Raw genomic sequence first — 55,046 nt, forward strand, 5'->3', positions numbered from 1 at the left:
ACCCCAACCCCTCTCCCGCAAGCGGGAGAGGGGCTAAAGAAGACCGTCATCCCCGCGAAGGCGGGGACCCAGCGACGTTGCTCTTATGCTCGTCATTCCCGCGAAGGCGGGAACCCATGGACGTTGCTTCAACACACAAAAAAAGCCCGGCAACTGCCGGGCTTTTTCTGGCGTATTTCCGCGACAGATCAGTCGTTGCCGATCCCCGTCATGCCCAGGATGTTGTAGCCGGCATCGACGTAGGTGACTTCGCCGGTGACGCCGCTGGCGAGGTCCGAGCACAGGAAGGCGGCGACATTGCCGACGTCCTCGATGGTCACGGTGCGACGCAGCGGTGCGTTCTCCTCGACATGGCCGAGGATCTTGCGGAAACCGGCGATGCCGGCGGCGGCGAGCGTCTTGATCGGACCGGCGGAGATCGCGTTGACGCGAGTGCCTTCCGGACCCAGGTTGCAGGCGAGATAGCGGACCGAAGCCTCCAGGCTGGCCTTGGCCACGCCCATCAGGTTGTAGCCGACCAGCGCGCGCTCGGCGCCGAGGTAGCTCAGCGTCAGGATCGAACCGTTGCGGCCCTTCATCAGCGGCCGCGCCGCCTTGGACAGCGCCGACAGCGAGTACGACGACACGTCGTGGGCGATGGCGAAATTCTCGCGGGTCAGACCGTCGAGGAACTGGCCGGCAATGGCCTCGCGCGGTGCGAACGCGATGGCGTGGACGAGGATGTCGAAGCCGTCGCTCCACTGCTGGCCGAGCTGCTCGAAGCAGGCGGCGATCTGTGCGTCATCGCTGACGTCGAGCGGCAGGACGATGCTGCTGCCGTACTCGGCGGCGGCCGACTCCACGCGCGACTTGAGCTTCTCGTTCTGATAGGTGAACGCCAGCTGCGCGCCTTCGCGGTGCATGGCCTCGGCGATGCCGCTTGCGATCGAGCGCTCGCTGGCGATGCCGGTGATCAGTGCACGCTTGCCTTGCAGAAAACCCATGAGCCGTTCCTTTCTGATGATGATGACCGCAGCGCGTGAGCGTAGCGCGGTCGAGCAAAGACTCTAGTGTAGCCGCCTCTGGGGGATGCTTGCCGAGCACGCCGCGCGCGGTTTGACGATGCGGCGGCGTAGGGTCGGCGCTGCTGTCAGGGCGAGCCGGCCTCGCTCGGGACGCGGTTGCCCTGGCCGCCGAGCGGGTCGATGACCAGCAACTGGCCTGGCTTGAGCACGGCACCGGCACCCAGGCCGTTGCGCTGCATCAGGTCGGCGACACGGACGTCGTAGCGTCGGGCAATGGTCGAGGCGTTCTCGCCACGCTTGACGGTGTGTTTGCGTGACGCGGCAGGCTGGGCAGACGCCGACGGGTCGCCGGACGAAGGGGCTGTGACCGCATCAATCGGCACTGCCGAGGCGACCGCATCGACCGGCGCCACCGGTATCGCTGTCGCCAGAAGCCGGGCAGGGCGGGTGTCGATGCCGTCGGCGTAGACCGGATTCAGGCGCTTGAGCTGATCGCTGTCCTGGCCGGTCCGGGCCGCCCACTGGTCGATCCGCTTGATCTCGGCCGGCAGCGTCACGGCCTGGAGCCGCGGCACGGGTCGGTCGAGCTGGCGAAGCCATTCCTCGCGGTCGTCGGCCTGCTCCATCAGGCAGGACAAGGCGTGAAGCTTGCGCACGTAGGCCTGGGTGATGTCGGACAGGCCGATCAGTTGTTCCGGATTGGCATCGCGCGCGACCTGGCCGCTGCGCTTGAGTGCGCCCATCACGCGGTACTCGCCGGCGTTGTAGGCCATCACCGCCAACCGCCAGTCGCCGGCGAACATGCCATGCAGCGTCTTGAGGTAACGCACCGCGGCCGTGGTCGAATCGACCGGCGACAGGCGGCCGTCGTAACCGCTGCGCATGGGCACTTCATGGTTGCGCGCGGTGATGGCGATCATCTGCCACAAGCCAGCCGGGCCGGCCGGGCTGCGCGCGCCGGGGCGATAGCCGCTCTCGACGAATGGGATCAGCGCGAACTCGGTCGGCAGGTGCGCCTGGCGCAGGGCGTCGACGACGTAGCCGAACAGCGGCAACAGGTCGTCGTCGGCCGCCAGCCGCTTGGGAGCGGTGGCGAAATGCTGGCGCCAGCGTGGGGAGACGCCGCCGGCCTCGCACTCGGGCTCGGCCAGGCCACTGCGGAACGCTTCATAGATCTCGCGACCGTTGCGGGTGGTCGATTCGGCGGGCGTGGCCGCGTCCTGCGCCTGGTTCGCGGTGTCCTGCGCCAGCGCCGGCAGCGCCAGAACGCCACCAAGGAACAGACCGGCCGCCAGCCGGCGCCACGGGCGGGCGCAGGTCACGCGACGAATCCGTCCTTCCAGCGCCGCAATGCGGCGAATGCTTCGATGCTGTCGGCCGGGGCCTGGCCGGACTGCCGCTGCAACGCGGCGCGAACCTCGGCGCTGTCGACGCGAAGAAATGGGTTTGCCGCCAGTTCGCTGGCGATCGTGCTGGGCAGGGTCGGTTGACCGGTCTGGCGCATCGTCTGGGCATCCTCGGTGCGACGCGTCAGCGCCGGGTTTCCGGGTTCTACCACGCGGGCAAAGGCGGCGTTTGAGAGCGTGTACTCATGTCCGCAACACAGCCGGGTCTGCCCGGGCAGGGCGGTCAGGCGCGAAAGCGAATGGTGCATCTGCGCCGGGGTGCCCTCGAACAGGCGCCCGCAGCCAAGGCTGAACAGGGTGTCGCCGCAAAACAGCAGGTCGTGGCCGACGTAGGCGACATGGCTGAGGGTATGGCCGGGCAGGGCGATGACCTCGAATTGCCAGCCGGCCAGTTCGAAGCGGTCGCCGTCGCCGACGCGCCGGGTCGCCGTGGCGATGCGGTCATCGACCGGGGCAATCACCGGCAGCTGCGGCCAGCGCTCCAGCAGGGCGGGGACGCCGCCGATGTGGTCGTGGTGGTGGTGGGTCAGCAGGATTCCGGCCGGCTGCAGCCCGGCGTCGACCGCGGCCAGGACCGGCGCGGCTTCGCTGGGGTCGACGATCAGGGCGCGCGAGCCGTCGTCGGCCGCGCAGATCCAGATGTAGTTGTCGCTCAGGGCGGGCAGGGCCTGCAGGCGCATGCGCAATGATCCTCGAGGCTTGCCTGGTAGACACGGGCGTGCCGCACAATCGACGGACGCGAATCGCGCCCCGACCCAACGACCCGCTCGACCCAAATCCGGCCCAGACCATGCCCCTGCCTTCCCATCCCCGTCAACCAGACCCGGCCCATGTGCCGCTGGCCTGGTTCAGCAGCGAGGCCGGGCAGGGCCTGCTGGCGGTGCAGGAAGCGGCGATGGCGCGGGTGCTGGCCTCGCGGCCTCCGGCGACCCCCTGGGCGTGGTTCGGGGTCCGCGGGGCCACCGCGCCCGAGATCGCCGAAGGCCGCGGTCTGGCCCTGCGTCGCAATGGTGCCGGCTTCGACGGCGGGGTCCGTTGCCGGCTGCCGTTGCCCTTCGCCAGCGAGGCCTTCGGCGCGATCCTGCTCCAGCACGCCCTCGATGACGGCTTCGCGATCGACCTGGTCCTGGACGAGTGCGCACGGATGCTGATGCCCGGCGGCACGCTGTGGCTGGCGGCGCTCAATCCGTGGAGTCCGTACCGCGCGCGTTGGGCGCGCACCGGCCTGCATGCGCGCGATCCAGGCGGTTGGCAATCGGCGTTGCGACGGACCGGGTTTGCCGTCGACACGGTCAGCCTGCAATGGCTGGGGCCGCACTGGCGCGTTGCCCATGGCGAAGTCGGCGTCGGCGCGTCCGATCGCCTGCGAGCGGGCATCGCGCTGACCGTCAACAAGCGCGTGCATGCGCTGATCCCGCCGACGCCACTGCGCAATCTGCGATGGAGCCAGGTGTAGGCGGCGACGTTGTTGGCAAGTCGCGGGCGAACCGTGCCCTGCGACGGTGCAATGCGGCGATAATGCCGCGATGAATTCAGACGCAAGCACTACCGACGCACGCAAGCAGGTCGAGCGCAAGCAGGTCGAAATACACACCGACGGTGCCTGCCTGGGCAATCCCGGCCCCGGCGGCTGGGCCGCGCTGCTGCGCTTTCGCGGGCGCGAGCGCGAGGTCGCCGGCGGCGAGGCCGACACCACCAACAATCGCATGGAGCTGATGGCGGCGATCATGGCGCTGGAAACGCTCAGCGAACCCTGCGACGTAATCCTCCACACCGACTCGCAATACGTTCGCCAGGGCATCACCGAGTGGATCGGCAACTGGGTCCGCCGCGGCTGGAAGACCGCCGGCGGCGACCCGGTCAAGAACCGCGACCTGTGGGAACGCCTGCACGCGGCGGCGCAGCGCCACTCGATCCAGTGGAAGTGGGTGAAGGGCCATTCCGGCGATCCTGACAACGAGCGCGTGGACGTGCTCGCACGCCTGCAGGCACAGCGCCTGCGCGGCAGTTCGGCGGTGGCCCGCTGATGGCGGTGGCTGCACCGGTCGCGTCGCGTCGCCTGTCCGGGCGAGCGGCGAACGTGTGAGAATGGCGCCGATGCGGCAGATCATCCTTGATACCGAAACCACCGGCCTGAGCTGGGAGCGCGGCAACCGCGTGGTCGAAATCGGCTGCGTGGAATACATCGAGCGCCGACCCAGTGGCCGCACCTTTCATGTCTACCTGAAGCCGGACTGCGATTTCGAGCAGGGCGCGCAGGAAGTCACCGGGCTGACCCTGGACTTCCTCGCCGACAAGCCGGTGTTCGCCGACGTTGTCGAAGAGTTCATCGCCTTCATCGACGGCGCCGAACTGATCATCCACAACGCCGCCTTCGACGTCGGCTTCCTCGACAACGAGCTGCGCCTGGTGGGCTCGCAGTACGGCGGCCTGCGCGAACGCTGCAACGTCGAGGACACCCTGCTGATGGCGCGGCAGCGGTTTCCCGGCCAGCGCAACTCGCTCGATGCGTTGTGCAAGCGCCTGGGCGTGGACAACTCGCATCGCCAGCTGCACGGCGCGCTGCTCGACGCGCAGATCCTCGCCGAGGTCTACCTCGCGCTGACCTCCGGCCAGGAGGAGATCGGCTTCGCCAGCGATGTCGCCGGCACGCAGGTCGAGGTGGTCAGTTTCCGCACCGACCCGGCGGCGGCTCGTCCGCGCGTGCAGGTGGCCGCGGACGAACTGGCCGCGCACGAAGCGCGGCTGGAAAAACTGCGCAAGAAGGCCGGCAAGTGCGTCTGGGACCAGTTCACCGTGGTTGCCGGGGCTGAAGCGGAACTCGAACCGGCTTAAGGCAACGCTGAACAAGCCCGATGTCGTCCCGGGCGTAGCGAGGGACCTACTGTTCCGGCGCGGAAATCAGATCCCTCGCTGCGCTCGGGATGACAGAACAGGACTTGACCGGCCGACGTCAGTGGTGGCGGACCAGGATCACGGTGACGTTGTCGGAACCGCCGCCATCGAGCGCGGCGGCCACCAGGGAATCCACGCACTCCTGCGCACTGCAGTCGTCCTGCGCCAGCACGCGGGCGATGCCGCGGTCGTCGACTTCCTCGGTCAGGCCATCGCTGCACAGCAGCAGCTGCATGCCGGGCTTGAGTTCGCCGGTCATGGTCTCGACGTTCAGGTTGCGCGGGTCGGTCACGCCCAGCGCCTGCGTCACGACATTGCGGTGCGGATGGCTGCGCGCCTGTTCATGGGTGATCGCACCGGTGGCGATCAGCTCCTGCACATAGCTGTGATCCTGCGACAGCTGCGCCAGGTGACCCTCGCGCCACAGGTACACGCGGCTGTCGCCGACCCAGGCCACTTCGAAGCGATTGCCGGCAATGCGCGCGGCGACCACGGTCGTGCCCATCGGCAACGCGTCGTTGCGGCGCTTGGAGGTGCGGATGATCTCTTCGTCGGCGATGCGGATCGCCTGCGCCAGCGGCGTGCCGTCGCGGATTTCGCGAACGATGGTCTCGCGTGCCAGTGCGCTGGCGACCTCGCCGTATTCGTGCCCGCCCATTCCGTCGGCGACCAGCCACAGTCCCAGCTCGCCGTCACCGTAGTAGGTGTCTTCGTTGAGCTCGCGGCGCAGGCCGACGTGGGTGAGGTGTCCGAATTCGATCATGCGTCGATCATGCCGGTCGCTGTCTTGGTGCTTGATGGCGGATAACGGAATGATCGTGGCGGAGCGGCCGCGAGGCAAGGAGGAATCCGGCAGGCTGGCGCAACGGCGACGAGATGGTCCGGTTTTCGCCGTCAACGGCCCCGAAACGCAAAACGCCCCACGAGGGGGCGTTTGCGTGAATCTGGCGGAGAGGGGGGGATTCGAACCCCCGGTACGCTATAAACGTACGCCTGATTTCGAGTCAGGTACATTCAACCACTCTGCCACCTCTCCGGGTGGTGCAGCGAGCCGGGAATTCTACGGGGCTTGCGCGCCGGCGGCAAGCACCAGTGAGCGCCACGACCGGCCGGCTACACTATTGCTCCCCTGAACGAACGGCAGCGTCATGTCCGAAATCCTGGTCCCGGTGTCCTTTGGCGAACTGCTCGACAAGATCGCGATCCTGCAGATCAAGTCCGAGCGCATGAGCGACCCCGCCAAGCTGGCCAACGTCCGCAATGAACTGTCCGCGCTGGAAAAGACCTGGATGGCGCATCCGGCCGCCGGCAAGGACATCGCCCGCCTGCGCGCCGCGCTGAAGGCGGTCAACGAGCGCCTGTGGGTGATCGAGGACGACATCCGCATCAAGGAGAAGGCGCAGGCCTTCGACGAGGAGTTCGTGCGCCTGGCCCGCAGCGTCTACTTCGAGAACGACGAGCGCGCGCGCATCAAGAAGGACATCAACCTCGCCCTGGGCTCGTCGTACGTCGAAGAGAAGTCGTACGAGGACTACAAGACCGGCGCGGCGCCGTAACCGTTGTTTGTAGGAGCGAGCTTGCTCGCGACCTGCCTTGACGCAGCGGAAGGGCGGATCGCGAGCAAGCTCGCTCCTACGCGAAATTAGGGGCCAGCGCGAAATCAGGTGGCCAGCGCGTAGGCGGCCACCGCGAACGACAGCGCCGCCACCGTTGCGGCCACCGCCGCCGCGATCTGTACCCGCATCAGGCGTTGCTCCTGCAGCGCCTGCCGCTGGCGAAGTTCGACGATGGTGCGCTCCAGCTCCAGCGACGCCTGCTTGAGCGCGGTGAGGGTCATTTCCATTTCGGCGGCAAGGGTCTTGATCGCCTGGTGGTTCTGGTCGACCGCGTCCTGCAGTTCGCGGATCTGCTGCGGGATCTGGGTCGGCTCCTTGCCGCGGGTGAACATCGGCCGGGCAGCGCGGATCAGTTCCGGCAGCAGCGGTGCGACCACGGTGAACCAGGCGGCCATCACGTCGTCTCCATGCTTGCATTGGCCGCGTGCGGCGGCAGGTGGTCGGCGCAGTAGCGCTCGAACGCGGCGATCGCATCGTCGACGGTGACCAGGTCCATGACGCCGTCGTGCTCGATCTTGGTGCCCCAGCGCAACTCCGCCGCCGGCTTGCCCAGGTACTTGCGCGCGGCATCGTCGTAGCGGTCGGCGCAGTAACTGCGATCGCTGTAAGGGCCGCTGCGCGCCGGGTTGCTGGCCGCGTGCAGGCCCAGCACGCTGGTGCCCATCGCGTTGGCGATGTGCATGGGGCCCGAGTCCGGCGTCACCAGCAACTGGCCGCGTTCAAGCAGTGCGGGCAGTTGCTTGAGCGTGTCCTTGCCGACGAGGTCGAGCGCGGGCTGTTGCATCGCGGCCAGGATCGCGTCGCTGGTCTGGCGTTCCAGCTCGCTGCGACCGCCGCACAGCACCACCCGCCAGCCGCGCGCGACGGCATGGTCGGCCAGCGCGGCGTGCCGCTCCGGGCGCCAGTTGCGTTGGGCATGGCTGGAGCAGGGCGAAACCAGCATCGTCAGCACGCCATCGGGCGGCCATTGCTCGCGCGCCCATTGCCGCGCCTCGTCGGGCACTGGCAGGTCCCAGCGCACGCGGTCCTGATGCAGGCCGAGCGGCTCGCAGAAACTGCCGATCGCGTCGAGTACATGGATGCCCGGACGATCGGGGATGCGCTCGTTGACGAACAAGCCGTGCAGGTCTTTCGAACGCGAGCGGTCGTAGCCGATCCGGCGCCGCGCCGGGATGAAGGCCGACAGCAGGTTGGCGCGTGCGGCGACCTGCATCTGCAGCAATACGTCGAATCGGCGCTGTGCGCCAAGGCGCTGGCGCAGTTCTCGATGCAGGGCGCGCATGCCGGCCAGGCCGGTGTTCTTGTCGTACTCGACGAAGTCGACGCCGGGCAGGCCGGCCAGCAGGCGGTGCTCGCCCTTGCCGATGACCCAGGTCAGCCGCACCTGCGGCCACGCCGCCTGCAAGGTGCGCACCAGTGCCACGACATGGGTGACATCGCCCAACGCCGACAGGCGCAGCAGGCAGATCGATCCGGGGGCGGTGACCTTCATGCGCCGGACGTTCCAGCCGAACCGGCAAACCGCAGGCCGGGCCGGGCCTGGCCGCGGGCAGATTCGTGCTTCACTGTCGCGTGGACAGAGGGCAGGGACGAACTGCATGCGGTGCGTGAAGGCAGATTGCGGGGCACGTGAATTGCTAGACTCCGGGGAATGACGGGGTTCGATGCTACCGAAGAGTTGACGCCCTTCCGCGACGACAGCGGATTCGGAGCCATTCTGTTCGACCGCAACAGGGTGCGGCAAGCGAGCCCGGAGTGGTTCGTACCTTCGTTCTGGGAGCAGCGCGCGCGCCCGGTCGAGAGCGGTGGACGCGGTGGCGCCTGGTTCGTCGACGCGCCATTCGGTCCGGCGCTGTTGCGGCGCTACCTGCGCGGCGGCATGGCCGCGCGCGTCAGCCGCGACCGCTACTGGTGGCAGGGTGCCGGCAGCACGCGCAGCTTCGCCGAGTTCCGCCTGACCCGCACGATGGCCGAGAAGGGCGTGCCGGTGCCGCGTCCGATCGCCGCCTGCTACCGCCGCGACGGCCTGTTCTACCGCGCCGCGATCCTGCTCGAACGCCTGGATGACGTGCGCAGCCTGGCCGACCGGGCCGGTGTCGCCGGCGACGGCGCTCCCTGGGAAGAAGCCGGCCGGCTGATCGCGCGCGCCCACCGCGCCGGTCTCGACCATGCCGACCTCAACGCCCACAACCTTTTGTTCACCACCACCGGTAGAGGCTGGATCATCGACCTCGATCGCGGCCGCATGCGCATTCCCGCCACCGGCTGGCGCGAACGCAATCTCGCCCGCCTCAAGAGGTCGCTGCTGAAGCTGCGCGGCAACCGCAGCGCCGAGGAGGTCGAACGCGATTTCGGCCGCCTGCGCGAGGCCTACGATCGCGCCTGGGACCGAGGCTACTGAGCATGAGTTGGCAATTGCGCCTGCACGGAGTCGGCAATGCGTCGGCGGTCGAGCTCGGCTCGGCCATGGCGACGATCGAGCGCAACGGCCTGCCGTGGCTGACCATCGACTGCGGCGGCGAAGGCCTCACCGCCTACCAGGCCTACTACGGCGACGCGCCGCAGGCGCTGTACATCACCCATACCCACCTCGACCATGTCGCCGGTTTCGAGCGCCTGTTCGTGTCCAGCTACTTCGACCCGGATCGTCGTGGCCGGGTCCGCCTGTATGTGCCGGCAACGGTGCTGCCGCTGCTGCACCAGCGCGTCGGCGACTACCCCAATGCGCTGGCCGAGGGCGGGGTGAATTTCTGGGATGCCTTCCAGGTCATCCCCGTGGGTGGCTCGTTCTGGCACGACGGCGTACGGCTGGAAGTGTTCCCCACGCGCCATCACTGGCCCGACACCGCCTACGGCCTGCGCCTGCACGGCAGCATGGTGTGGACCGGCGACACCCGCCCGATCCCGGAGATGCTGGCGCGCTACGCCGACGCCGGCGAACTGATCGCGCACGACTGCGCGCTGCACGGCAATCCTTCGCACAGCGGCATCGAGGATCTCGAGCGCGAGTACCCGCAGGCATTGCTCGATCGCTGCCTGCTGTACCACTACGGCAACCGTGAGGAAGGCGAGGTCCTGGCCGCGCGCGGTTACCGCGTCGCCCATCCCGGCCAGGTCGTGGCACTGGCCGAGCCGACGGCGATGCAGGTGGAACCGTCATGAGCGCCGTGCCGGCGACCTCGCCGCTGCCGCTCGACCTGCGCGGGCGGCCGCTGCACGACCTGCGCCTGTCGGTGATCGAGGCCTGCAACTTCCGTTGCCCGTACTGCATGCCGGCCGATCGCGTGCCGGACGATTACGGCTTCGACTCGGCGTCGCGCCTGTCCTTCGACGAGATCGAGACGCTGGTGCGCGGATGCGTCGCGCTGGGCGTCAACAAGCTGCGCCTGACAGGTGGCGAACCGCTGCTGCGCAAGCGCTTGCCGCAGCTGGTGGAGCGGCTTGCTGCCATCAACGGTCTTGAAGACATCGCATTGACCACCAACGGTTCGCTGCTGGCCGCGCAGGCGCGGGCGTTGCGCGACGCCGGACTGCGCCGGATCACCGTCAGCCTCGATGCGCTCGACCCGGAGCGTTTCAGCCAGATGAGCGGTGGCCGCGGCGACATTGCCGACGTGCTGGCCGGCATCGAAGCGGCGCAGGCGGCGGGATTTGCTTCGATCAAGCTCAACTGCGTAGTCGAGCGCGGCATCAACGACGACCAGGTACTGCCGTTGCTCGAACGCTTCCGTGGCAGCGGCCATGTGTTGCGCTTCATCGAGTACATGGACGTGGGTACCTGCAACGGCTGGGTGCGCGATCGCGTGGTGCCGTCGGCCGAACTGCGCGATCGCATCGCGGAGCGCTGGCCATTGCGCGCGCTGGAGGCGAACTACCGAGGCGAGGTGGCCTCGCGTTACGCGTTCGCCGATGGCCAGGGCGAGGTTGGATTCGTCAGCTCGGTCAGTGAGCCGTTCTGCGGCGACTGCCATCGCGCCCGTGTGTCGGCCGACGGCAAGCTCTACACCTGCCTGTTTGCCGGCGACGGCCACGACCTGCGCCCGGCGTTGAAGCAGGGCGAGTCGGCGTTGCGCGATCGCGTGGCCGCGTTGTGGACCAATCGCGGCGACCGTTACAGCGAACTGCGCGGCGCCCGCGGCGCATCGCGCCGGCATGTCGAGATGTATCTCATCGGCGGTTGAATGAAAGCCAGCAGGACAGTCGTGCCAAAGCAAGCAGCGCCAAAGCAGCTCACCCACATCGACCCTGACGGGCGCCCGGCCATGGTCGACGTCTCCGCCAAGGCGGTTACCCCGCGCGAGGCGCGGGCCGAATGCAAGGTGCGCTTTCCGGCGCCGGTGGCGACGCAACTGCGCGCTTCGGGACTGAAAAGCGCCAAGGGCGGCATCGTCGACACGGCGATCATCGCCGGCACGATGGCGGTCAAGCGCACGCACGAGCTGATCCCGTTCTGCCACCCGTTGCCGATCGACGGCTGTCGCATCGCTATCGACTGGGAGGGTGCGACGACGCTGCGCGTCGAATGCGCCGTGCGCACGACGCATCGCACCGGCGTGGAGATGGAAGCGCTGACCGGTGCGACCGTGGCGGCGCTGACGGTGTACGACATGTGCAAGGCGTTGTCGCATGCGATCGTGCTGGGCCCGGCACGGGTGCTCGGCAAGCGCGGCGGCCGCCACGACTTCGGAGCGACCTGATGGCCCTGGCCACCGTCCTGTATTTCGCCAGCCTGCGTGACGCTGCCGGCGTCGCCGGCGAACCGGTAGACGCCGACGGCGACCTGCGCGGACTCTACGACCTGTTGCGCGCACGCCACGGCTTCGCCTTGCCGAGCGAGCGCCTGCGCGTGGCCGTCGATGGCGAGTTCGCGCGCTGGGACCAGCCGGTCCGCGCCGGCAGCGAGATTGCCTTCATCCCGCCGGTCAGCGGCGGCTGAGCCAGAACAGCAGCAACGACATGACGAAGCACTTCAGCCTTTCCGATACTCCCTTTGATACCGCCAGCGAGCGTGCACAACTACTCGATGACCGCGTCGGCGGTTTTGCCAGCTTCGAGGGCTGGGTGCGCGACCACAACGACGGCCGGGCCGTGCACGGGCTGCGTTACGAGGCCTACGCCGCACTGGCCGAGGCCGAAGGCGAGCGCGTCCTGACCGAGGCCCTGTCGAAGTTCGACATCCTCGATGCGCGCTGCGTGCACCGCGTTGGCGACCTGGCCATCGGTGAGCTGGCGGTATGGGTCGGCGTCAGCGCCGCCCATCGCGATGCGGCCTTCGCCGCCTGCCGGTTCGTGATCGACGAGGTCAAGGCGCGCGTGCCGATCTGGAAGCACGAGCGTTACGCCGACGGCGACGCCGGCTGGCTGCACCCGCAGCAGTCGTAGCCGTCCTGCAGGACGACACGGAGCACCACTCCTGATGCCGGTCAACGCCCGTAAAGGCGATGGCCCCGCCGGCTGACCTCGGCACCCGCATCAGTCAATACCGTTGCTGCCTTCCGGCCCTGGCGGAGTTTTCGACCTAGCGTCGCGAGGGGCCGACGGGGCCACCATAGAGACTTTCATCAAAAGCCCCGCGTTGGCGGCGGGGCTCTTTCCCACACTTCGAAGCTGGCGGAGAGAGGGGGATTCGAACCCCCGAAGCGCGGTTTAGACGCTTACACACTTTCCAGGCGTGCTCCTTCAACCACTCGGACACCTCTCCGCACCTGAACCTGCTTCATCCCCTGAACGCGGCATCCAGTCGTTTTGCAGGGGTCGCAGATTCTAGCCGTCGCCGGTCCCCGGGACAAGCGCGACCCTCGGACGCGGCGCCAGTCGCGGTGCGCGCGACCGGGCATGGCAGAATGTGGCCATGTCCTACCTCGTCCTCGCCCGCAAGTGGCGTCCGAAGCGCTTCGCCGAACTGGTCGGACAGGAGCACGTGGTCCGTGCGCTGACCAATGCGCTCGATTCCGGCCGCGTCCACCACGCCTTCCTGTTCACCGGCACCCGCGGTGTCGGCAAGACGACGATCGCGCGAATCTTCGCCAAGTCGCTGAACTGCGAGCGCGGGACCTCCGCCGAGCCCTGCGGCGAGTGCGGTTCCTGCCGCGACATCGATTCGGGCCGCTTCATCGACCTGCTCGAGATCGACGCCGCCAGCAATACCGGTGTCGATGACGTCCGCGAGGTCATCGACAACGCCCAGTACATGCCCAGCCGCGGTCGGGTGAAGGTCTACCTGATCGACGAAGTGCACATGCTGTCCAAGTCGGCCTTCAACGCGCTGCTCAAGACGCTGGAAGAGCCGCCGGGACACGTGAAGTTCCTGCTCGCCACCACCGACCCGCAGAAGCTGCCGGTGACGGTGCTGTCGCGCTGCCTGCAGTTCAACCTCAAGCGCCTGGACGAACAGCAGATCAGCGGGCAGATGACCCGGATCCTCGAGGCTGAGGGCATTGCCGCTGAAGCCGGCGCGATCCGCCAGCTCTCCAAGGCCGCCGATGGCAGCCTGCGCGACGGTCTGTCCCTGCTCGACCAGGCCATTGCCTACACCGGCGCCAGCGCCGGCGGCAGCGCCTTGGGCGATGCCGGCGTGGCCACCATGCTCGGTACCGTCGACCGTACCCGTGTGGGCGCGCTACTGTCGTCCCTCGCGCAAGGCGATGGCGAGCGGCTGCTGGCCGAGGTGGCGGTACTGGCCGAGTTCTCGCCGGACTGGGGCAGCGTGCTGGAAGCCTTCAGCGACGCCCTGCACCGGATCCAGGTGCGGCAACTGGTGCCCGAGGCGCAGGTCGAGGCCGATGGCGTCGATGTCGACACGCTGGCCGCGCAGTTGCGTCCGGAAGTGGTGCAGCTGTGGTACCAGATGGCGCTCAACGGCCGCCGCGACCTGGCCCTGGCACCGAGTCCGCGCGCCGGCTTCGAGATGAGCGTGCTGCGCATGCTGGCCTTCCGTCCGGATGGGGGCGACAGCGCCCGCGCGCCGTCGGCGGAACCGGCCCAGGCCAGTCGCGGCGCAGCCCCTCGCAGCGCCGCGACCGCGGCTCCGGCCGAGGCGGCACCGCGTGAGCGGACGCCACCGCCGAACCCGTTTGCCGCGGAGCGACCGCAGCCGTCGGCCGCAGCCGCGCCGGCACGTCCGGCGCCCGCACCTGCACCTGCACCTGCACCCGTCGAGGCAGTCGCTGCGCCGCCCCCGATTGCCGTTACGCGCCCGGCACCCGTCGCCGCGACTGCGCCGACGGTTGCTGCGCCGCCGGCCGAGACCGCCTTCGTCCACGGCGCCGGCATCGCCGACGCCGATGCCTGGCACGCGATGGTGGCCGCCACCAGCCTGCGCGGGCCGGCCCGCATGCTTGCCGAGCACGCCGGTTTTGTTTCCTACTCCGAAGGCGTGTTGAGCCTGTCGCTGGCGCCCGTCGACGATCATCTGCGCAGCAATGCGCTGGTCGACCTGATGGCCGAAGCACTGGCACCGGCGCTCGGCGTCGCGCCGCAGGTGCGTTTCGTCGAGGCCCGTTCGGCCGAGTCGCTGCACCAGCGCAACGAGCGCAGCCGCGACGAACGCCAGGCGGCCGCCGAAGCGACCTTCATGAGCGATCCTGACGTGCAGCGGCTGATTTCCCAGCACGGCGCCAAGGTAGTCCCGGATTCGATCCGGCCCTACGACGAAAAATGATCCCCTACCGCCATCGCCCCGTGCGCATGGCCGTTGCCCCTGATGCAGGGGTTCCATTGCCCATAGACGAGTAACGAAACATGCGTGGAAACATCGCCCAACTGATGCAGCAGGCGCAGAAGATGCAGGAAAACGTGCAGCGAGCGCAGGAAGAAATGGCCAAGCTGGAAGTCACCGGCAACGCCGGCGGCGGCATGGTCAGCGTCACCATCACCGGCCGCATGGAATGCCGCAAGGTCCGCATCGATCCGAGCGTGCTGGGCGACCAGGAGATGGTCGAGGACCTGATCGCCGCCGCGTTCAACGACGCAGTGAACAAGGTCAATGCCGAATCGCAGTCGAAGATGTCCGCCGCGACCGCCGGCATGCCGATCCCGCCGGGCATGAAGATGCCGTTCTGATTTTGCCGCTCCAAGGCCAAGGTCGAACAAGTCGAATGTCGTCCCGAGCGCAGCGAGGACCTGCTGTTCCACCGCGCAAAACAGATCCCTCGCTGCGCTCGGGATGACAGAACCAAGACTTGGCGCATGAGCTCACTTCTCGAACAACTCATCGAAGCGTTCCGCGTTCTGCCCGGCGTTGGCCAGAAGTCGGCGCAGCGCATGGCCTACCACGTGCTCGAACGCGAGCGCGCCGGTGGCCAGCGCCTGGCCGATGCACTTTCCGCCGCCGTCGAGCATATCGGCCACTGCGCGCGCTGCCGCGACTTCACCGAAGGCGACGTCTGCGCGACCTGCGCCAGTGCATCGCGCGACGCGCATCAGCTGTGCGCGGTCGAGTCGCCCGCCGATCGCCTCGCGATCGAGCAGGCCACCGGCTACCGCGGCCTCTATTTCGTCCTGCAGGGCCGCTTGTCGCCGCTCGATGGCATCGGCCCGCGCGAACTGGGCCTGGACTCGCTGGCCGCGCGCCTGGCCGAGGGCGAGGTGCAGGAGCTGATCATCGCCACCAATCCGACGGTCGAGGGCGAAGCGACCGCGCATTACCTCGCGCAGCTGGCGCGCCAGCACAAGGTTCGACCGAGCCGACTCGCCCATGGCGTGCCGCTGGGCGGCGAACTGGAGTACGTCGATCGAGGCACGCTGTCGCATGCCTTCGGCAGCCGCAGCGAGATGACGGACCTGGACTGATGCCGGGCCCCTGGCCTGCGTGGGGCGCTGCCTGGGCGTAAAGTCGCGGTCAACCCGCCGACATCAATCCACCAAACGCCATGTCCGACACCATCTTCCACAAGATCATCAAGCGCGAGATCCCGGCCGACATCGTCTTCGAGGACGAGCACCTGATCGCGTTCCGCGACATCGCGCCGCAGGCGCCGGTACACGTGCTGTTCGTGCCCAAGACCGATGTCGCCACGCTCAACGACCTGCAGCCCGACCAGTCCGCCATCGTTGGACGACTGGCCGTGGCCGCGGCCGACTACGCCAAGCGCGAGGGCTTTGCCGAGGATGGCTACCGGATCGTGATGAACTGCAACGGCCATGGCGGGCAGACGGTGTTCCAGATCCATCTGCACCTGCTGGCCGGAGCGCCGCTGGGGCGGTTCGGAACCTCGCGCTGAGCGGGGTCCTGCCTTACCACCAACCCCACCACGGCCACGGCGCCGCCGGATAGCCGACGACGTCGACCGTCTCGCGCACCGGCCACAGGTAGACCACGTCGGCCTCGACCTGCGGGAAGCGGTAGTCGTATCCGCCGATCTGGCGGTTCTGGTAGCCGCTGACGCGGCCGATGAAGGTGACTTCGCGATTCTTCTCGAATATCGCCGGGTCGTAGAAGCCGGTACGGCAGGCAATGAAACGGCCGCCAGTGTCGTCGCTGCCCCAGTACGGACGGGCGTTGTCGCCCAGGTAGGTCGAGACCATCTCGAAGCAGGTGCGATTGGGCTGCGGTTCGACGCTGACGATGCGGCCGCCCCAGCGTACCGCGGCGCCGGTGATGTCGCTCGCCGCCGCATCGCGCGGCGTGATCGGATTGAACTCGCCCTGCAGCGGCTGCGGTGCGGTGACGCAGGCGGCCAGCATCATCGTGCCGAGGGCTAGTAAGGCGAGACGAAGGTTCATCGGCATTCTCCAGGTGTCCTTCACATTAGCCATTGTTGCCATTGCCGCCATTGCGGGGCGACGGGCGATGCGCACGCAGCGCCTGGGTCAAGGCGCGGGTCGAACGCCCCCCTGGCCCGCCGTCAGCGTACCGCCAATCGCTGAAACGGTCGCTGAGCATCCGCAGTTCGCCGGCCAGCTCGGGATGGGCAGCGGCAACGCGCTCGACCCAGCGACCGGCCGGTTCGTCCGGGAACCGTTCCAGGCCGAGATGGCGATAACGACGGGCCATCGCATGCCAGGCGCGAAGCACCGGGTCGGGCTCGCGCTCGTTGCGGCGACTGAACCACGCCATCCACAGCAGTCCCAGCGCGACGGCCAGCATCAGCAGCAACACCAGGGTGCGATCGTCTATGCGATCGATGCCGAAGGGCCGCAGCAGGCGTTGCTGGCGATTGGCGTCGAAACCGAGCACGAAGTCGTTCCAGCCGCGTCGCAACCAGTCGCCGACATCGATCAGCGAGCGGCCACCACCGAAGGCGCCGAGCAGGCCACCGGCAATGGAGCGGCGGTCGTCGAGCGTGTCGTAGATGCGCTCGGGCGCGACGGCGGCGGTCGGATCCACGCGCACCCAGCCGCGCCCGCGCAACCAGACCTCGGCCCAGGCGTGGGCATCGGAGCGGCGCACCAGCCAGTAACCGCCGACCGAATTGCGGTAGCCGCCGGCGTAGCCGGTGACCACGCGCGCGGGGATGCCGGCGCCACGCATCAGCACGACGAACGATGAGCTGAAGTGCTGGCAGAAACCGGCGCGCTGGTCGAACAGGAATTCGTCGACGCTGTTGCGCCCCGGCAGCGGTGTTTCCAGGGTGTAGGCGAAGTCGCGCCGGATCCAGTCGAGGGCGCGGGTCACGATCGCGGTATCGGCTGACGCACTGTCCACAGACCGTCCGGCCTGCAAGCGCCATTGCCTGGCCAGTGCGAGCGTGCGCGGGTTGAAATTCGGCGGCAGTTGCAGCGCGTACTGGCGCGTCTGTGGCGACAAACTCGCCTCGTAGCGCAGGGGTGGTGCCGACTGCATGCGCCAGCGGCTCACGCCAGTCAGCTGGGCCAGCGACTGCAGGTTGTGGTCCGGGTCCAGTTCGCTACCACTCGGCGCGGAAATCAGCAGGTCGAGGGCAACGAGCTGGCGGCGATCGGTCGGCTCCATCTCGATCTCGTAATCCCAGCGCTGCGGGCCCGGTTCGACGGCGGTTTCGGTCCAGCCCGGCATCCATCGCGGCTGTCTCCAGGTCCGCCCGTCGAAATCCCACATCACCGGCCCGCGCCAGTACATCTGCGACGGCGACGGCACCTGTCCGAAGAAGCGTGCGCGCAGGGCGGGGCGGTCGTCGCCCATGAGGTCGATCCAGTCGCCCGGGCTCATCCGGTCCGACAGGCCGGTGCTTGCCATGGCTCGCTCGGGGATGCCCCACAGCGGCGAGCCCAGGCGTGGGAACAGCCAGAACGCTGCCAGCGCGAGTGGCAGTCCGAGCGCGAGCAGGCGGGCGGTGCCGGCCATGCGCTGCATAGGTGAAGCATCGCGACGGACATCACCCGACTCGACGTCGGCCAGCAGCTGCAGCGCGGCCAGCGTCAACAGGGTCGCGGTCAGCCCCAGTGCGAGCGACAGCGGCCCCTGGTCGAGCAGGAACGTCGCAAACGGCGCGAACAACGCGAAGCCGAGCAGACTGCGCGCGTCGCGCAGGCCAAACGTCTCCGAAGGTTTGATCGCCAGCATCGCCGCCAGCAGTGCGCAGCCGGTATCGCGACCGATCGAGAATCCACTCATCGCCAGCACGGTCGCGATCAGTGCCACTGACAGGAACAGGCGGACCAGTCCATGCAGGGGTTGGCGCCAGGACATGGCGACCACGGCCACGGCGCTGACTGCAATGGTCACGGCGATAAGCAGCGGCAATTGCAACAGCAACGGCAACAGGCAGGCGCCGGCGCTGAGCAACACCCAGCGGCGGCTGCGCGGATCGAGCCCTGGCACTGCGAGCCCTGGAGCTGCTTGATCAGCCATGGGGCATCAGCGCCAGTGCGCGCAGGCAGGCATGCCGGTGTTGCGGTCCGCGGTCGGGCCCCAGTGCGGCATGGCCGGGCAGGCGCAACTGGTAGCGCCTGCCTTCGCGCTCGGCTTCGTCGATCCATCGCGCCAGCCGGGCGATCCGCGCCTCGTAGCCGATGCCTGCGATCTCGCGCCAGTCGAGCACGACTTCGGCGCCGATGGGTTGCTCGAACTCGCGTACCAGCAGCATGTCACGCCGAGCCGAGGGCTTCCAGGCGATGGCCCGGCGTGCATCGCCGGTGCGATAACCGCGCAGGTGATGGACGTCGTCGCCGGTCGGGTGCACACGCGCCTGGACACGGTCGCCGTGGCCGGCCGGCAGTGGCGGACCGTTCGCCTCGGGTGCCGGGTAGACCAGCAGCGGCGATTCCGGCCAGACATAGGCCCATGCCCGCGCCAGTCCCAGCGGACGCGTCGTCGACAGGCGCAGCTTGGGCAGGTCGAACCATCCACGCTGTTGCGTCGGCAGCAGCAGTTGCGACTCACCGCTGCCGCGATCGAGATTGAGGATGCCCGGCGCGGCATCGAACGAGCCATCATCGTCCAGCCGCAGCCCGCGGCGCACGCGACCGGGCGCGGCGCGCGCGTACAGGCGGACGCACAGCGGCGCACCTGCGGCTACCGGTTCGGCGTCGGCCGCGACCAGCTCCAGTCCTGACAACTGCATCTGCGCCGCCACCAGACTGGCCAGGCCGGCTCCGCCCAGCATCAGCCCCAGCAGCAGCGCGGGGTTGTTGTTGTAGTTGAGCGCGCCCAACAACATGACGAACAGCAACATCGCGTAGAACAACCCGAAACGCGTCGGCAACACATAGATGCGACGGCGGTGCAGCACGCAGGGCAGTGCTTCCGGATCGCGTGGACGCGTCCAGACCATGGCCCAGGCATGCAATCGCGAGCGCAGGCGCGCCGGCGTCTGGCGGTCCGCCCGTGACATCACTCAGTCCACCGGCACCGCGTGCAGGATCGCCTTCGCCAATGCCGCGTCCTTGCCGGCATCGACCTCGGCGACCAGGCGATGCGCGGCCACGGCCGGAAACAACGCCTGCACATCCTCGGGCAGCACGTGCGCGCGCCCCAGCAGCAATGCGTAGGCGCGGGCAGCGCGCAGCAAGGCCAGCCCGGCCCGCGGCGACAGTCCCACGCGCACGCCCGGATGGCGTCGGCTGCGCGCCATCAGTGCCTGCACATAGGCAACCAGCGCCTCGCTGGCGTGCACCTGCTGCACCGAGCGGCGGGCGGCGAGCACATCCTCGCTGCCGAGCAGGGGCAACACCCGCGCGATCAGGTCGCGGCGGTCGTCACCGGCGAGCAGGTGGCGTTCGGCGTCCGCATCCGGATAGCCCAGGCTCAGGCGCAGGAGAAAACGGTCCAGCTGCGAATCCGGCAATGGGTACGTGCCGGAAAGATCGACGGGATTCTGCGTGGCGATGACGAAGAACGGTTCCGGCAGCGCGTGCGTGGTGCCATCGACCGTGACCTGGTACTCGGCCATCGCTTCCAGCAGCGCACTCTGCGTGCGCGGCGGTGCGCGATTGATCTCGTCGGCCAGCAACACCTGCGCGAACACCGGTCCGGGGTGGAACTGGAACTGGCGCGCTTGCGGATCGAACACCGACACGCCGACAACGTCGGCAGGCAACAGGTCGGAGGTGAACTGCACGCGCTGGAAATCCAGGCCGAGCGTCGCTGCCAGCGCATGAGCGAGCGTGGTCTTGCCCAGCCCGGGAAGATCCTCGATCAGCAGGTGGCCACCGGCCAGCAGTGCCACGAACGCCAGGCGGACTTCGTGCGGCTTGCCCAATACCAGCGAATTGACCTGCGCCTGGGCGCGTTCAAGGGAACCTCGCAAGCCATCGGTTAGCATGGTCGCCGTCGAAAGGGATACCGCCATCGCGCGTGTGCTCCTGTTGGATGTTGCAGCTTGCGGCGTCTGCCGGCGCTTCGCCCGCCGGCCGCCCTGGTCAGGTCGGCCGCGACATGTTCTACAAAGACATGCTCTACAACGACATGTTCTCCCAGAGTGTAGCGAGGTCACGAACGGATGCGGGATGAAGGGCAGGCATTGCGCACGTTCTGGGTGCTGTGGGTCGCGGTTCTGGCGATCAAGCTGGTCGTGGCCGCGCGCCTGCCGCTGTTCGTCGACGAGGCGTTCTACTGGCAGGAAGGCCAGCACCTGGCCGCGGCCTATTCGGACCTGCCCGGGCTGACCGCGTGGTTGACCCGCCTGGGCACCCTCGTCGGCGGACATCATGCCTTCGCCGTGCGCCTGCCATTCGTGTTGATCGCCGCGCTGGTGCCGTGCCTGATGGTGCGGATAACGGCACGCGAGTTCGGCGCGCGTGCCGGTTGGCTCGCCGGTAGCTTCACGTTGCTGCTGCCACTTGCCGGGACCCTGGGCGTGATGGCGCTGCCGGATGCGGCGATGGCACTGGCGACGCTGTTGTGCGTCGATGCCGGCGCGCGCCTGCTGCGACAGGTCAGCCCCGAGGTCGCGCTCGAACTCGCCGTCGGCCTGGCCCTGGGCGCGTTGTGCCATTACCGCTTCATTGCCGTCATCGGCGTGGGATTCATCGCCCTGGCGATGCTCGAGGAAGGCCGCCGCGCGCTGCGTGACGTGCGCGTGCTGGTGGCGATCGCATTCGGCGCATCGGCCTGGGCGCCACTGGTGGCCTGGAACCTCGACAACGCCGATGCCGGATTGCGCTTCCAACTGGTCGATCGCCATCCGTGGGCCTTCCACGCCGACGCGGTCTGGTTCATCGCGATCCAGGCCTTGCTGGTGACGCCGTTGCTGTTCGCCGCGTTGGCCGTCGGTGCACGCCGGGGGCTGGCGAGCGCGGCGGCGCCGGAGCGTTATTTCGCACTGCTGGGCTCAGGCGTGGTGCTGGGGTTCTTCGCCCTCGGGTTTTTCGCCGATACCGAGCGGGTCAGCTTCCACTGGCCGTTGCCCGGCTACCTGGCCCTGCTGCCGCTGTTGCCGGCGGTGCTGTGGCGCTGGCCGCGTGGCTGGCAGGTGGCTACCGCGTGGCTGGCCGGGCTGGGGCTGGTGGCCAACCTGGGTTATTACCTGGCCGTATCGCAGCCAGGCCTGCGCGAGCAGAATGCGGCGCAGAAGTGGTATCCGAGCAACTTCTCCGGTTGGGAGCCGCTCGCCCAGGCCGTGCACGACCGCCTGGCGACAATGCCGCCCGGGACGCGTGTGGTGGCCGACAACTTCAAGATCGGCGCCGAACTGGGCTTCGCCATGGGCGATGCGCGTATCGCCGTGCTCGACCACCCCATCAACCACAAGCACGGCCGCGCGCCGCAGTTGCGCCTGTGGGGACTGCAAAGCGGGGGCCGCGCCGACTGGGGTGACCAGGCGGTGCTGCTCGTGGTGGGCGCGACCGAGGTCAAGTACCGCGACCTGCTCGAGCGTTACCACGACCTGTGCACGATGGCAGGACCCTTGCCGCCACCTGAGGTGCTGAACATCGACCATGGTCGCCAGCGCTTCCTCCTGTTCGCGCTGGATGGCAGTCCGGTGCACGGTGACTGCACGACGCCGGCAATGGCCTGGGTCGATACGCCGGTGGCCGACGCGCGGGTCGGCGGGCGCTTCAACGTCGATGGCTGGGCTTTCAAGGACGGCGTCGGCCTGGCCGGTCTCGACATCACCCTGGACGGCCAGGTCGTCGCCCAGGCGCAGTACGGGCGCGTGTTCCAGGGACTGAAGGACGTATGGCCGCAATCGAGCGATCCGCAGCATCCGAACGTGGGGTTCCAGGCCGAGGTGACCCTGCCGCCGGGCACGTTCGGGCCAGGCCGGCATTGGCTCGGCTTGCGCCTGCGCGGGCGTGATGGCAGCGAAGAGATCTGGGCCGAGCGACCCATCCAGATCGAGCACCAGATCGAGCACCAGACCGAGTGAACGCTCCGTGCCGGCAAGCGGGCCCCGGGCGGGGCACATCACCTGCCTGTCACGCCCCGCTAGACTGTGCGCCTGAATCGGGGACTACATGATGGATGCAGCACAACGGGCGCCACGGATTGCCGTGCTCGTGCCATGCCACAACGAATCGGCGGCGATCGCCAGGGTGATCGCGGATTTCCGGGTCAACCTGCCCGGTGCCGAGTGTCACGTGTTTGACAACAATTCCTCCGATGGCACCGCGCAGGTCGCACTTGGCGCCGGCGCGAAGGTGCGGCATGTGCAACTGCAGGGCAAGGGCAACGTCGTGCGCCGGATGTTCGCCGAGATCGACGCGGACATCTACGTGCTGGTCGATGGCGACGACACCTACGACGCGGCGGCCGCGCCGATGCTGGTCGAGCGGCTGCGCCGCGACGGCCTCGACATGGTCGTCGGTTCGCGAACCCATCAGGACAGTGCCGCGTACCGTTCGGGCCACCGGACCGGCAACGTGCTGCTGACGCGTTGCGTGGGACTGCTGTTCGGCCGCAGTTTCGACGACATGCTGTCGGGCTACCGGGTGTTTTCGCGGCGCTACGTGAAGTCGTTTCCCGCCCACTCCAGCGGTTTCGAGATCGAGACCGAACTGGCGGTGCATGCGCTGCAGTTGCGCATGCCAGTCGCCGAGGTCGCCACCGCCTACGGTGTCAGGCCCGAAGGTTCGGCCAGCAAGCTGCGCACCTGGCGCGACGGCACGCGCATCCTCTTCACCATTGCCCGGCTCTTCAAGAACGAGCGTCCGCTGGCATTCTTCTCCATTGGCATGGGACTGTGCGTGCTGGCCGCCGTCGTGCTGGCGTGGCCGCTGGTGCTGACCTACCTGCAGACGGGGCTGGTGCCGCGCTTTCCGACGGCGATCCTGTGCTCGGCGCTGGTGCTGCTGGGCGCGGTCCTGTTCGCCTGCGGCCTGATCCTCGATACGGTCACGCGCGGACGCATCGAACTCAAGCACCTGATGTACCTTTCGGTACCTGGCAGTGGTTCCAGTGCCGACCTGCGATCGTTCGAGAACGCGAAGCCAATTGCGGGCCAGGCAGCGGGGAATCCTTGAGCACGCAGCGCCGGGACAGGATGTCGCCGCTTGCGTTGCTTGACCGGCGCTTTGGTTTTCACAGCGCCGCCAACGTGGCATGGGCTGCGGTCGCCATCGCACTGCTGTCCGGGCTCGTGTCGGTATGGCGGGGCCAGGACAGCAACTGGGACCTGCGCAACTACCATCTCTACAACGCCCATGCGTGGCTGACCGGCCGGCTCGGCACCGACCTGGCGCCTGCGCAGTTGCAGAGCTATTTCGTGCCGTGGCTCGACGTGCCGTACTTCCTCACCGCCCAGCACTGGCCACAACTGACCGCGATGGTCCTGGGTTCACTGCACGGGCTCGCCTTCGTCCTGGTCGCCGGCATTGGCTGGCAGGCGCTGGCCGGGCGCCCACAGCGACCGCGTCTGGTTCCGTTGCTGTCCCTGGCAGGCTGTTTCAGCGCGGTCTTTCTTGCCGAACTGGGCACGACGATGGGCGACAACACCAGTGCGGTGTTCGTGCTTGCCGCCGTGTTGCTGGTACTGCAGGCGGCCCAGTCCGAAGGTGCGTCGTGGCGATGGTGGCTGGCCGGCGTTGCGTTGGGGCTGGGGGTCTCGTTCAAGCTCACCAATGCGATCTATGCGTTGGCGCTGGGCGTGGCCGCGCTGTGCGGTCCATGGTCGTGGCAGCGGCGGATCCAGCGCGCCGCGACGTTGACCCTCGCCACGAGTGTGTCGTTTGCCGTGGTCGCCGGGCCCTGGTTGTGGAGTGTCTGGCGGCACTTCGGCAATCCGCTGTTCCCGCAGTTCAATCGCTGGTTCCAGGCGCCGTTGGCGCTGCCGGTGTCGGTGGTGGACCAGCGCTGGTTGCCGTCCGGGGTGACGGAGGCGTTGCTGCGCCCGCTGGCGTTCACGATAAACCCGTTCCTGATCAGCGAAGTGCCGTTGCTGCAGCTCGTCTGGCCTGCGATTTACCTGCTGGCGATTGCCGCGGGCGTGGCCTGGGTCTGGCGTCGGCAGACGGGTCGCGGCGATCGCCAGCATGTCGTCACTGGACCGGCGGCGCGACTGCTGCTGGTGTTTTTCGCGGTTGCGTTCGTCGTCTGGCTGCTGGTGTTCAGCATCCACCGCTATCTGGCCGTGCTGGAGCTGCTGGCGCCATTGGCGCTGTGGATGCTGGCCGAGCGCACATTCGCGCCGACGGTGGCCGCGCGCGTCGCCAAATGGACGGTCCTTGCCAGCATCGCGGCAACGCTGTTCGGCATGTGGCTGATCGGCTGGCGCGGCTGGGGGCACGCAGGCTGGACCGAGACGCCCTTCCGGGTCGAGGCGCCGGCGATGGCGCAGCCGGCGCGAGCCACCGTGTTGCTGGTCGGTGGCGAGCCGCAGGCGTGGCGCGTCCCATTCCTGCCTGCCGAAGCGGTCTATGCATCGGTGGCGTCCAATTTCCCCGAGTCCGCGCATTACGCGGAAACGATCCAGGCGCGCATCGACGCACGTTCCGGCGAGGTCCATGCGATGTTGCCTGCCGCGGTCGACGAGCGCATGCCCAAGCGTCTGGCGCGCTTGGCGCAACTCAATGCCTGGGCGAGCGCATTGCACCTGGACCAGGGCGAATGCCGCCTGTTGCGCAAGGTCGCGCGAAATCGCAGGGCCGAGCTTGAGGTGAGTGGCGGACGCTGCCGGATGGTGCCGCGGGCCGACGAATCAGGTCGCGACACGGCGGCGGAAAACCGCGCCGTGGCCGAGGCGGCCGCACAGACACTGGCGCGCTATGGGCTGCGGATGGATCCACAGGGTTGCCGGGTCCATGCCGCGTCCATCGGCACCGAGGCATTGCCCTACCAGTGGTGTCCGGCCGAGCGGCTGGCGCACTGAGCCCCGGGCAGCACTCAGGGCAGCCGGAACCCGGCCTCGCGCAGCAGCCGCGCCGTGGCGATCAGCGGCAGGCCGATCAGGGCGGTCGGGTCGCGATTGTCGATGGCTTCGAACAGACAGATGCCCAGGCCCTCGGACTTGAAGCTGCCGGCGCAGTCGAAGGGCTGCTCGGCATCGACATAGCGTGCGATTTCGGCGGCATCCAGGTCGCGGAACTTTACAACTGTACGGTCGAGCGTCTGCAGCGGCGCCTGTCCGGCCTTCATCACGCACACGCCGGTGTGGAACTGCACGCTGCGGCCGGACATGCCGGTCAGCTGCTCGATGGCCGCCTGGCGACCGCCGGGCTTGCCCAGCGGGCGGCCGTCGAACTCGGCGACCTGGTCGGAGCCGATGACCCAGGCGTCGGGGTGGAGCGCGGCCACGGCGGCGGCCTTGGCGTGTGCCAGGCGGCGGGCGAGGGTGGCCGGCGCCTCCCCGGGCAGCGGAGTCTCGTCGCTGTCGGGCCGGGCGGTGTCGAACGGCAGGCGCAGGCGCGACAGCAGTTCGCGGCGGTAGACCGAGGTCGACGCCAGGATCAGGAGGGCAGGCACGGCAGGCTGCCCTCAGGCCAGGGGCGACCGGGCGCGCTCGATCAGGGATAATTGCTGGTCGATCCGGTCGCGAGCTGCATCGATCGAGCTACGTACTTCGGCCAACTGGCTGAGGCTGGCGTTGCGGCCATGGTCGCGCAGCCACAGCCGCTGGCGCAGCATCTCGCGCATGGCGTCGCCGACCGGGTCATGGCCGCCATTGCCGGCCACCGCCTCGATCTCGGCCCGGGCCAGGCGCAGCCGGTCCTCGAGGGCGTCGGCGGCGTCCAGGACCTCGCGGACCGCGCGTTCGCGGCGTCCCGGGCGGCCCCAGGCGAACAGTGCCGCGATCGCCAGGGAAGACAGCAGCAGGAGCAGGACGATGGTCACGGGCGCGGTCGACTGTACGGAATTGGGCCGCAGTTTGAGGCCGCCGCGGCGGCGCCCGCAATCGCCGCCGACGAGCGGGGCGGCGCTGCCTGCCGGCTCGCCGGTTCAGGTTTGACAGAGGTAGTCGTGATCTCTAACATTCCGCAGCTTATGTCGGCCGACCTGCCCAGGATTCTTGATGCATGGCGCATGGTGGCGACACGGCGCGGCCTGGAAGGCCGTGTGCCGTTGTCATCGCTGACGCGGCTGCGGAACAGTCTGGTCGACACCGAGGGTGAGGTTCGCTTTGCGCTCGAGTTTGATCACGACGCGCTGCGGGTGCCTTATGTCGAACTGCGAATCGATGCCGAGCTGCCGCTGACCTGTCAGCGCAGCCTGCAGCGATTCCTGTACCCGGTGAACATCGTGCAGCGCCTTGGCCTGATCCGTGATGAAGCGGACGAGGCGGCGCTGCCGGAAGGATACGAGCCGTTGCTGGTGCCGGAAGATGGCCAGCTGCGGACCGTCGAGCTGGTCGAGGACGAGTTGATCCTGGCCGTTCCGGTCGTGCCGATAATGCCCGGCACGGAGGCGGTGGAGCGCGACTGGCCGGCGACCGGGCAGGCCGAAGAGCCGGAGCGCGTGAACCCGTTCGCTGCGCTGTCGGCATTGAAGAAACAATCGAACTGAGTTTTTTTGGAGCAAGACCATGGCTGTTCAGAAGTCCCGCGTTTCCCCGTCCAAGCGTGGCATGCGCCGTTCGCACGATGCGCTGTCCGCCAAGCAGTTGGCGACCGACCCGACCACGGGCGAGACCCACCTGCGTCACCACGTCACCGCTGACGGTTACTACCGCGGCAAGAAGGTGATCGACACCAAGTCCAAGGTTGCTGACGAAGAGTAAGCTCTTCGCTCACCGTCGCGCCGCGCGCAGCTCCGTCAGGACTGGCGCGGTCGCCGCACAGCCGGGACTGCCAGGGCGTTGATGCCGGGGCTGGACTGGTCAGGATCGCAAGATTCAGCGCTCAGCGGCCATCGCGGCGGTGCCTCTCCGTCGGCATGGCCGTCGGAGCCCAGACAACGGCTGTGCAGCGGAGTGGCGATGACGCAACAGATTTATTCCCGCATCGCGGGAACCGGCAGCTACCTTCCCGAGAAGGTGCTGACCAACGACGACCTGGCCAAGTTCATCGACACGAGCGATGAATGGATCGCCGCGCGCACGGGCATCCGTGAGCGTCATGTCGCCGCCGAAGGCGAGACCACCAGCGACCTGGCATTCCATGCTTCCGTGCGCGCACTGGAAGCGGCCGGCGTCGATGCCAGGGATCTCGACCTGATCGTGGTCGGCACGACCACGCCGGACCTGATTTTCCCCTCGACCGCCTGCCTGCTGCAGCACCGCCTCGGTGCCGGCGGCTGCGCGGCGTTCGACGTCAACGCGGCCTGCTCGGGCTTCGTCTATGCGCTGACGGTGGCCGACAAGTTCATCCGTTCCGGCGCCGCCAAGACGGTGCTGGTCGTCGGTGCCGAAACCCTGACCCGCATGCTCGACTGGAGCGATCGCTCCACTTGCGTGCTGTTCGGCGACGGCGCCGGTGCAGTGGTGCTCAAGGCCGACACCGAAACCGGCATCCTCAGCACCCACATGCACGCCGACGGCGGCAAGAAGGAGCTGCTGTGGAATCCGGTCGGCGTTTCGGTCGGCTTCAAGCCGGACGAGCCCAATGCCGGCGTCAGGGTGCTGATGACCGGCAACGAGGTCTTCAAGCATGCGGTCAAGGCGCTGGACTCGGTGGTCGAGGAGACGCTCGAGGCCAATGGCCTGGATCGCCACGACATCGACTGGCTGATTCCGCACCAGGCCAACCTGCGCATCATCGAAGCCACGGCCAAGCGCCTGGACATGCCGATGGATCGCGTGATCGTCACCGTCGACAAGCACGGCAACACGTCCTCGGGTTCGGTGCCGCTGGCGCTGGACTATGCGGTGCGCTCCGGTCGTGTCCAGCGCGGCCAGCTGGTGCTGCTGGAGGCTTTCGGTGGCGGCTTCACCTGGGGCTCGGCGCTGCTGCGCTACTGAGCCGTCCTTCGCGCTTTACGATCGGATGCTGTTCGCGCATCCGCGACGCCTCCGCTGCCAGCCAGCGGGGGCGTTTTCGTTTGCGACATGTTTGAGCCCCTCTCCCGCTTGCGGGGTGAGAGGACACCGCTTGCGAGCCACTGGCTCGCGTGTCCTCGAACGCCCGAGCGCTATGCGCTCGGGCCGGGGTGCGGGTTGGGGTGAGGGCAGCTTCAGTACAGGCCCGTACAGACGTACTAGAGCAAACACTCGTATCATGCGCATTCTTTGTCGCAAGGCCTTCACGCGTGACCGCAACCCCCCACACCGATTCGACCCTGGCGTTCGTGTTCCCTGGCCAGGGCTCGCAGTCGCTCGGCATGCTGGCCGAACTGGGCGAACTGCACCCGATCATCCGCGAGGCGTTCGCCGAAGCCAGCGATGGCGCCGGCGTCGACCTCTGGGCACTCAGCCAGGGCGGACCGGAAGAAATGCTCAACCGCACCGAGTACACGCAGCCGGCGCTCCTTGCCGCTGGCGCGGCGGTGTGGCGCCTGTGGCAGCAGCGTGGCGGCGCGATGCCGGCGGTGCTGTCGGGTCACAGCCTGGGTGAATACACCGCGCTGGTCGCTGCAGGTTCGCTGTCGCTGAAGGATGCCGCCCATCTGGTGCGCCTGCGCGGCCAGCTGATGCAGGAAGCCGCCCCGGCCGGCACCGGTGCGATGGCCGCCGTGCTCGGCGCCGACGATGCGCTGGTGCAGGAAGTCTGCGCGAGCGTGTCGGGCACCAGCGTGGTCGTTCCCGCCAACTACAATTCGCCCGGCCAGATCGTCATCGGCGGCCACGCCGATGCGGTCGACAAGGCCATGGCCGTGCTCGGCGAGCGTGGCGTGCGCAAGATGGTCAAGCTCGCGGTCAGCGTGCCTTCGCACACGCCGCTGATGCGCGATGCCGCCAACCGTCTGGCCGAGGCCATGACCGGGCTGGCATGGCATGCGCCCAGGCTGCCGGTGGTGCAGAACGTCGACGCGGGTATCCACACGAGTGTGGATGCCATCCGCGATGCGCTCGTCCGCCAGCTCTATCTGCCGGTACAGTGGACCGGCTGCGTGCAGGCATTGGCGGCCAAGGGCGTCATCCGTGTCGCCGAATGCGGCCCGGGCAAGGTCCTCGCCGGCCTGGTCAAGCGCATCGACAAGACGCTCGACGGACGCGCGCTTGGCACGCCCGGCGAGTTCGAAACCGCTATCGAAGAATGGAACAAGGCATGAGCGAGAAACTGCTGTCCGGTGAGGTTGCGTTGGTAACCGGCGCCAGCCGTGGCATCGGCGCGGCAATCGCCGACGAGCTGGCTGCGCAGGGCGCTACCGTCATTGGCACTGCCACTTCCGAGTCCGGTGCCAAGGCGATCGGCGATCGCCTGGCTGCGCACGGCGGCCACGGCCGCGTACTCGACGTCAGTGATGCCGCTTCGATCGATACCCTGATCGACGCCATCGCCAAGGACATCGGCCCGATCTCGATCCTGGTCAACAACGCCGGCATCACCCGCGACAACCTGCTGATGCGGATGAAGGACGAGGACTGGCAAGCCATCCTCGACACCAACCTCACCAGCGTCTTCCGTACCAGCAAGGCGGTGATGCGCGCGATGATGAAGGCGCGCAAGGGACGCATCATCAACATCGCCTCGGTGATCGGCGTGACCGGCAATGCCGGCCAGGCCAACTACGCCGCGGCCAAGGCCGGCATCATTGCCTTCAGCAAGTCGATGGCCCGGGAAATCGGCAGCCGTGGCATCACCGTGAATGTCGTAGCGCCCGGATTCATCGACACCGACATGACCAAGGCATTGCCCGAAGACGCCAAGAGCGCGATGCTGGGCCAGATCGCCCTCGGGCGCTTCGGCGAGCCGGCCGACATCGCCCGCGCGGTGGCGTTCCTGGCCGGCCCGTCGGCGGCCTACATCACCGGCGAGACCCTGCACGTCAACGGTGGCATGTACATGCCGTAAGGCCTTGCCCCCGGGCATTGCTTGCGTTTGTAACCATTTGAAGCAAAAGGGCTTTCGCGTATCCTCGCGAGCGCCTGCGATTCCACCAATGTTCCTTTAGACTATTCCGTCGAATATCCCGTCCGGGAGGAGTGAGTACCCATGAGCAGCATCGAAGAGCGCGTCAAGAAAATCGTGGTCGAACAGCTGGGCGTCAAGGAAGAAGAAGTCACCAACAACGCTTCGTTCGTCGACGACCTCGGCGCGGACTCGCTCGACACCGTCGAGCTGGTGATGGCGCTCGAAGAAGAGTTCGAGTGCGAGATTCCGGACGAAGAGGCCGAGAAGATCACCTCGGTGCAGCAGGCCATCGACTACGTGAAGGCTCACGTCAAGTCGTAACCGTGCCCGATGGACGCGGGGCCTCGGCCGACCGCTTCCTGCAAAACCAGACCGGGGCCGCATTGCGGCCCCGTGTCTTATGAGCCGGCCCATGCGCTGGCGTAGTGTTCGCTAGACGGAGTGTTTCATGTCCAATCGCCCGGCCTTCAATCGTCGCGTCGTGGTCACCGGCCTCGGCATCGTTTCGCCGCTTGGCAACGACCTCGCCAGCAGTTGGGACGGCATCGTCAATGGCCGCTCCGGCATTGGCCCGATCACCCATTTCGACGCCTCGGCCTTCACCACCCGCATCGCCGGTGAAGTGCGCGACTTCGACATCACCCGGTGGGTGAGCCCGAAGGACGCCAAGAAGATGGAAGAGTTCATTCATTACGGTGTCGCCGCATCGATGATGGCGATCCAGGACGCCGGCATCACGGTCGACGAGTCCAACGCCGAGCGCATCGGTGCGCTGATCGGCTCGGGCATCGGCGGCCTGCTCGGCATCGAAGAGCAGACGATCAAGTACCACGAGGGCGGCCCGCGCAAGGTCTCGCCGTTCTACGTGCCCAGCACGATCATCAACATGCTGCCCGGCCAGGTCTCGCTGCTGACCGGCATCAAGGGCCCCAATTTCTCGGCCGTTTCGGCCTGCGCCACTGCCAACCATTCGATCGGCATGGCGATGCGCATGATCCAGTACGGCGATGCCGACGTGATGGTGGCCGGTGGCGCCGAGCGTGGCTCCTCGCCGACATCGGTCGCCGGCTTCTGCTCGATGAAGGCGATGTCCACGCGCAACGACGACCCGACCCGTGCCTCGCGTCCGTGGGACAAGGACCGCGACGGTTTCGTCCTCGGTGACGGCGCCGGCATCCTGATCCTGGAAGAGTACGAGCGCGCCAAGGCGCGCGGTGCGCGCATCTACTGCGAGCTGTCCGGTTTCGGTGCCAGCTCCGACGCCTTCCACATGACCGCCCCGAGCGAGAATGGTGAGGGCCCGGCACGCTGCATGATCGCCGCGCTCAAGGACGCCGGTGTCAATGCCGACCAGGTCGGTTACCTCAACGCGCACGGCACGTCGACGCCGCTGGGCGACCTGGCCGAGACGCTGGCGATCAAGCGCGCGCTGGGTGACTACGCCTACAAGACGATGGTCAGCTCGACCAAGTCGATGACCGGCCATCTGCTCGGCGCGGCCGGTGGCGTGGAGGCGATCTTCTCTGTGCTGGCGCTGCACCACGGCATCATCCCGCCGACCATCAACCTGGAGGAAGCGGGCGAGGGCTGCGACCTGGACTACGTGCCCAACGTGGCCCGCCAGGCGAAGATCGACGTCGCGGTGTCGAACGGTTTCGGATTCGGCGGCACCAACGGTACGCTGGTGTTCAAGCGGATCTGAGGCTCGCCGCAACCGTTGTGCCTGACGATCCCCGCCACGGCGGGGATCGTTGTTTCGAGAGCCCCTCTCCCGCTTGCGGGGTGAGAGGACACCGCTTGCGAGCCACTGGCTCGCGTGTCCTCGAACGCCCGAGCGCTATGCGCTCGGGCCGGGGCGCGGGTTGGGGTGAGGGCATTACGGCGAGAGCGACGTCGCTGGGTCCCCGCCTGCGCGGGGATGACGGGAAAGGGGCGGGAAGGGACGACGGGAAAGGGGCGGGAAGGAGGGGCGGGCAAGACGCGGCCGCCCCGAAACGCGGTCTAATACACGGATGCTGCTGACCCGCTCCCTGCCCGCCTCCTTCGACCTGCTTTCGCTGCAGCGTCTGGCTCCCGCCCGTTACCCCTTGTTGCTGGAATCCAGCGCTCACGGCACCGCCCAGGGCCGCTGGGACCTGCTGCTGGTGGACAGCGGCGACTCACTGCGTCTGGAGGCCGACGGCGTCACGCGCGATTCCGACGGCGCCGTTGTCGAAGGCGACTTCTTCGCCGCGCTCGACGCGCAATGGCAGGCGCTGCGCGTTGCCCGCGACGAGCCGCGCTGGCCGTTTCGCGGCGGCTGGGCCCTGTTCTTCGGTTACGAGGCCGCCGCCCAGGTCGAACCGGTGCTCATGCTGCCGCGCGCCGACGGTCATTTGCCGGTGGCACTGGCGCTGCGCTGCCCGGCCGCGGTCCTGCGCGATCACACCAGCGGCGAATGCGTGCTGGTGACCGAAGTGGGGTACGACGGCCTGGTCGCAGCCGTGCTGTCCGACATCGAAGCGGCCGCGAAGCTCCCGGCCATTGCGCCCTGGCAGACGCCTGGCACGCTCGAAGAAGACGAGCCGGAGCGCTTCACCGACGGCGTGCGTCGCGTGCTCGACTATCTCGCTGCAGGCGACGTGTTCCAGGCCAATCTCTCCCGCGGCTGGGTCGCGCGTTTCGATCAGCCGCTGCAACCTGCGGCGCTGTTCGAACGGCTGCGACAGAACAACCCCGCACCCTTTGCCGGCGTTTTCGCCGGTGCCGACTGGGCCGTGGTCAGCGCCTCGCCGGAGCGGCTGGTATCGGTGCGCGGCGACGTGGTCGAGACGCGACCGATCGCCGGCACGCGTCCGCGCTTCGCCGGTGACGACGATGCCGCGCGGATCCAGGAACTCGTCGGCCATCCCAAGGAGCGCGCCGAGCACGTGATGCTGATCGACCTGGAGCGCAACGACCTCGGTCGCGTCTGCACGCCCGGCAGCGTCGAGGTCGACGAGCTGATGACGGTGGAGAGCTATGCCCACGTCCACCACATCGTCAGCAACGTGCGCGGCCGCCTGCGCCAGGATGCGACGCCCGGACAGGTGATCCGCGCGGTGTTTCCGGGCGGCACGATCACCGGCTGTCCGAAAGTGCGCTGCATGCAGATCATCGCCGAGCTCGAAGGCGTCGGGCGCGGCGCCTACACCGGCGCGATGGGCTGGCTCAATCGCGACGGCGACCTCGACCTCAACATCCTGATACGCAGCGCCGAGCTGGAACCCGACCCGGCAGGCGGGGCGACGCTGCGCTTCCGCACCGGCGCCGGCATCGTGGCCGACTCCGACCCGCAGCGTGAACTCGACGAGACCCGGGCCAAGGCGCGCGGCATGCTGCGCGCGCTGGGAGTGGCCGGATGAGTGCGACGGCGGTGCGCTATTTCGCGGGCGACCGGTCGGTGCCGGCGCTGCCGGATCTCGATCGTGGCCTGGCCTATGGGGACGGCCTGTTCGAGACGGTGCGCGCGCATCACGGCCAGATGCCTTGGTGGCCCGACCACTGGCAGCGCCTGCAACGCGGCGCGGCGATGCTGCGCATGACGCTTCCCGACGAGCGCATCGTGCTGGCCGAGGCGACCCGACTGCTCGACGGCGGCGATGCCGTGCTGAAGCTGCTCGTGTCGCGTGGCAGTGGCGGACGTGGCTACTCGCCGACCCACGCCCGCGTTCCCAACTGGACGCTTTCGTCCCATCCGCTGCCGCCTTCGCCCGCTGCCGGCCTGAACCTGCGCTGGTGCGACACGCGCCTGGCATTGCAGCCGGCGCTGGCGGGAATCAAGCACTGCAACCGCCTCGAGCAGGTGCTCGCGCGCGGCGAGTGGGACGATCCGGCCATCCACGAGGGCCTGGTGTGCAGCAGCGAAGGCGACGTGGTCTGCGCCACGGCCGCCAATGTGTTCATCCTCCGCCAGGGCGTCTGGCTGACCCCGCAGGTCGATCGCTGCGGCGTCGCCGGGGTTTGCCGGGCCTGGGCGCTTGAGGCGTTGCCGGCGCGCGAGGCGCGCCTGGCTGTGACCGATGTCGAAGCCGCCGACGCGGTTTTCCTGTGCAATGGCGTGCGCGGTATCCTGCCGGTGGCGCGGCTCGGCGCCCGCACTTGGCAACCGCATCCGCAGGTGGTCGCGCTGCAGCACCGCCTGGCCGCCGAGCATCCCGCTTTCGCCACGGAGGTTTCGTGAGTCGTAAATCTGTGCGTCGGTCTTCGGGTCGGTCTTTTGGACGTATTTCCGCCGGCTTCCTGCTGTTGTTGTTGCTGATCGCCGCCGGCGCCGGCTTCTGGGCATGGCAGCGCTACACCGGTTTCGCCGACGCGCCGTTGTCGGGCCTGGAGCCGGGCGAGACGGTGATGGTCGAACGTGGCGATTCGTTGCCCACCGTCGTGCGCAAACTGCGCGAGGCCGGCGTGCGCGAAGGCGACCTGCTGGAATGGCGCGCACTGGCCCGGCAACTCGGTGCCGCCGGCAAGTTGCAGGTGGGCGAGTACGCGATCGAGCCGGGCACCTCGCCGCGCACGCTGCTGCTGGCCATGCGCGACGGTCGCGTGATCCGCCATCGATTCACGATCGTGGAAGGCTGGAACATCCGCGAACTGCGCACGGCGCTGGCCAAGGCCAAGCCGCTCAAGCTGGAAACCGGCAAGCTCGATGACGCGGCCTTGATGAAGTCCATCGGCGCGCCGGGCCAGCATCCCGAAGGCCGGTTCCTGCCCGAGACCTACCTGTACACGCGCGGCGACAGCGACCTGGACGTGCTCAAGCGTGCGCACGCGGCCATGGCCAAGGCGCTCGACGCCGCCTGGCAGCAGCGCAGTGCCGACAACGTGCTCAAGACGCCCGACGAAATGCTGGTGCTGGCCTCGATCGTCGAGAAGGAAACCGGGATCGCCTCGGAGCGGCCGCAGATCGCCGGCCTGTTCGCGCGTCGGCTCAAGCTCGGCATGCGCCTGGAAACCGATCCGACGGTGATCTACGGCCTGGGCAGCGCCTATGACGGCGACATCCGCAAGCGCGACCTGCGCGCGGACAATCCGTACAACACCTACCTGATCGGCGGCCTGCCGCCGACGCCGATCGCGATGCCGGGCATCGGCGCACTCGAGGCGGTCGCCAAGCCGGCCGATGGCGATGCGCTGTTCTTCGTCGCCGTCGGCGACGGCAGCGGGCGTCACCTGTTTGCACGCACCTACGCCGAACACCAGGCCAACGTCCGCGCTTACCTGAAGAAGTACCGCGCCGCGCAATCCGGGAAAGGGCAATGACGAACCACGGCACGCCCCTGCAGCGCCAGTGCCGCTTCATCACGCTCGAGGGCGGCGAAGGCGCCGGCAAGTCGACCGTGCTGGCGGCGCTGCGCGAAGTGCTGGCCGCCACTGGCGAGGAGGTCGTGAGCACGCGCGAGCCCGGCGGCACGCCCTTGGCCGAGCAGATCCGAGGCCTGCTGCTGGACACCCATCACGAACCGCCCACCACCGACACCGAGCTGTTGCTGGTGTTCGCCGCGCGCGCCCAGCACGTGCGCGAAACCATCATGCCGGCATTGCAGCGCGGCGCATGGGTCATCAGCGATCGCTTCACAGACGCCAGCTACGCCTACCAGGGATCGGCCCGCGGCGGCGACGTGCAGTTCATCGCCGAACTGGAGCGGCGCGTGGTCGGCATCGCACCGGCGCTGACGCTGCTGCTGGATGTGCCGGTGTCGATCGGCCTGCAACGTGCGCGCGGGCGCGGCGCCAGCGACCGCATCGAGGGCGAACGTGAGGATTTCTTCGAGCGCGTGCGCAGTGGCTATCTGGCCCGCGCGTCGGCGCAGCCGGAGCGTTTCCGCGTGATCGACGCCACCCAGCCGGCGGACGTGGTCGCGGCCCAGGCGGTTGCGCACCTGCGCGCCTTCATCGAGGCGTCGGCATGAGTGCCTTCGCTCCCTGGCAGCAACGCGTGTACGACCAGGCCGTGGCGGCGCAGGCGAGCGGACGGCTGGCCCATGGCCTGCTGTTCTGCGGGCCGGCGCAACTGGGCAAGCGCGCCGTGGCCGAGCGCCTGGCCCAGCGCCTGCTGTGCCAGCAGCCGGTCGCATCCGGCGAGCCGTGCGGCAGCTGTCGCAGCTGCCGCCTGCTCGCGGCAGGCACGCATCCCGACTACCAGTTCGTGTCGTTCATCCCGAACAAGGAAGGCACGCGACTGCGCACCGAGATCGTCATCGAGCAGATCCGCCAGGTGTCGGAGAAGCTGTCGCTGACGCCGCAGTATGGCGGCGCGCAGGTGGTGATCATCGACCCGGCCGAGGCGGTCAATCATGCCGCCTGCAATGCCTTGCTCAAGACCCTGGAAGAGCCGGTACCCGGGCGCTACCTGTGGCTGTTGAGCGCGCATCCGGCGCGCCTGCCGGCGACGATCCGCAGCCGCTGCCAGCGCTACGAGTTCCGCCTGCCGCCGGCCGCCGAATCGCTGGCCTGGCTGAAGCAGCAGGGGCACTCCGACGCCAGCGCGCGCGAAGCGCTCGAGGCAGCCCGTGGCCATCCCGGCCTGGCCAACGAATGGCTCGGTAACGATGGACTGAAGTTGCGCCGGGAGGTCGCCAGCGACCTGGCCAAGCTGGCCCGCGGCGACGTGGGCGCGGTCGAGACCGCGCAGCGCTGGGTCGGCGACGACGACGCGGCAGTGCGGTTGCGCCACGCCGCGGACCTGGCCTTGGCCGATGCCACCGGCTTGACCGACCCGGGTCGAACGCGCAGTCTGGCTGCGTGGTTCGATCAGGCGAACCGGACCCGCGATCTGCTGCGCACGACGGTGCGGGCGGACCTGGCGGTCACCGAATTGTTGTTGGCCTGGCGCGTCCTCGATGGGCGGCGGGCAGAAGGGGGGAACAGGCAATGAGCGGGATGAATTCTGCAGGCGGCGCGCGTCAGGGCATCCTGTCGTGCACGATCAAGGACAAGGCGCAGCTGTACAGTGCGTACATGCCGTTCCTCAAGGGCGGTGGTGTCTTCGTGGCCACGCCCAAGCGTTACTTCCTCGGCGACGAGGTGTTCCTGCTGCTGACGCTGCCGGAGTCGAACGAGCGCCTGCCGGTCGCCGGCAAAGTGGTCTGGGTGACGCCGGTCGGTGCGCAAGGCAATCGTCCGTCGGGCATCGGTGTGCAGTTCGCCGACAGTGCCGAGGGTGAGACGGTCAAGGGCAGGATCGAGGCGTTGTTGGCCGGGTCGCTCAATGCGGAGCGGGCAACGCACACGATGTGACGCCACCGTCGTCCCGGCGAACGCCGGGACCCAGGCCCACATCCCGTCAGCCCCGTCATCGTCATCCCGGCGAACGCCGGGATCCATTTTGACTTTGGCTTGCTCTTGGCCTCAGCCTCTCGAAGCAACGTCAAAAGCTTCCGCCACTAAAGCGAGCGGCGGGTCACCTTTTCTTTGTCTACCTGTTGAACAAAGTCGTGTGTGCCCGCCCATCTGTCTTCTTTTTGCGGAGAATTCAAGCGCTCACCCTACCAAGGGTTGATGCCGCACCTGTTGCTCGCTAGGCTCGAACCGACCCTGTTCAGGAGATGGCAATGCAGAAGCTGGCATGGACCGTTGTGCTGGCTGCGCTCAGTCTGTTGTGGAGTGGTGGCATCGCCCTTGCACAAGAGAGGACCGTAACTTACGTCCATACAGATGCCCTGGGCTCGATCGTGGCTCTCACGGATGAGCGTGGCAACGTGATCGAGCGACGGGAGTACGAGCCGTATGGCGCGCAGTTGACACCCTCGATGACTGATGGGCCCGGCTACGCCGGCCACGTCCAAGATTCGGCGACTGGACTGGTCTACATGCAGGATCGCTACTACGATCCGATAATCGGACGATCTCTGAGTGTCGATCCGGTAACTGCTCACGGCAGTAGTGACATGCGGCACTTCAACCGCTATGCCTACGCCTACAACAACCCGTACAAGTTCAAAGACCCCGATGGACGGTTACCGGTGTTGGTGCCGATCATCTTCGGTATCACGGCGTACTTCACGTCGAACTATGCGAATGCTCCCGCCCCCGGCGAGCAGACGATGTCGATGTCGACGGTAGATCAAGTTTCCTCGGCTGTTCCTGCTGGGAAAACCATTGGTGCCATCAAGACCGCAGCAAATATTGGCCAGCGGGCAGCGACCCGCGAGGCTAAGCGCCAAGCGGGCATTCCTACCAGTCAGCAGGCTACGAGCCAAACGAATGGCCGAGCTTCAGACGGAACGCCAGTGGGACGGCAGCAGACATATGAAGTTCCCAAGCCCGGTGGAGGAACAGAATCGAAGTCTGTTCAAGTATCGCGAGATATACGTGGTGATCATGCCGGCATGTCTCAGGTTGAGGCGGGTACGGTGAAGCCCGAGGGACAAATTGATGCGGCAGGAAGGCCCCGCATCCAGAACGAAAGCAAGGTCCGAATGGACTTTGACAAGCGCTGATGCAGGGAACTTATGTCGAACCAGAGCAGGATTGATGAGTTGCGCCTACGGCGAGCAAGGGGCTTGGAGGCTCAGGAGCAAGAGCGGTCGCGTGCAGAGCATGGTCCCAAGCTTGCTGCAGTCATTGCCAAGGCGACCGATAAGCCTGTGGAGTTGGACGACTTCAATGCGAGTTCGGAGGAGCCATTCCCATTTAATTGGCCTAAGGACATCACCACTGCCCCCGGATTGGTTTCGGCTTATATCACCCGATCTGATGTCTCCGTGTTGCTAGGGTGTTTCCGACAGAGGGTCGGCGATCTGACAGGGATGATTGGTTTCCATGAAAAGGTTTACTTGGGGCTGGCGAGACTGGAACAGGTAAACCCTAGGGCCCTCCTGCTTGCATCAGCGGAAGCCGAAGACACCGTTCTCTTTTATGTCGATCACCCGCAGGGCGTCATTGCAGTTGACTGCTATCCGTGTCAACCATCCGAGCCATTCAGCGTCATTGTTCAGGGGCATGCTCTAGTCCAAGAGCTGACGCCCTGCTTCAACCGGTGACAGCCGGCTGCTCTGTCAGTCATCGACCTTGCCTGTCGAAAAGCACGATGCAGGGCTCCGGGCGCAGAGCTTACGGGAATAGTCTTGCGTGGCTTGCATGCCGATCACGACGAGCGCAGAGGTGAGCGTCGGATCGCCGACAGGGCGCATGCTTCGACGTGTAGTGCTTCTTCGCGGTGCTAGCCCCTGGCGGCCAAGGTCGCGGAGGCGTCGACCTCGCTGACAACAATGAGGATCGGGTGCTCCAGCCGATACCTGGGGGCCACCTCTGAGCGTGATCCTGCCGAGACTGTCGCTTCGATCTTGGCGCCGGAATTGGCCCCCCCCCACAGCATCGTCCGGTTCCACACGAGTGCTCCCTTTGGTGGCGAACGCCCCTCACCGTGCATGGCGTTCCTGCACACCGAGGGATAACCCCAGTCTCCCGACGTGGGTAACGGTATTCCGGCACCGTCACGGTGTGCAAGACGTTTGCATGCCAATTCAATGCGCCATCTGCGAGATATGGTTGCTGGGAAGGCGGGGATCCATGGACGTCGCCCTTCGCTTCAATCAACTACGAAGCGCCCCACTGTCCCAACCCGGGCGCGGTGCAAATCGATCGCCGTAACGTGCATGCAACTGCTGCAGTCGCGTCAGCAGCGCATCGGCGCCGGTTTCGCGGATGTACTGGATCGGGCCACCGCGGAACGGCGCAAAGCCGGTGCCGAAGATCACGCCGGCATCGAGCAGGTCGGCGTCGCTGACCACGCCGTCGTGCAGGCACGCCACCGCTTCGTTGAGCAGCGGCAGGATCAGGCGGTCTTCCAGGTCCGACGGAGTCTGGTAGTCCTTGGGCAGCGCGGGCTTGATCGCCTTGCCGTTTTCCCACTTGTACAGGCCTTGCCCGTCCTTCTTGCCACGCTTGCCCTGCTGCGGCGGTGTCGCCAGCGAAGCGGGAATCGGCAGGCCGAGGAACGGCGCCAGTTCGCCACCGACGCCGGAGGCGACGTCGAGGCCGACGGTGTCGATCAGTTCGATCGGGCCCATCGGCATGCCGAACTTCACCGCGGCCTTGTCGATCGCCGCGCCCGGAATCCCTTCGGCGTACGCCGTCGCCGCCTCGAGCATGTACGGGAACAGCACGCGGTTGACCAGGAAGCCCGGCGTTCCCGCCACCGGTACCGGCAGCTTGTCGATCGCCTTGCAGAACGCCGCCAGGCGCTGTTGCGTCTGCGGGGCGACGCGGTCGTGGTGGATGATTTCCACCAGCGGCATCAACGCCACCGGGTTGAAGTAGTGCAGGCCGGCGAAATGCGCAGGGCGGCCGATGTGCTCGCGCAGTTCGCTCAGCGGGATCGACGAAGTGTTGGTGGTCAGCAATGCGTCGAACTTCATGCGCGGTTCGAGTTCGGCGTAGAGATCACGCTTGGCTTCGGCCTGCTCAATGATCGCTTCGATCACGAGGTCGGCGCTGGCGACGCCGTCGCCGGCGAGGTCGCCCTTCAGGCGTGCGGCCACGTCCATGCGCTTGGCTTCGTCCTTCACCTTCTTCTCGAACAGCGTCTGCGCGCGTGTCAGCGCGCCATCGATGAAGCGCTGCTCGCGGTCCTGCACGGTGACGTTGAAGCCCTTGTAAGCCGACCATGCGGCGATATCGCCACCCATCACGCCGGCGCCGACGACATGGACGTGGCTGATGCCGTGCTCCTTGCCGCCTTGTCCCTTGAGCCGCTCCTGCAGGAAGAACACGCGGATCAGGTTGCGCGCGGTCGGCGTCGAAGCCAGTTTCACCACCGACTTGCGTTCGGCCGACAGCAGGTTCTGGATGCCGCCGCCGCTGTTGGCCCAGGTGTTGATCAACGCGTACGGCGCCGGGTAGTGCTCCTTGCGCGCCTTGCGGGCGACCTGCTTGGTCAGCATCGGTGCGAGCAGCTTGCGCGCAGGAAGGGTGTTGGTCGCCCATGCCAGTGCCCGCTGCTTGAACGGACGCTGGCTGCCGCGCAGCGCATAGGCGGCGGCAACATCGATCAGGCTGGAGACATCGGTCACCTTGTCGACCAGTCCGTTGGCGCGCGCGGCCGAAGCCGACAGCGTGCGCCCGGTCAGCATCATGTCGAACGCGGCCGGCGCACCGATCAGGCGTGGCAGGCGCACGCTGCCGCCCCAGCCGGGGTAGATGCCCAGCTTCACTTCCGGCAGGCCGATGCGGGTCGACGGATCGTTGCTGGCGACGCGGTGGCGGCAGGCCAGTGAGATCTCGGTGCCGCCGCCCATGCAGAAGCCGTGGATCGCCGCGACGGTCGGGCAGGGCAGTTCGGCCAGGCGCTGGAAGGTCTGCTGGCCGCGGCGGATCGCATCGCCGACCGTGCCCTTCGCGTCGAAGGTCTGGAATTCCTTGATGTCGGCCCCGGCGATGAAGCCCGAGGCCTTGGCCGAGCGCAGCACCAGGCCCTTGGGCGGATCCAGCGCCAGGCGCTCGATCAGCGTGTCCAGTTCGATCAGGACGTCCTGGGCAAAGGTGTTGACCGGCGCACCGGCGCGGTCGAACGACAGCACCAGCACGCCATCGGCACGCAGCTCGGTCTGCCAGTGCTGGAAGCGAAGACCGTCAAGGCCAGCAATCATTCGGCACCATTCGTTCAGGTATGGAGAGACCGCTATCATCCCGAGGATGTTTCCCCGGCGTCAAATCGCGGGGGCGTCGGGGGCAGTTGCCCGCCGGTGAGGTGGGCGGGCACTGGCGGGAGTATGAAGCGGGAATAGTGGAGCGGGAACGATGGGTTCTCGCCTGCCTGCCGTCACGTCCTGTTTGTGGCAGGCGTTCAAACGCGGAAGCCTGGAGTTCCCGCTTCATACTCCCCATTCCCTATTCCCGCTTCTGCTCCCCCTGCCGCTTGCAGCCCGAACGGCCCGACCCCATTAATGATCGTGATTGAACTTTCCCCCGACAGGGTTGTCCCATTGTTCGGCCATGGCCGAGCCCACAGGAGTGCCGGCGCGGTATGGCCGAATTAGTGTTGCCCAAAGACGTGGAGTTGGACCAGGAGCTGGTCGGGCGTGTCCAGCGCGGCGACAGTGCGGCCTTCGATGCGCTGGTGCGCAAGTACCAGCATCGGATCACCGCACTGATCGGGCGCTACATCCCCGACTGGAGCGAATGCCAGGACGTTGCCCAGGAAACCTTCATACGCGCCTACCGGGCGCTGCCGAACTTCCGTGGCGATGCCCAGTTCTATACGTGGTTGCACCGGATCGCCGTGAACACTGCAAAGAATTACCTGGTTGCACAGAACCGCAGGCCTCCGACCGACGACATCGACGCCGGCGATGCCGAGCAGTTCGACACCGGCACGCGCCTGCGCGACACCGACACGCCGGAACATGAACTGCTGCGGCAGGAAATCGAACGAACGCTGATGCGCGTGGTCGAAACCCTGCCGGAAGAACTGCGGACCGCCATCACCATGCGCGAGGTGGACGGTCTGAGCTATGACGAAATCGCGCAGAAGATGGGCTGTCCCATCGGCACCGTCCGTTCGCGCATCTTCCGTGCGCGCGAAGCGATCGATGCCGAACTTCGGCCACTGCTCGACAACGACTCTGCGGAAGCTTCGAAGCGATGAATACTCCAGGCACTGACGACCGCGGCACTGACGAGCGTGATCACCTATGCGCGCTGTTCGACGGCGAACTGCAGGGCGACGCCGCACGCTTCGCACTGAAGCGGCTGGGCCACGACCTGCAATGGCGCCAGGCCTGCGGCCGCTGGCAGCTGTATGGCGATGTGCTGCGTGGCCAGGCCACGGCGATCGCCGGCAGCAGCTTCGCCGACCGCGTTGCCCAGGCCATCGCGCAGGAACCGACGCTGGCTGCGGTGGTTTCGACCGCGACGCAATCGCGCGCGCGGCGCCCGATCGCCAGCCGGCGTGGCTGGATCGGTGGCGCGCTCGCGGCCTCGGTGGCCGTCGCTGCGCTGTTCGCGACCCGACCGTTCTCCAACGATGCGGCGCCTGCGGTAGGCGACAGCGCGGCCACGCAGGTTGCCGCTGCGACGGCCACCCCGGCGGCGCCCGTTCCGGTCCCGGCACCGGCCATCCCCTCAGCCCCTGACCATGAGGCCGGCCTGGGTGCCGCGGCGGTGGCGGCGGTGGAAGTGCCGCGTCGCGCGGCCGAGCGTCGTTCCACGCGCAGCCAGAGCCAGCGCGCTGCGCTGCGCGCCAGTCGCCAGACCCGCATGTCGGCCCCGGCTACTGCGGTGGCGTCGGCGGCTGCGCCGGTCACCCATGTCGCGATCGCCTCGACCGACGGCCCTGCCATCGCGGCAAAACCGTTCCAGCCCGAACATCCCGAGGTCACGGCTCGACCGTGGCCGCGCGCAGTCCTGCCGCAGTACTCCGGCAACGCCGGACTCACCGCCAGTTATGGCAGCGGGGCATCGTCGCCTTCGTTCTATCCGTTTGAACCCAGTGTGGTCGAACCGAGTCTGGCGGCACCGGCAACCAATCCGGCTGCGGCCGAGGTCGAGTCGACTGTGCCGCAACGCTGAGCCATTCCCCGCACCGTCTCGACAGTGCGGTCACCCGCAATCCTCCCGACTGCAATCCGATCTCTCCCGAGGCCGAATTCGATGAACCGTCCGCTTCGTTCCCCTGCGCTTCGTTCACTCGCGCTGGTTACTGCCATCGCCGCTTCGCTGCCGGTCGCCTGCACTGCGCAGCCGCCCGCCACGCCCATCGCGCCGCCGCCTGCGGCGACGCCGGCCGCGCCGCTGGTCAGTGGTCTGCCGGACTTCACCAACCTGGTCCAGCGGGTCGGACCGGCCGTGGTCAACATCCAGGCCGAAGTCGCGCCACAGCGCAACGTGCGCGGCGCGCCGGACGACGAGCAGATTCCCGAGATCTTCCGCCGCTTCTTCGGCGACGACATGCCCTTCCCGGGCGGCCCCGGCGGTCCGCGCGGCCCGCGCGGTGGCGGTACCTCGATGGGCAGCGGCTTCCTGATGTCGGCCGATGGCTACGTGATGACCAACCACCATGTCGTCGAAGGTGCCGACACGGTCACGGTCAAGCTGTCCGACCGCCGCGAGTTCACCGCCAAGGTGATCGGCAGCGATGAGCAGTCCGATGTCGCGCTGCTCAAGATCGACGCCAAGGGCCTGCCGTTCCTGCGCATGGCCAATGCCAATTCGACCAGGGCCGGTCAGTGGGTGATCGCGATCGGTTCGCCGTTCGGCCTGGACCATTCGGTCACCGCCGGCATCGTCAGCGCGGTCGGCCGCAGCAATCCGTACGCCAACCAGCGCTATGTGCCCTTCATCCAGACTGACGTGGCGATCAACCAGGGCAACTCCGGTGGCCCGTTGCTCAACACCAGCGGCGAAGTCGTCGGCATCAATTCGCAGATCTTCAGCAACTCCGGTGGCTACATGGGCGTGAGCTTCGCCATCCCGATAGATGTTGCGATGGGCGCGGCGGAGCAGTTGCGCGCAACCGGCAAGGTCAGTCGCGGCCAGCTGGGCGTGCAGGTGCAGCAGATCACCAGCGAGTCGGCCAAGGGCCTCGGCCTGCCCGACAGCCGCGGCGCCCTGATCGCCGACGTGCTGCCCGGCAGCCCGGCCGAGAAGGCCGGCATCGAGCGCGGCGACGTGATCCGCGCCGTCGATGGTCGCGACATCAACGAATCCAGCGACCTGCCGCCGATCATCGGCTCGATGGCGCCCGGCACCAAGGCCAAGGTCAGCGTGTTCCGCAACGGCCGCAACGTCGACCTGTCGGTCGTGGTCAACGAGCTCGACGCCACGGTGGCCGGCGGCTCCGGTTCGCCGCGCCCGTCCATCGGTGGCGGCGAGTCGCGCCCGTCCGCTGGCAATGCGCTTGGCCTGGTCGGCCAGGACCTGAGCAGCGGCGATCGCCAGCGTCTGGGCCTGCGCGGCAACGAGGGCGTGCTGGTGCGCAACCCCGGCGATGCCGCAGCCGAGGCCGGATTGCGGCCGGGTGACGTGGTGCTGTCGGTGGGGCGCAACTCGGTCGCCAGTGCCTCGGCGCTGGATCGCGCGCTGGCCTCGGTCAAACCGGGCCAGACGGTGATGCTGCTGGTGCGCCGCCAGGGCGGCACCCAGTTCATTGCCGTGACCGCCGACGACGCCGCCAAGGCGGGCTGAGCCCGGCCGCCCTGCCGCTTGCCCCAACAATGCCCTGCGCGCCTGCGGTCTGGCCGGCGCGTCTGGGCAGGGTGGAGCCGGTGCAAGCGGGCCGTATGCGATAATCGCGCGTTGATTTTCCAGGAACCGGCTAGCCTCGCGCGGCCCCGCATGCAGCAGATCAGAAACTTTTCCATCATTGCCCACGTCGACCACGGCAAATCGACCCTGGCCGACCGCATCATCCAGCTCTGTGGCGGCCTCGAAGCCCGCGAGATGGAAGCGCAGGTCCTGGACTCCAATCCGATCGAGCGCGAGCGCGGCATCACCATCAAGGCGCAGTCGGTGTCCCTGCCGTACACGGCCAAGGATGGGAAGACCTACTTCCTGAACTTCATCGACACCCCCGGCCACGTCGACTTCAGCTATGAAGTCAGCCGCTCGCTGGCCGCCTGCGAGGGCGCGCTGCTGGTGGTCGACGCCGCCCAGGGCGTGGAAGCGCAGTCGGTCGCCAACTGCTACACCGCGGTGGAGCAGGGCCTGGAAGTGGTGCCGGTGCTCAACAAGATCGACCTGCCCACGGCCGACATCGCGCGCGCCAAGGCCGAGATCGAGGCGGTGATCGGCATCGACGCCGAGGACGCCGTGGCGATCAGCGCCAAGACCGGCCTGAACGTCGTCGACGTGCTCGAGGCGATCGTCCACCGCATCCCGCCGCCGAAGCCGCGCGACACCGACAAGCTGCAGGCGCTGATCATCGACTCGTGGTTCGACAACTACCTGGGCGTGGTCTCGCTGGTGCGGGTGATGCAGGGCGAGATCAAGCCCGGCGACAAGCTGCTGGTGATGTCGACCGGCCGCACCCACCAGGTCGACAAGGTTGGCGTGTTCACCCCCAAGCGCAAGGACCTGCCCAAGCTGGGCGCCGGCGAAGTGGGCTGGATCCATGCCTCGATCAAGGACGTGCACGGCGCGCCGGTCGGCGACACGCTGACCTCGGCGGCCGACCCGGCGGCCAAGCCGCTGCCGGGCTTCCAGGAAATGCAGCCGCGCGTGTTCGCCGGCCTGTTCCCGGTCGATGCCGAGGACTATCCGGACCTGCGCGAAGCCCTCGACAAGCTGCGCCTCAACGACGCCGCGCTGCGCTTCGAGCCGGAAAGCTCCGAGGCGATGGGCTTCGGTTTCCGCTGCGGCTTCCTCGGCATGCTGCACATGGAGATCGTGCAGGAGCGCCTGGAGCGCGAGTACAACCTCAACCTGATCAGCACCGCACCGACGGTGATCTACGAGGTGCTCAAGACCGACGGTTCGATCGTGCCGATGGACAACCCGGCCAAGCTGCCGCCGGTGAACATGATCGAAGAGGTCCGCGAGCCGATCATCCGCGCCAACATCCTCACGCCGCCCGACTATGTCGGCAACGTGATCACGCTGTGCGAAGAGAAGCGCGGCGTGCAGATCGGCATCCAGTACATGGGCGGCCAAGTGCAGATCAGCTACGAACTGCCGATGGCCGAAGTGGTGCTGGACTTCTTCGACAGGCTCAAGTCGGTCAGCCGCGGCTATGCCTCGCTGGACTACCACTTCCTGCGCTTCCAGGCCGGTCCCTTCGTGCGCGTGGACACGCTGATCAACGGCGACAAGGTCGATGCGCTGTCGATCATCACCCACCGCAGCCACGCCGACCGTCGCGGTCGCGACCTGTGCGAGCGGATGAAGGAACTGATCCCGCGGCAGATGTTCGACGTCGCCATCCAGGCCGCCGTCGGCTCGCAGATCATCGCCCGCTCCACGGTCAAGGCCATGCGCAAGAACGTGCTTGCCAAGTGCTACGGCGGCGACATCAGCCGCAAGAAGAAGCTCCTCGAGAAGCAGAAAGAGGGCAAGAAGCGCATGAAGCAGGTCGGCCGCGTGGAGATCCCGCAGGAGGCCTTCCTCGCCGTGCTGCAGGTCGACAGCAAGTAATGTCGCAGCAGTTCGCATCGCAGCAGGGCGTCGCGGCCGCCGGACGGGTGTACGCAATCCGGCACGCCAGCCGCCTCATGCTGCGCATGACGAACAGCAGATCCCTCGCTATGCTCGGGATGAGAGGTTGCCGGGGGGCGACCCCTCGCCAGTCCGCGCAGTTCCGCTCGTCCAATCCCGATTCCCCATTTCCGGCTCTCCCGAGGAGCACGCATGCGTTGGTTTGAAATCATCCTGGTCGCCCTGACCCTGTTCACCGGCCTGGTCTGGCTTCTCGACAAGCTGTGGCTGGCCAAGCGCCGCGCCGCCCGCGAGGGCCTGCTCGATGACGGCAAGGAACCGGTCGTCATCGACTACTCCAAGGCGTTCTTCCCGGTGCTGGCGGTGGTGCTGATCCTGCGCAGCTTCGTCGCCGAACCCTTCCGCATCCCGTCAAACTCGATGATGCCGACCCTGCTGACCGGCGATTTCATCCTGGTCAACAAGTTCACCTACGGCCTGCGGCTGCCGGTCAACAACCACAAGTTCGTCGCCCTGGGCGAGCCGGCGCGTGGCGACGTGGTCGTGTTCCGCCCGCCGCACCATCCTGACCAGGACTGGATCAAGCGCGTGGTCGGCCTGCCCGGCGACCGCGTCGGCTACCACGACAACCAGGTCACGGTGAACGGGCAAGTGCTGAGCTACGTCCCGGTCGGCGTCTACGAGGGTGTCGGCAACGGCACCGAGATGACCGGGTCGGAGGAACTGCGCGAGAACCTGCTCGGCCGCGAGCACAACGTCCTGGAGCGGACCAATCTGCCGTTCCTCGACCAGGGCGAGGGCGACTGGGTGGTGCCGCCGGGTCACTATTTCGTGATGGGCGACAACCGCGACAACAGCGAGGACAGCCGATACTGGGGCTTCCTGCCGGAGCAGAACCTGCGCGGCAAGGCGTTCCTGATCTGGATGAATTTCGACGGTGGCGTCGACCGTTCACGCATCGGCAGCAGGATCAAGTAATACTGACCAAGTGGTACTGACCAAGTAATACTGGCCAGGCAATACTGCGCCGGCAACACCGCCCGGGTCGTCGAAGGGGACTGCGACGACCCGGGGTGACAACACCAAAACCTGGGGATCGTTGAAATGAAGCGTACGCAGAGCGGCATGACCCTGATCGGGTTCGTCATCGTGCTGGCGGTGGCCGGCGTGTTCATCTACATGGGCATGAAGCTGGTTCCGATGTACTCGGAGTACTTCGCCGTGAAGGAAGCACTCAAGGAACTGTCGAAGGAAGCGGGCATCGCCCAGAAGGACCCGTCCTCGATCAAGGACCTGTTCTTCCGCCGCCTGTACATCAGCTACGCCGAGAACGTGAAGCCGGAAAACGTCAAGATCGCCCGCAAGGACGCCGGTTACACCATGTCGGTCGACTACGAAGTGCGTCGCCCGCTGATCGCCAACATCGACGTCGTCGGCCATTTCACGGCCGAACAGCTGCTCAGTCGCACCGCGCTGGATGAGTGACCGGATCGGCTACCGCTTCAACACCCAGGGCCTGCTCGACCAGGCCCTGACCCACCGCAGCGCCGGTGCGCCGCATAACGAGCGGCTCGAGTTCCTCGGCGATGCGCTGGTCAACCTGATCGTGGCCGAGGCGCTGTACATGCATTGGCCGCGCGCCGACGAAGGCGCGTTGACCCGGGCCCGCGCGGAGCTGGTGCGCGAGTCGGCCCTGGCGCCGATTGCACGCGAACTGGAACTCGGCGCCCGCCTGACCCTCGGCCCCGGCGAAATGAAGTCCGGCGGCCACCGCCGCGATTCGATCCTTGCCGACGCCCTGGAAGCGGTGATCGGCGCGATCTACCTCGATTCCGACTTCCAGACCTGCCGCGCCGCGGTCCTGCCGTGGTTCGAGGCCGCGATCGCCGCCCTGCCGCCACCCCACAAGGTCGGCAAGGACGCCAAGACGCGACTGCAGGAATGGCTGCAGGGGCGGCAGAAGCCATTGCCGGTGTATGCTCTGCTCAGCGAGAGCGGGGAGGACCATGCCAAGTCGTTCGTGGTCACCTGCACGCTGGTCCAGCCGCCCTTGATCACCCAGGGCGAGGCCGGGTCCCGCCGCGCCGCCGAGCAGATCGCGGCGGAAGTGGCGCTGGAGCGGTTGAAGATCGACGACTGAGCGGTTCGACGCCGGGCGCGCAGCCCAGGCCCGCCAGAAGCAACGTCCATGGGTTCCCGCCTTCGCGGGAATGACGGCAGAGCAACGTCACTGGGTCCCCGCCTACGCGGGGATGACGGCATAACGCCGCTCTCCCGCTTGCGGGAGAGGGTTGGGGCGAGGGCCGCCGAAGACCGGGCAACAAAGCACCGAAGCGTCGTCCGCCGGGCCGGGGATTGCTCCGCAGCGGGACATGGATGTCCCGCGCCCCGCCTTCGGACAGGATGTTCGACTAAGGGGCGGAGCAATCCCCGGCCCGGCGGACGGCGCCGCTCCGCAGACGGAACCCGGGAACCCAAGGAACTCAAGGAACCCATGGGCGAGGCAGAAGCAATCGTTTGCCCTCAACCCCCCGCAAGCCGACAATCTCCCTAATGAACACCCCCACGCATCGCGCCGGCCACGTCGCCGTCATCGGCCGTCCCAACGTCGGCAAGTCCACCCTGGTCAACGCGCTGGTCGGCGCCAAGGTCAGCATCACCTCCAGCCGCCCGCAGACCACCCGCCACCAGCTGCTCGGCATCGCCACCTTCCCGGAAGGCCAACTGCTGCTGGTCGACACCCCCGGCATCCACCGCGAACAGAAGCGCGCGATGAACCGCTGGATGAACCGCGCCGCGCGCGGCGCCCTGGAAGGCGTCGACACCGCCCTGCTGGTGGTGCGCGCCGGGCAATGGGACGACGAGGACTCCCTCGCATTCGACGCCCTCAAGAAGGCCGGCATGCCGGTCGTGCTGGTCGTCAACCAGGTCGATCGCCTCAAGGACAAGGCCGCACTGCTGCCGTACCTGGCCAAGGTCAGCGAAGGCCGCGACTTCGCCGGCGTGCACCCGATCTCGGCGCTCAAGCGCAGCGGCCTGGAAGCACTGGTCAAGACCATCCTCGCGCAGCTGCCGGAACAGGACGCGCTGTACGGCGAGGACGAGATCACCGACAAGAGCCAGCGCTTCCTCGCCGGCGAAATGGTGCGCGAACAGCTGATGCGCCAGCTCGGCGAAGAACTGCCGTACGCCACGACGGTCGAGATCGAGAAGTTCGAGGTCGACGGCAACCTGCTGCGCATCGGCGCGGTGATCTGGGTCGAGCGCGACGGCCAGAAAGCGATCGTGATCGGCAAGGGCGGCGAGCGCCTGCGCGAGATCGGAGCGCGGTCGCGCCAGCAGATGGAGCGCCTGTTCGGCAGCAAGGTGTTCCTGGAAACCTGGGTGCGCGTGCGCGAAGGCTGGTCCGACGACGAAGCGGCGCTGCGGGCGTTTGGCTATCACGATTAGTGCGCCTGAGCAACGAACCGGCCTTCGTCCTGCACGCGCGGCCCTGGCGCGAGACCAGCTTGCTGGTCGAAGTGCTCAGTGCCAACCACGGCCGCCTGGGCCTGGTGGCGCGCGGCGTGCAGGGACCCAAGCGGCAGGTGCTGCGCGCGGCGTTGCAGCCGCTGCAGTCGATCCGTTTCGACGCGGTGCATGTGGGTGAACTGGCGCGCCTGGTTTCGGCCGAGGCCACTGACGTCGCGCCGCGGCTGGGCGGTGAAGCGATGCTCGCCGGCTTCTATCTCAATGAACTGACCTTGCGCCTGGCACCGCGCCAGGACCCTGCGCCGGACCTCTACGACGCCTATGCCCTTGCTCGTGCGCGCATCGGCGCCGGAGACGCGCTGGGCTGGACGCTGCGTCGTTACGAACGCGATCTGCTTGACGCGCTGGGTTTCGGATTCGACTGGCACCACGACGGCGACGGCGCGCCGATCGACCCGGCCGCACGCTATCGACTCGATCCTGAGTACGGACCGCGCCGGCTGCTCAGCGATCGCGGCCATGGCGATCGCAGCACGGCCGCCACCGGCCGCGCGCTGCTGTCGCTGGCCGACGACAGCCCGCCCGATCCGGAAGACCTGCAGGGCCTGCGACGCGCCATGCGCAGCGTGCTTTCCCATTACCTGGGATCGCGCGGACTGAAGTCCTGGGAAATGCTGGCCGAACTCGGCCGCGTCACCGCCCGGCGCGAATCACCGGATCCCGCAGGCTCGCCGTAGGAGCGAGCTTGCTCGCGATGCAGCTGCGCCAGGCCTCTTCGCGAGCAAGCTCGCTCCTACAACGAATCCAGGGTTTCGCGCGCGGCCCGGACGAAGGCTTCCCGTAACGCAGGCGACGCAGGTTCGCGATGCAGTGCCTCCACCGCCGTCGCCAGGCGCAACGCGCCGACGAATCCGCAACTGGCGCGCAGGCGATGCAGGTCGGCGCGCATGGCGTCGCCGTCGCCGCGTGCGCCGGCCTCGGTGATCGCCTGCAGTGTCTTGGGCAGCTCCATCGCGAACAACCCACGTAACGTGTCGACGTGGCTGCGGTTGCCGTTGAGCGCGCGCGCCGCCGCTTCGTAGTCCCACAGCGGCAACGGGCCGTCGTCGGCCACGGCGTCGGTGCGTGCTGGCCCGCCGGACACTCCCAGCATCCGTCGCACGGCCGCCTGCACCGTCGCCGCCGGCATCGGCTTGACCAGCACCTCGCCGAATCCGGCCGCCAGCAGCGCATCGAGAATGGTCGACTCGTGCGCGGCGGTATGCGCCAGTGCCGGCGTGTGCGGATGCTTCTCGCGCAGGCGCGCCAGCAGTTCGCCGCCGCTGCCGTCGGGCAGGCGGGCGTCGATCATCCACAGCGCGTAGTCCTGCGAGGACGCCAGGGCCACCGCGGCGGCCAGGCTGTCGGCGGCATCGACCTCGGCCGGGACGGCGGCCAGGGCAGCGCCGAGGAAGCTGCGGCTGATCGGATCGTCCTCGACCAGCAACAGGCGCGGCGGACCAGTTCGGGGCGGTGGGTCGTGCGGCGTCATCGCCGGTTCGCGTCCTGTGGGTATGCTGCGCGGATGTCGCGAGCGATATTACGCCTGCTGCTGGCTTGCCTGCTGTCCGTGCCGTTGCTGGCCGTGCTGTTACTGACCGTGCTGTTACTGACCATGGGCGCGGCGCACGCGCGCACGGCGCAGGCGCGCATCGCCAAGGTGACGCTGGCGGTGGCGACGATGAGCGACGTGCAAGTCCGCCTGGACTGGCCGGCCGGGTCGCCGCAGGGCACGCTGGAGTTGCGGGCGGGGCGGGTCGAAGCACCGGACCTCGGCTATGGCTATCGCAACGTCACCTGGCGCTGCCCCTTGTCGCGAGACCGTGACCGCTGGCGCTGCGAAGGCGACGTCCGCAGCGGGAACAGCCGGCCTTTGCGCCTGGCATTGGACCTCGACCCGACCCGCATCGACGCTCGCCTCGCCCAAGGGGGCGGGACGCTCGCCATGCAGCGGCTCACCTCCGCGCCCGGCCTGACCCGGATCGACCTGACCCGCGTGCCCGTAGCCTGGGCGCAGGCGCTGCTGGCACAGGCCTGGCCGCAGGGCCGGATCAAGGCAGGCACCGCCACGGGCCGGCTCGACGTGCTCGCGCCGGCGAAGGCACCGCTGCGTGCCAGCGGTCCGGTGAACCTGCAGGGTCTGGCCTTCGACACGGCCGACGGCAGCGTTGCCGGCGAGAACATTGGCGCACAGCTCCAGATCGACGGCGAGATTGCAGCGACCACGCGCGTCGGCATCGAGGGCCAACTGCACGGCGGAGAGATGTTGTTTGGCAATGCCTACCTGGCGCTGCAGCAGCGCCGCGTCGACCTGGCGGTGCAGGCCGAGCAGCACGAAGGCGGCGGCTGGGAGCTGCCGAAGCTGGCCTGGAACGATCGCGGTGTCCTGCGCGTGGATGCCCGCGCCGCGCTCGATCCGCAGATGCAATTGCGCACGCTCGACCTGCGCGCCCATAGCGCAGACCTCGCGCCGTTGCGCGACGGCTACCTCACCGGCTTCCTCGGCCTGGCCGGACTGGGTGAGCTGCAACTCGGCGGCGCTGCCGACGCGCGCGTGCGGATCGAACGCGGCGAACTGCGCGAAGCCGATTTCAAACTCGACTCGGTGGTCGTCGACGACCCGCGCGGCCGCTTCCGTTTCGACGGGCTGGAAGGCGATGTGCGCTTCTCTTCCAGCGCAACACGGGAAAGCGAACTGCGCTGGCGCGGCGGCGCGCTGCATGGCCTGGCATTCGGCGCCGCACGCCTGCCCTTGCGCAGCGCCGACGGCGTACTGCAGCTGACCCAGCCGGTGTCGATGCAATTGCTGGGCGGACGCGCCGGCTTCGATCACTTCCAGATCAAGCCACCGGCGGCGGACAAGGGCCTGGAAATCCGCTTCGGCCTGGAACTGGAGCAGCTCGACGTCGCCCAGCTTTCGACGGCACTGGGCTGGCCGGCCTTCACCGGCCAGCTGACCGGCCACATCCCCGAGGCGCGCTACGCCGACGACCGCCTCGACTTCGAGGGCGGCCTGGCGATGCAACTGTTCGGCGGCACGGTGCAGGTGTCGTCGCTGGCGATGGAGCGTCCGTTCGGCGTCGCACCGACGCTGTCGTCGGATATCGCCTTCGACGATATCGACCTGGAAGCGCTGACCGGCGTGCTCGGTTTCGGCACGATCACCGGCAAGCTCGACGGTCGCATCGCCGACCTGCGCCTGGTCGACTGGCAGCCCGTGGCATTCACGTCCTACCTGCAAACCGACGCCGATGCCGCCAAGGTCGGCGGCGTGCGCCAGCGCATCAGCCAGCGCGCCGTGCAGGACCTGTCGAGCGTCAGTGATGCCTCGTTCGTCAGTGGCCTGCAATCGCAGCTGATCGGCTTGTTCGACGACTTCGGCTATCGCGAAATCGGCATCGCCTGTCGGCTGGTCGACGAGGTCTGCGAAATGGAAGGGCTGGGTTCAGCCGGTCCGGGATTTATTATCGTCGAAGGGTCCGGCCTGCCGCGCTTGAGCGTGGTCGGTTTCAACCGTCGCGTCGATTGGCCGACGTTGCTCGAACGCCTGGTCGCGGCCAGCAGCGGCGACGTCAAACCGGTCTTCGAGTAAGGTAGCCCACGCTTCAATCCGTGCAGTGCGACTGCCGCGGACACCGATCAAAGGAGAACAGACATGCGCCGTTGGATGGGGGTACCGGTCGCCGCCGTGATGCTGACTGCCTGCGTCACGATCAACGTCTACTTCCCGGCTGCCGAGGCCAAGGAAGCGGCCAAGGAATTCG

57 protein-coding genes, 2 tRNA genes and 1 other RNA gene (1 of these 60 running past the window's edge) are annotated in these 55,046 nt (G+C 67.7%); 43 read left to right on the forward strand and 17 right to left on the reverse strand.

Going from position 1 to position 55,046, the window contains the following annotated elements; genetic code table 11:
- Positions 1-188: 188 nt before the first annotated feature.
- The 3 genes from AC3A3X_RS09150 to gloB all read right to left on the reverse strand — a co-directional run bounded on the left by AC3A3X_RS09150 (position 189) and on the right by gloB (position 3,090).
- Complete coding sequence (locus AC3A3X_RS09150) at positions 189-983, reverse strand: enoyl-ACP reductase FabI (protein ID WP_487582721.1); 795 nt, start codon at positions 981-983, stop codon at positions 189-191.
- Positions 984-1,129: 146 nt separating this feature from the next.
- On the reverse strand, positions 1,130-2,326 hold the full coding sequence (locus tag AC3A3X_RS09155) for a lytic transglycosylase domain-containing protein (RefSeq protein ID WP_487582722.1): 1,197 nt from the start codon (positions 2,324-2,326) through the stop codon (positions 1,130-1,132).
- Entirely contained in the window at positions 2,323-3,090 is a 768-nt protein-coding gene (gloB, locus tag AC3A3X_RS09160; protein ID WP_487582723.1) for a hydroxyacylglutathione hydrolase, read from the reverse strand. Before gloB ends, AC3A3X_RS09155 begins: the two co-directional genes overlap by 4 nt.
- 110 nt (positions 3,091-3,200) lie before the next feature.
- Between gloB and AC3A3X_RS09165 the strand changes: the two genes are divergently transcribed.
- From AC3A3X_RS09165 to dnaQ, 3 genes are all read left to right on the forward strand, one after another.
- Positions 3,201-3,866 (forward strand): hypothetical protein, encoded by a 666-nt coding sequence (locus AC3A3X_RS09165; RefSeq protein WP_487582724.1) that lies wholly within the window; start codon positions 3,201-3,203, stop codon positions 3,864-3,866.
- Between the two features lie 70 nt (positions 3,867-3,936).
- Entirely contained in the window at positions 3,937-4,437 is a 501-nt protein-coding gene (rnhA, locus tag AC3A3X_RS09170) for a ribonuclease HI (protein ID WP_487582725.1), read from the forward strand.
- 70 nt (positions 4,438-4,507) lie between these two features.
- Positions 4,508-5,245 carry a DNA polymerase III subunit epsilon gene (dnaQ, locus tag AC3A3X_RS09175; RefSeq protein WP_487582726.1) on the forward strand — a complete coding sequence of 246 codons (738 nt, stop codon included), beginning with the start codon at positions 4,508-4,510 and terminating at the stop codon, positions 5,243-5,245.
- A 118-nt stretch (positions 5,246-5,363) separates the two neighbouring features.
- Here dnaQ and AC3A3X_RS09180 read toward each other — a convergent pair whose 3' ends face one another.
- On the reverse strand, positions 5,364-6,068 hold the full coding sequence (locus tag AC3A3X_RS09180) for a PP2C family protein-serine/threonine phosphatase (RefSeq protein ID WP_487582727.1): 705 nt from the start codon (positions 6,066-6,068) through the stop codon (positions 5,364-5,366).
- A 182-nt stretch (positions 6,069-6,250) separates the two neighbouring features.
- A tRNA-Ser gene (locus AC3A3X_RS09185) sits at positions 6,251-6,341 on the reverse strand.
- 112 nt (positions 6,342-6,453) lie between these two features.
- On the opposite strand from AC3A3X_RS09185, the gene AC3A3X_RS09190 reads away from it, so the two are divergent.
- On the forward strand, positions 6,454-6,861 hold the full coding sequence (locus AC3A3X_RS09190; protein WP_487582728.1) for a DUF6165 family protein: 408 nt from the start codon (positions 6,454-6,456) through the stop codon (positions 6,859-6,861).
- Positions 6,862-6,965: 104 nt separating this feature from the next.
- On the opposite strand, the gene AC3A3X_RS09195 is transcribed toward AC3A3X_RS09190, so the two are convergent.
- On the reverse strand, positions 6,966-7,316 hold the full coding sequence (locus AC3A3X_RS09195) for a hypothetical protein (protein ID WP_487582729.1): 351 nt from the start codon (positions 7,314-7,316) through the stop codon (positions 6,966-6,968).
- Positions 7,316-8,413 (reverse strand): glycosyltransferase family 9 protein, encoded by a 1,098-nt coding sequence (locus AC3A3X_RS09200; RefSeq protein ID WP_487582730.1) that lies wholly within the window; start codon positions 8,411-8,413, stop codon positions 7,316-7,318. Before AC3A3X_RS09200 ends, AC3A3X_RS09195 begins: the two co-directional genes overlap by 1 nt.
- A gap of 159 nt (positions 8,414-8,572) precedes the next feature.
- Here AC3A3X_RS09200 and AC3A3X_RS09205 point away from each other — a divergent pair, with 159 nt between their 5' ends.
- From AC3A3X_RS09205 to AC3A3X_RS09230, 6 genes are read left to right on the forward strand one after another with little or no spacing between them, the layout of a single operon-like run.
- The gene (locus AC3A3X_RS09205) at positions 8,573-9,322 is read left to right on the forward strand and encodes a 3-deoxy-D-manno-octulosonic acid kinase (RefSeq protein WP_487582731.1); all 750 of its coding nucleotides are present in this window, start codon (positions 8,573-8,575) and stop codon (positions 9,320-9,322) included.
- Positions 9,323-9,324: 2 nt separating this feature from the next.
- Positions 9,325-10,083 carry an MBL fold metallo-hydrolase gene (locus tag AC3A3X_RS09210; RefSeq protein WP_487582732.1) on the forward strand — a complete coding sequence of 253 codons (759 nt, stop codon included), beginning with the start codon at positions 9,325-9,327 and terminating at the stop codon, positions 10,081-10,083.
- Positions 10,080-11,102: a GTP 3',8-cyclase MoaA gene (moaA, locus tag AC3A3X_RS09215; protein WP_487582733.1), complete on the forward strand. Its 1,023-nt coding sequence runs from the start codon at positions 10,080-10,082 to the stop codon at positions 11,100-11,102. The genes AC3A3X_RS09210 and moaA overlap by 4 nt, the downstream gene beginning before the upstream one ends.
- 21 nt (positions 11,103-11,123) lie before the next feature.
- Positions 11,124-11,618 carry a cyclic pyranopterin monophosphate synthase MoaC gene (gene moaC, locus AC3A3X_RS09220; RefSeq protein ID WP_487582734.1) on the forward strand — a complete coding sequence of 165 codons (495 nt, stop codon included), beginning with the start codon at positions 11,124-11,126 and terminating at the stop codon, positions 11,616-11,618.
- Complete coding sequence (locus tag AC3A3X_RS09225) at positions 11,615-11,857, forward strand: MoaD/ThiS family protein (protein ID WP_487582835.1); 243 nt, start codon at positions 11,615-11,617, stop codon at positions 11,855-11,857. Before moaC ends, AC3A3X_RS09225 begins: the two co-directional genes overlap by 4 nt.
- Positions 11,858-11,877: 20 nt before the next feature.
- On the forward strand, positions 11,878-12,303 hold the full coding sequence (locus tag AC3A3X_RS09230) for a molybdenum cofactor biosynthesis protein MoaE (protein WP_487582735.1): 426 nt from the start codon (positions 11,878-11,880) through the stop codon (positions 12,301-12,303).
- A gap of 62 nt (positions 12,304-12,365) precedes the next feature.
- Here AC3A3X_RS09230 and ffs read toward each other — a convergent pair.
- Together ffs and AC3A3X_RS09240 are read right to left on the reverse strand one after the other, a co-directional pair.
- Positions 12,366-12,462: signal recognition particle sRNA small type (gene ffs, locus AC3A3X_RS09235), an RNA gene on the reverse strand.
- A gap of 67 nt (positions 12,463-12,529) precedes the next feature.
- Positions 12,530-12,622: transfer RNA gene (locus tag AC3A3X_RS09240), tRNA-Ser, on the reverse strand.
- Between the two features lie 150 nt (positions 12,623-12,772).
- On the opposite strand from AC3A3X_RS09240, the gene dnaX reads away from it, so the two are divergent.
- The 4 genes from dnaX (at position 12,773) to AC3A3X_RS09260 (ending at position 16,142) form a co-directional block, all read left to right on the forward strand.
- Positions 12,773-14,581 carry a DNA polymerase III subunit gamma/tau gene (dnaX, locus tag AC3A3X_RS09245; RefSeq protein ID WP_487582736.1) on the forward strand — a complete coding sequence of 603 codons (1,809 nt, stop codon included), beginning with the start codon at positions 12,773-12,775 and terminating at the stop codon, positions 14,579-14,581.
- A gap of 80 nt (positions 14,582-14,661) precedes the next feature.
- Entirely contained in the window at positions 14,662-14,982 is a 321-nt protein-coding gene (locus AC3A3X_RS09250) for a YbaB/EbfC family nucleoid-associated protein (protein WP_487582737.1), read from the forward strand.
- Positions 14,983-15,108: 126 nt separating this feature from the next.
- Positions 15,109-15,711: a recombination mediator RecR gene (gene recR, locus AC3A3X_RS09255; RefSeq protein WP_487582738.1), complete on the forward strand. Its 603-nt coding sequence runs from the start codon at positions 15,109-15,111 to the stop codon at positions 15,709-15,711.
- An 80-nt stretch (positions 15,712-15,791) separates the two neighbouring features.
- Positions 15,792-16,142: a histidine triad nucleotide-binding protein gene (locus AC3A3X_RS09260; protein ID WP_487582739.1), complete on the forward strand. Its 351-nt coding sequence runs from the start codon at positions 15,792-15,794 to the stop codon at positions 16,140-16,142.
- A gap of 13 nt (positions 16,143-16,155) precedes the next feature.
- Here the strand turns inward: AC3A3X_RS09260 and AC3A3X_RS09265 are convergent, their stop codons facing one another.
- The 4 genes from AC3A3X_RS09265 to AC3A3X_RS09280 form a co-directional block, all read right to left on the reverse strand.
- A complete protein-coding gene (locus AC3A3X_RS09265) occupies positions 16,156-16,644 on the reverse strand; it encodes a Slp family lipoprotein (RefSeq protein WP_487582740.1) in 489 nt (162 codons plus the stop codon).
- Positions 16,645-16,669: 25 nt separating this feature from the next.
- A complete protein-coding gene (locus tag AC3A3X_RS09270; protein WP_487582741.1) occupies positions 16,670-18,691 on the reverse strand; it encodes a transglutaminase TgpA family protein in 2,022 nt (673 codons plus the stop codon).
- Positions 18,684-19,613: a DUF58 domain-containing protein gene (locus AC3A3X_RS09275; protein ID WP_487582836.1), complete on the reverse strand. Its 930-nt coding sequence runs from the start codon at positions 19,611-19,613 to the stop codon at positions 18,684-18,686. Before AC3A3X_RS09275 ends, AC3A3X_RS09270 begins: the two co-directional genes overlap by 8 nt.
- Before the next feature lie 63 nt (positions 19,614-19,676).
- Positions 19,677-20,630, reverse strand: coding sequence for an AAA family ATPase (locus AC3A3X_RS09280; RefSeq protein WP_425600248.1), 954 nt, complete (start codon positions 20,628-20,630; stop codon positions 19,677-19,679).
- A 150-nt stretch (positions 20,631-20,780) separates the two neighbouring features.
- Between AC3A3X_RS09280 and AC3A3X_RS09285 the strand changes: the two genes are divergently transcribed.
- The 3 genes from AC3A3X_RS09285 (at position 20,781) to AC3A3X_RS09295 (ending at position 25,586) form a co-directional block, all read left to right on the forward strand.
- A complete protein-coding gene (locus tag AC3A3X_RS09285; protein ID WP_487582742.1) occupies positions 20,781-22,649 on the forward strand; it encodes an ArnT family glycosyltransferase in 1,869 nt (622 codons plus the stop codon).
- A 91-nt stretch (positions 22,650-22,740) separates the two neighbouring features.
- Complete coding sequence (locus tag AC3A3X_RS09290; protein ID WP_487582743.1) at positions 22,741-23,742, forward strand: glycosyltransferase family 2 protein; 1,002 nt, start codon at positions 22,741-22,743, stop codon at positions 23,740-23,742.
- Positions 23,739-25,586 carry a glycosyltransferase family 39 protein gene (locus AC3A3X_RS09295; protein ID WP_487582744.1) on the forward strand — a complete coding sequence of 616 codons (1,848 nt, stop codon included), beginning with the start codon at positions 23,739-23,741 and terminating at the stop codon, positions 25,584-25,586. The genes AC3A3X_RS09290 and AC3A3X_RS09295 overlap by 4 nt, the downstream gene beginning before the upstream one ends.
- A gap of 14 nt (positions 25,587-25,600) precedes the next feature.
- On the opposite strand, the gene AC3A3X_RS09300 is transcribed toward AC3A3X_RS09295, so the two are convergent.
- Both AC3A3X_RS09300 and AC3A3X_RS09305 read right to left on the reverse strand, forming a co-directional pair.
- Positions 25,601-26,179: a Maf family protein gene (locus AC3A3X_RS09300; RefSeq protein ID WP_487582745.1), complete on the reverse strand. Its 579-nt coding sequence runs from the start codon at positions 26,177-26,179 to the stop codon at positions 25,601-25,603.
- 12 nt (positions 26,180-26,191) lie between these two features.
- A complete protein-coding gene (locus AC3A3X_RS09305) occupies positions 26,192-26,548 on the reverse strand; it encodes a hypothetical protein (RefSeq protein WP_487582746.1) in 357 nt (118 codons plus the stop codon).
- A gap of 150 nt (positions 26,549-26,698) precedes the next feature.
- On the opposite strand from AC3A3X_RS09305, the gene AC3A3X_RS09310 reads away from it, so the two are divergent.
- From AC3A3X_RS09310 to AC3A3X_RS09380, 15 genes are all read left to right on the forward strand, one after another.
- Complete coding sequence (locus AC3A3X_RS09310; protein ID WP_487582747.1) at positions 26,699-27,217, forward strand: YceD family protein; 519 nt, start codon at positions 26,699-26,701, stop codon at positions 27,215-27,217.
- 19 nt (positions 27,218-27,236) lie between these two features.
- Positions 27,237-27,431 carry a 50S ribosomal protein L32 gene (gene rpmF / locus AC3A3X_RS09315; RefSeq protein ID WP_115842959.1) on the forward strand — a complete coding sequence of 65 codons (195 nt, stop codon included), beginning with the start codon at positions 27,237-27,239 and terminating at the stop codon, positions 27,429-27,431.
- A 198-nt stretch (positions 27,432-27,629) separates the two neighbouring features.
- Entirely contained in the window at positions 27,630-28,610 is a 981-nt protein-coding gene (locus AC3A3X_RS09320) for a beta-ketoacyl-ACP synthase III (RefSeq protein WP_487582748.1), read from the forward strand.
- A gap of 287 nt (positions 28,611-28,897) precedes the next feature.
- Positions 28,898-29,860 carry an ACP S-malonyltransferase gene (gene fabD, locus AC3A3X_RS09325; RefSeq protein WP_487582749.1) on the forward strand — a complete coding sequence of 321 codons (963 nt, stop codon included), beginning with the start codon at positions 28,898-28,900 and terminating at the stop codon, positions 29,858-29,860.
- Positions 29,857-30,603 carry a 3-oxoacyl-ACP reductase FabG gene (gene fabG, locus AC3A3X_RS09330; RefSeq protein WP_487582750.1) on the forward strand — a complete coding sequence of 249 codons (747 nt, stop codon included), beginning with the start codon at positions 29,857-29,859 and terminating at the stop codon, positions 30,601-30,603. The genes fabD and fabG overlap by 4 nt, the downstream gene beginning before the upstream one ends.
- A 141-nt stretch (positions 30,604-30,744) precedes the next feature.
- A complete protein-coding gene (gene acpP / locus AC3A3X_RS09335) occupies positions 30,745-30,984 on the forward strand; it encodes an acyl carrier protein (RefSeq protein WP_031373652.1) in 240 nt (79 codons plus the stop codon).
- A 127-nt stretch (positions 30,985-31,111) separates the two neighbouring features.
- The gene (gene fabF / locus AC3A3X_RS09340; protein WP_487582751.1) at positions 31,112-32,365 is read left to right on the forward strand and encodes a beta-ketoacyl-ACP synthase II; all 1,254 of its coding nucleotides are present in this window, start codon (positions 31,112-31,114) and stop codon (positions 32,363-32,365) included.
- 310 nt (positions 32,366-32,675) lie between these two features.
- Complete coding sequence (locus AC3A3X_RS09345; RefSeq protein WP_487582752.1) at positions 32,676-34,046, forward strand: aminodeoxychorismate synthase component I; 1,371 nt, start codon at positions 32,676-32,678, stop codon at positions 34,044-34,046.
- Positions 34,043-34,864 carry an aminodeoxychorismate lyase gene (gene pabC, locus AC3A3X_RS09350; protein ID WP_487582753.1) on the forward strand — a complete coding sequence of 274 codons (822 nt, stop codon included), beginning with the start codon at positions 34,043-34,045 and terminating at the stop codon, positions 34,862-34,864. The genes AC3A3X_RS09345 and pabC overlap by 4 nt, the downstream gene beginning before the upstream one ends.
- 59 nt (positions 34,865-34,923) lie before the next feature.
- On the forward strand, positions 34,924-35,943 hold the full coding sequence (gene mltG / locus AC3A3X_RS09355) for an endolytic transglycosylase MltG (RefSeq protein ID WP_487582837.1): 1,020 nt from the start codon (positions 34,924-34,926) through the stop codon (positions 35,941-35,943).
- On the forward strand, positions 35,940-36,593 hold the full coding sequence (gene tmk, locus AC3A3X_RS09360) for a dTMP kinase (RefSeq protein ID WP_487582754.1): 654 nt from the start codon (positions 35,940-35,942) through the stop codon (positions 36,591-36,593). Before mltG ends, tmk begins: the two co-directional genes overlap by 4 nt.
- Complete coding sequence (locus AC3A3X_RS09365) at positions 36,590-37,558, forward strand: DNA polymerase III subunit delta' (protein ID WP_487582755.1); 969 nt, start codon at positions 36,590-36,592, stop codon at positions 37,556-37,558. The genes tmk and AC3A3X_RS09365 overlap by 4 nt, the downstream gene beginning before the upstream one ends.
- Before the next feature lie 5 nt (positions 37,559-37,563).
- Complete coding sequence (locus tag AC3A3X_RS09370) at positions 37,564-37,920, forward strand: PilZ domain-containing protein (protein WP_487582756.1); 357 nt, start codon at positions 37,564-37,566, stop codon at positions 37,918-37,920.
- Between the two features lie 314 nt (positions 37,921-38,234).
- Positions 38,235-39,122: an RHS repeat domain-containing protein gene (locus AC3A3X_RS09375; protein ID WP_487582757.1), complete on the forward strand. Its 888-nt coding sequence runs from the start codon at positions 38,235-38,237 to the stop codon at positions 39,120-39,122.
- Positions 39,123-39,134: 12 nt separating this feature from the next.
- On the forward strand, positions 39,135-39,665 hold the full coding sequence (locus AC3A3X_RS09380) for a hypothetical protein (protein WP_487582758.1): 531 nt from the start codon (positions 39,135-39,137) through the stop codon (positions 39,663-39,665).
- Positions 39,666-40,217: 552 nt separating this feature from the next.
- Here the strand turns inward: AC3A3X_RS09380 and AC3A3X_RS09385 are convergent.
- On the reverse strand, positions 40,218-42,272 hold the full coding sequence (locus AC3A3X_RS09385) for a 3-hydroxyacyl-CoA dehydrogenase NAD-binding domain-containing protein (RefSeq protein WP_487582759.1): 2,055 nt from the start codon (positions 42,270-42,272) through the stop codon (positions 40,218-40,220).
- Between the two features lie 377 nt (positions 42,273-42,649).
- Here AC3A3X_RS09385 and rpoE point away from each other — a divergent pair, with 377 nt between their 5' ends.
- From rpoE to recO, 9 genes are all read left to right on the forward strand, one after another.
- A complete protein-coding gene (gene rpoE / locus AC3A3X_RS09390) occupies positions 42,650-43,270 on the forward strand; it encodes an RNA polymerase sigma factor RpoE (protein ID WP_487582760.1) in 621 nt (206 codons plus the stop codon).
- Entirely contained in the window at positions 43,267-44,193 is a 927-nt protein-coding gene (locus AC3A3X_RS09395; RefSeq protein ID WP_487582761.1) for a sigma-E factor negative regulatory protein, read from the forward strand. Before rpoE ends, AC3A3X_RS09395 begins: the two co-directional genes overlap by 4 nt.
- Before the next feature lie 81 nt (positions 44,194-44,274).
- Positions 44,275-45,807: a DegQ family serine endoprotease gene (locus AC3A3X_RS09400; RefSeq protein WP_487582762.1), complete on the forward strand. Its 1,533-nt coding sequence runs from the start codon at positions 44,275-44,277 to the stop codon at positions 45,805-45,807.
- 150 nt (positions 45,808-45,957) lie between these two features.
- A complete protein-coding gene (gene lepA, locus AC3A3X_RS09405; RefSeq protein ID WP_487582763.1) occupies positions 45,958-47,751 on the forward strand; it encodes a translation elongation factor 4 in 1,794 nt (597 codons plus the stop codon).
- A 213-nt stretch (positions 47,752-47,964) separates the two neighbouring features.
- Positions 47,965-48,750: a signal peptidase I gene (lepB, locus tag AC3A3X_RS09410; RefSeq protein ID WP_487582764.1), complete on the forward strand. Its 786-nt coding sequence runs from the start codon at positions 47,965-47,967 to the stop codon at positions 48,748-48,750.
- Positions 48,751-48,876: 126 nt separating this feature from the next.
- A complete protein-coding gene (locus AC3A3X_RS09415; RefSeq protein ID WP_487582765.1) occupies positions 48,877-49,257 on the forward strand; it encodes a DUF4845 domain-containing protein in 381 nt (126 codons plus the stop codon).
- The gene (gene rnc / locus AC3A3X_RS09420) at positions 49,250-49,912 is read left to right on the forward strand and encodes a ribonuclease III (protein WP_487582766.1); all 663 of its coding nucleotides are present in this window, start codon (positions 49,250-49,252) and stop codon (positions 49,910-49,912) included. Before AC3A3X_RS09415 ends, rnc begins: the two co-directional genes overlap by 8 nt.
- 413 nt (positions 49,913-50,325) lie before the next feature.
- The gene (gene era, locus AC3A3X_RS09425; protein WP_487582767.1) at positions 50,326-51,222 is read left to right on the forward strand and encodes a GTPase Era; all 897 of its coding nucleotides are present in this window, start codon (positions 50,326-50,328) and stop codon (positions 51,220-51,222) included.
- Positions 51,222-51,980, forward strand: a complete 759-nt coding sequence (gene recO, locus AC3A3X_RS09430; RefSeq protein ID WP_487582768.1) for a DNA repair protein RecO — start codon at positions 51,222-51,224, stop codon at positions 51,978-51,980. The genes era and recO overlap by 1 nt, the downstream gene beginning before the upstream one ends.
- Before the next feature lie 56 nt (positions 51,981-52,036).
- Here the strand turns inward: recO and AC3A3X_RS09435 are convergent, their stop codons facing one another.
- Complete coding sequence (locus tag AC3A3X_RS09435; protein WP_487582769.1) at positions 52,037-52,774, reverse strand: response regulator; 738 nt, start codon at positions 52,772-52,774, stop codon at positions 52,037-52,039.
- A 33-nt stretch (positions 52,775-52,807) separates the two neighbouring features.
- Between AC3A3X_RS09435 and AC3A3X_RS09440 the strand changes: the two genes are divergently transcribed.
- Together AC3A3X_RS09440 and AC3A3X_RS09445 are read left to right on the forward strand one after the other, a co-directional pair.
- Positions 52,808-54,874, forward strand: a complete 2,067-nt coding sequence (locus AC3A3X_RS09440) for a translocation/assembly module TamB domain-containing protein (RefSeq protein WP_487582770.1) — start codon at positions 52,808-52,810, stop codon at positions 54,872-54,874.
- A gap of 63 nt (positions 54,875-54,937) precedes the next feature.
- Positions 54,938-55,046, forward strand: partial view of a DUF1318 domain-containing protein gene (locus tag AC3A3X_RS09445; RefSeq protein ID WP_487582771.1) — the 5' end (the start) only. 533 nt of this gene lie beyond the right edge of the window; the window shows 109 of its 642 coding nt (coding positions 1-109); the start codon lies at positions 54,938-54,940; its stop codon lies off the right edge, out of view.

The sequence above is a fragment of the Lysobacter sp. Soil_N_23 genome (assembly GCF_057656135.1).

Bases quoted from the DNA above. Each gene is read 5' to 3' on its own strand.
- pabC (WP_487582753.1), top strand. From the start codon at position 34,043: ATGAGTGCGACGGCGGTGCGCTATTTCGCGGGCGACCGGTCGGTGCCG.
- AC3A3X_RS09345 (WP_487582752.1), top strand. From the start codon at position 32,676: ATGCTGCTGACCCGCTCCCTGCCCGCCTCCTTCGACCTGCTTTCGCTG.
- moaA (WP_487582733.1), top strand. From the start codon at position 10,080: ATGAGCGCCGTGCCGGCGACCTCGCCGCTGCCGCTCGACCTGCGCGGG.
- AC3A3X_RS09365 (WP_487582755.1), top strand. From the start codon at position 36,590: ATGAGTGCCTTCGCTCCCTGGCAGCAACGCGTGTACGACCAGGCCGTG.
- lepA (WP_487582763.1), top strand. From the start codon at position 45,958: ATGCAGCAGATCAGAAACTTTTCCATCATTGCCCACGTCGACCACGGC.
- AC3A3X_RS09210 (WP_487582732.1), top strand. From the start codon at position 9,325: ATGAGTTGGCAATTGCGCCTGCACGGAGTCGGCAATGCGTCGGCGGTC.
- AC3A3X_RS09200 (WP_487582730.1), bottom strand. From the start codon at position 8,413: ATGAAGGTCACCGCCCCCGGATCGATCTGCCTGCTGCGCCTGTCGGCG.
- AC3A3X_RS09150 (WP_487582721.1), bottom strand. From the start codon at position 983: ATGGGTTTTCTGCAAGGCAAGCGTGCACTGATCACCGGCATCGCCAGC.
- lepB (WP_487582764.1), top strand. From the start codon at position 47,965: ATGCGTTGGTTTGAAATCATCCTGGTCGCCCTGACCCTGTTCACCGGC.
- tmk (WP_487582754.1), top strand. From the start codon at position 35,940: ATGACGAACCACGGCACGCCCCTGCAGCGCCAGTGCCGCTTCATCACG.
- AC3A3X_RS09260 (WP_487582739.1), top strand. From the start codon at position 15,792: ATGTCCGACACCATCTTCCACAAGATCATCAAGCGCGAGATCCCGGCC.
- AC3A3X_RS09320 (WP_487582748.1), top strand. From the start codon at position 27,630: ATGACGCAACAGATTTATTCCCGCATCGCGGGAACCGGCAGCTACCTT.
- AC3A3X_RS09370 (WP_487582756.1), top strand. From the start codon at position 37,564: ATGAATTCTGCAGGCGGCGCGCGTCAGGGCATCCTGTCGTGCACGATC.
- recR (WP_487582738.1), top strand. From the start codon at position 15,109: ATGAGCTCACTTCTCGAACAACTCATCGAAGCGTTCCGCGTTCTGCCC.
- AC3A3X_RS09275 (WP_487582836.1), bottom strand. From the start codon at position 19,613: ATGGTCTGGACGCGTCCACGCGATCCGGAAGCACTGCCCTGCGTGCTG.
- fabF (WP_487582751.1), top strand. From the start codon at position 31,112: ATGTCCAATCGCCCGGCCTTCAATCGTCGCGTCGTGGTCACCGGCCTC.
- fabG (WP_487582750.1), top strand. From the start codon at position 29,857: ATGAGCGAGAAACTGCTGTCCGGTGAGGTTGCGTTGGTAACCGGCGCC.
- era (WP_487582767.1), top strand. From the start codon at position 50,326: ATGAACACCCCCACGCATCGCGCCGGCCACGTCGCCGTCATCGGCCGT.
- AC3A3X_RS09250 (WP_487582737.1), top strand. From the start codon at position 14,662: ATGCGTGGAAACATCGCCCAACTGATGCAGCAGGCGCAGAAGATGCAG.
- AC3A3X_RS09180 (WP_487582727.1), bottom strand. From the start codon at position 6,068: ATGATCGAATTCGGACACCTCACCCACGTCGGCCTGCGCCGCGAGCTC.
- AC3A3X_RS09285 (WP_487582742.1), top strand. From the start codon at position 20,781: ATGCGGGATGAAGGGCAGGCATTGCGCACGTTCTGGGTGCTGTGGGTC.
- AC3A3X_RS09265 (WP_487582740.1), bottom strand. From the start codon at position 16,644: ATGAACCTTCGTCTCGCCTTACTAGCCCTCGGCACGATGATGCTGGCC.
- AC3A3X_RS09385 (WP_487582759.1), bottom strand. From the start codon at position 42,272: ATGATTGCTGGCCTTGACGGTCTTCGCTTCCAGCACTGGCAGACCGAG.
- AC3A3X_RS09310 (WP_487582747.1), top strand. From the start codon at position 26,699: ATGTCGGCCGACCTGCCCAGGATTCTTGATGCATGGCGCATGGTGGCG.
- AC3A3X_RS09165 (WP_487582724.1), top strand. From the start codon at position 3,201: ATGCCCCTGCCTTCCCATCCCCGTCAACCAGACCCGGCCCATGTGCCG.
- AC3A3X_RS09195 (WP_487582729.1), bottom strand. From the start codon at position 7,316: ATGGCCGCCTGGTTCACCGTGGTCGCACCGCTGCTGCCGGAACTGATC.
- acpP (WP_031373652.1), top strand. From the start codon at position 30,745: ATGAGCAGCATCGAAGAGCGCGTCAAGAAAATCGTGGTCGAACAGCTG.
- AC3A3X_RS09415 (WP_487582765.1), top strand. From the start codon at position 48,877: ATGAAGCGTACGCAGAGCGGCATGACCCTGATCGGGTTCGTCATCGTG.
- rpmF (WP_115842959.1), top strand. From the start codon at position 27,237: ATGGCTGTTCAGAAGTCCCGCGTTTCCCCGTCCAAGCGTGGCATGCGC.
- AC3A3X_RS09205 (WP_487582731.1), top strand. From the start codon at position 8,573: ATGACGGGGTTCGATGCTACCGAAGAGTTGACGCCCTTCCGCGACGAC.
- AC3A3X_RS09280 (WP_425600248.1), bottom strand. From the start codon at position 20,630: ATGGCGGTATCCCTTTCGACGGCGACCATGCTAACCGATGGCTTGCGA.
- gloB (WP_487582723.1), bottom strand. From the start codon at position 3,090: ATGCGCCTGCAGGCCCTGCCCGCCCTGAGCGACAACTACATCTGGATC.
- AC3A3X_RS09190 (WP_487582728.1), top strand. From the start codon at position 6,454: ATGTCCGAAATCCTGGTCCCGGTGTCCTTTGGCGAACTGCTCGACAAG.
- AC3A3X_RS09440 (WP_487582770.1), top strand. From the start codon at position 52,808: ATGTCGCGAGCGATATTACGCCTGCTGCTGGCTTGCCTGCTGTCCGTG.
- AC3A3X_RS09375 (WP_487582757.1), top strand. From the start codon at position 38,235: ATGCAGAAGCTGGCATGGACCGTTGTGCTGGCTGCGCTCAGTCTGTTG.
- dnaX (WP_487582736.1), top strand. From the start codon at position 12,773: ATGTCCTACCTCGTCCTCGCCCGCAAGTGGCGTCCGAAGCGCTTCGCC.
- AC3A3X_RS09400 (WP_487582762.1), top strand. From the start codon at position 44,275: ATGAACCGTCCGCTTCGTTCCCCTGCGCTTCGTTCACTCGCGCTGGTT.
- rnc (WP_487582766.1), top strand. From the start codon at position 49,250: ATGAGTGACCGGATCGGCTACCGCTTCAACACCCAGGGCCTGCTCGAC.
- AC3A3X_RS09435 (WP_487582769.1), bottom strand. From the start codon at position 52,774: ATGACGCCGCACGACCCACCGCCCCGAACTGGTCCGCCGCGCCTGTTG.
- AC3A3X_RS09395 (WP_487582761.1), top strand. From the start codon at position 43,267: ATGAATACTCCAGGCACTGACGACCGCGGCACTGACGAGCGTGATCAC.
- AC3A3X_RS09290 (WP_487582743.1), top strand. From the start codon at position 22,741: ATGGATGCAGCACAACGGGCGCCACGGATTGCCGTGCTCGTGCCATGC.
- rpoE (WP_487582760.1), top strand. From the start codon at position 42,650: ATGGCCGAATTAGTGTTGCCCAAAGACGTGGAGTTGGACCAGGAGCTG.
- rnhA (WP_487582725.1), top strand. From the start codon at position 3,937: ATGAATTCAGACGCAAGCACTACCGACGCACGCAAGCAGGTCGAGCGC.
- AC3A3X_RS09270 (WP_487582741.1), bottom strand. From the start codon at position 18,691: ATGGCTGATCAAGCAGCTCCAGGGCTCGCAGTGCCAGGGCTCGATCCG.
- AC3A3X_RS09230 (WP_487582735.1), top strand. From the start codon at position 11,878: ATGACGAAGCACTTCAGCCTTTCCGATACTCCCTTTGATACCGCCAGC.
- dnaQ (WP_487582726.1), top strand. From the start codon at position 4,508: ATGCGGCAGATCATCCTTGATACCGAAACCACCGGCCTGAGCTGGGAG.
- AC3A3X_RS09380 (WP_487582758.1), top strand. From the start codon at position 39,135: ATGTCGAACCAGAGCAGGATTGATGAGTTGCGCCTACGGCGAGCAAGG.